The 57,671-nt window shown below is 59.1% G+C and carries 45 protein-coding genes and 1 pseudogene (2 of these 46 cut by a window edge); 25 read left to right on the top strand and 21 right to left on the bottom strand.

Going from position 1 to position 57,671, the window contains the following annotated elements:
• The 3 genes in view from AAE029_RS26595 to AAE029_RS26585 are tightly spaced (at most 4 nt apart) and all read left to right on the top strand, a layout consistent with a single transcriptional unit that may run on beyond the window.
• On the top strand, positions 1–253 hold the 3' portion of the coding sequence (locus AAE029_RS26595; RefSeq protein WP_371075901.1) for a DUF4159 domain-containing protein. The gene continues 2,564 nt to the left of window position 1, outside the view; only the last 253 of its 2,817 coding nucleotides appear in the window; the start codon falls outside the window, past its left edge; it ends in the stop codon at positions 251–253.
• Between the two features lies 1 nt (position 254).
• On the top strand, positions 255–2,324 hold the full coding sequence (locus tag AAE029_RS26590) for a hypothetical protein (RefSeq protein ID WP_371075900.1): 2,070 nt from the start codon (positions 255–257) through the stop codon (positions 2,322–2,324).
• Positions 2,325–2,328: 4 nt separating this feature from the next.
• Entirely contained in the window at positions 2,329–2,745 is a 417-nt protein-coding gene (locus AAE029_RS26585; protein ID WP_371075899.1) for a GNAT family N-acetyltransferase, read from the top strand.
• Between the two features lie 8 nt (positions 2,746–2,753).
• Here AAE029_RS26585 and AAE029_RS26580 read toward each other — a convergent pair whose 3' ends face one another.
• From AAE029_RS26580 to AAE029_RS26570, 3 genes are all read right to left on the bottom strand, one after another.
• Positions 2,754–4,067 (bottom strand): MFS transporter, encoded by a 1,314-nt coding sequence (locus AAE029_RS26580; RefSeq protein WP_371075898.1) that lies wholly within the window; start codon positions 4,065–4,067, stop codon positions 2,754–2,756.
• A gap of 531 nt (positions 4,068–4,598) precedes the next feature.
• Positions 4,599–6,590 carry a PhoX family phosphatase gene (locus AAE029_RS26575; RefSeq protein ID WP_371075897.1) on the bottom strand — a complete coding sequence of 664 codons (1,992 nt, stop codon included), beginning with the start codon at positions 6,588–6,590 and terminating at the stop codon, positions 4,599–4,601.
• 218 nt (positions 6,591–6,808) lie between these two features.
• Positions 6,809–7,330 carry a GNAT family N-acetyltransferase gene (locus AAE029_RS26570; RefSeq protein ID WP_371075896.1) on the bottom strand — a complete coding sequence of 174 codons (522 nt, stop codon included), beginning with the start codon at positions 7,328–7,330 and terminating at the stop codon, positions 6,809–6,811.
• Positions 7,331–7,630: 300 nt separating this feature from the next.
• On the opposite strand from AAE029_RS26570, the gene AAE029_RS26565 reads away from it, so the two are divergent.
• Complete coding sequence (locus AAE029_RS26565; protein WP_371075895.1) at positions 7,631–8,620, top strand: glutathione S-transferase family protein; 990 nt, start codon at positions 7,631–7,633, stop codon at positions 8,618–8,620.
• A gap of 110 nt (positions 8,621–8,730) precedes the next feature.
• On the opposite strand, the gene AAE029_RS26560 is transcribed toward AAE029_RS26565, so the two are convergent.
• A complete protein-coding gene (locus AAE029_RS26560) occupies positions 8,731–9,219 on the bottom strand; it encodes an NUDIX domain-containing protein (RefSeq protein WP_371075894.1) in 489 nt (162 codons plus the stop codon).
• 96 nt (positions 9,220–9,315) lie between these two features.
• On the opposite strand from AAE029_RS26560, the gene AAE029_RS26555 reads away from it, so the two are divergent.
• From AAE029_RS26555 to AAE029_RS26540, 4 genes are all read left to right on the top strand, one after another.
• On the top strand, positions 9,316–10,224 hold the full coding sequence (locus AAE029_RS26555) for a metallophosphoesterase (protein WP_371075950.1): 909 nt from the start codon (positions 9,316–9,318) through the stop codon (positions 10,222–10,224).
• A gap of 167 nt (positions 10,225–10,391) precedes the next feature.
• The gene (locus AAE029_RS26550) at positions 10,392–10,952 is read left to right on the top strand and encodes a tetratricopeptide repeat protein (RefSeq protein WP_371075893.1); all 561 of its coding nucleotides are present in this window, start codon (positions 10,392–10,394) and stop codon (positions 10,950–10,952) included.
• A gap of 212 nt (positions 10,953–11,164) precedes the next feature.
• Positions 11,165–11,683 carry an RNA polymerase sigma factor gene (locus AAE029_RS26545; protein ID WP_371075892.1) on the top strand — a complete coding sequence of 173 codons (519 nt, stop codon included), beginning with the start codon at positions 11,165–11,167 and terminating at the stop codon, positions 11,681–11,683.
• 4 nt (positions 11,684–11,687) lie between these two features.
• Entirely contained in the window at positions 11,688–12,524 is an 837-nt protein-coding gene (locus tag AAE029_RS26540; protein WP_371075891.1) for an anti-sigma factor, read from the top strand.
• Positions 12,525–12,647: 123 nt separating this feature from the next.
• Here AAE029_RS26540 and AAE029_RS26535 read toward each other — a convergent pair whose 3' ends face one another.
• The 3 genes from AAE029_RS26535 to AAE029_RS26525 form a co-directional block, all read right to left on the bottom strand.
• Positions 12,648–13,652 (bottom strand): polysaccharide pyruvyl transferase family protein, encoded by a 1,005-nt coding sequence (locus AAE029_RS26535; protein WP_371075890.1) that lies wholly within the window; start codon positions 13,650–13,652, stop codon positions 12,648–12,650.
• Positions 13,653–13,709: 57 nt separating this feature from the next.
• The gene (locus AAE029_RS26530) at positions 13,710–15,194 is read right to left on the bottom strand and encodes a lipopolysaccharide biosynthesis protein (protein ID WP_371075889.1); all 1,485 of its coding nucleotides are present in this window, start codon (positions 15,192–15,194) and stop codon (positions 13,710–13,712) included.
• Between the two features lie 344 nt (positions 15,195–15,538).
• Positions 15,539–16,519, bottom strand: coding sequence for a zinc-binding alcohol dehydrogenase family protein (locus AAE029_RS26525; RefSeq protein WP_371075888.1), 981 nt, complete (start codon positions 16,517–16,519; stop codon positions 15,539–15,541).
• 98 nt (positions 16,520–16,617) lie between these two features.
• Here AAE029_RS26525 and AAE029_RS26520 point away from each other — a divergent pair, with 98 nt between their 5' ends.
• The gene (locus tag AAE029_RS26520) at positions 16,618–17,031 is read left to right on the top strand and encodes a winged helix-turn-helix transcriptional regulator (protein ID WP_371075887.1); all 414 of its coding nucleotides are present in this window, start codon (positions 16,618–16,620) and stop codon (positions 17,029–17,031) included.
• A gap of 48 nt (positions 17,032–17,079) precedes the next feature.
• Here AAE029_RS26520 and leuA read toward each other — a convergent pair whose 3' ends face one another.
• The 3 genes from leuA to AAE029_RS26505 form a co-directional block, all read right to left on the bottom strand.
• The gene (gene leuA / locus AAE029_RS26515) at positions 17,080–18,795 is read right to left on the bottom strand and encodes a 2-isopropylmalate synthase (protein WP_371075886.1); all 1,716 of its coding nucleotides are present in this window, start codon (positions 18,793–18,795) and stop codon (positions 17,080–17,082) included.
• Between the two features lie 324 nt (positions 18,796–19,119).
• Positions 19,120–20,304 (bottom strand): benzoate/H(+) symporter BenE family transporter, encoded by a 1,185-nt coding sequence (locus AAE029_RS26510; protein WP_371075885.1) that lies wholly within the window; start codon positions 20,302–20,304, stop codon positions 19,120–19,122.
• A gap of 265 nt (positions 20,305–20,569) precedes the next feature.
• Positions 20,570–21,157, bottom strand: a complete 588-nt coding sequence (locus tag AAE029_RS26505; protein WP_371075884.1) for an ATP-dependent Clp protease proteolytic subunit — start codon at positions 21,155–21,157, stop codon at positions 20,570–20,572.
• Between the two features lie 217 nt (positions 21,158–21,374).
• On the opposite strand from AAE029_RS26505, the gene AAE029_RS26500 reads away from it, so the two are divergent.
• Together AAE029_RS26500 and AAE029_RS26495 are read left to right on the top strand one after the other, a co-directional pair.
• Positions 21,375–22,163, top strand: coding sequence for a DUF2076 domain-containing protein (locus tag AAE029_RS26500; protein ID WP_371075883.1), 789 nt, complete (start codon positions 21,375–21,377; stop codon positions 22,161–22,163).
• 355 nt (positions 22,164–22,518) lie between these two features.
• A pseudogene (locus AAE029_RS26495) lies at positions 22,519–24,753 on the top strand (methyl-accepting chemotaxis protein).
• A gap of 80 nt (positions 24,754–24,833) precedes the next feature.
• Here the strand turns inward: AAE029_RS26495 and queF are convergent.
• The 4 genes from queF to AAE029_RS26475 all read right to left on the bottom strand — a co-directional run bounded on the left by queF (position 24,834) and on the right by AAE029_RS26475 (position 31,037).
• Positions 24,834–25,298, bottom strand: a complete 465-nt coding sequence (gene queF, locus AAE029_RS26490; protein WP_371075882.1) for a preQ(1) synthase — start codon at positions 25,296–25,298, stop codon at positions 24,834–24,836.
• Entirely contained in the window at positions 25,299–26,213 is a 915-nt protein-coding gene (emfA, locus tag AAE029_RS26485) for a CDF family cation efflux transporter EmfA (RefSeq protein WP_371075881.1), read from the bottom strand.
• A gap of 129 nt (positions 26,214–26,342) precedes the next feature.
• On the bottom strand, positions 26,343–28,532 hold the full coding sequence (locus AAE029_RS26480) for an anthranilate synthase (protein ID WP_371075880.1): 2,190 nt from the start codon (positions 28,530–28,532) through the stop codon (positions 26,343–26,345).
• 273 nt (positions 28,533–28,805) lie between these two features.
• Positions 28,806–31,037, bottom strand: a complete 2,232-nt coding sequence (locus AAE029_RS26475; RefSeq protein ID WP_371075879.1) for a TonB-dependent hemoglobin/transferrin/lactoferrin family receptor — start codon at positions 31,035–31,037, stop codon at positions 28,806–28,808.
• A 311-nt stretch (positions 31,038–31,348) separates the two neighbouring features.
• On the opposite strand from AAE029_RS26475, the gene AAE029_RS26470 reads away from it, so the two are divergent.
• Positions 31,349–32,101 (top strand): extensin family protein, encoded by a 753-nt coding sequence (locus AAE029_RS26470; RefSeq protein WP_371075878.1) that lies wholly within the window; start codon positions 31,349–31,351, stop codon positions 32,099–32,101.
• A gap of 75 nt (positions 32,102–32,176) precedes the next feature.
• Here the strand turns inward: AAE029_RS26470 and AAE029_RS26465 are convergent, their stop codons facing one another.
• Positions 32,177–33,856 (bottom strand): formate--tetrahydrofolate ligase, encoded by a 1,680-nt coding sequence (locus AAE029_RS26465; RefSeq protein ID WP_371075877.1) that lies wholly within the window; start codon positions 33,854–33,856, stop codon positions 32,177–32,179.
• 177 nt (positions 33,857–34,033) lie between these two features.
• On the opposite strand from AAE029_RS26465, the gene AAE029_RS26460 reads away from it, so the two are divergent.
• Positions 34,034–34,537: a TIGR00645 family protein gene (locus AAE029_RS26460; RefSeq protein WP_371075876.1), complete on the top strand. Its 504-nt coding sequence runs from the start codon at positions 34,034–34,036 to the stop codon at positions 34,535–34,537.
• A gap of 67 nt (positions 34,538–34,604) precedes the next feature.
• On the opposite strand, the gene putA is transcribed toward AAE029_RS26460, so the two are convergent.
• Positions 34,605–37,724: a bifunctional proline dehydrogenase/L-glutamate gamma-semialdehyde dehydrogenase PutA gene (putA, locus tag AAE029_RS26455; protein WP_371075875.1), complete on the bottom strand. Its 3,120-nt coding sequence runs from the start codon at positions 37,722–37,724 to the stop codon at positions 34,605–34,607.
• A 111-nt stretch (positions 37,725–37,835) separates the two neighbouring features.
• On the opposite strand from putA, the gene AAE029_RS26450 reads away from it, so the two are divergent.
• Complete coding sequence (locus tag AAE029_RS26450; RefSeq protein WP_371075874.1) at positions 37,836–38,297, top strand: Lrp/AsnC ligand binding domain-containing protein; 462 nt, start codon at positions 37,836–37,838, stop codon at positions 38,295–38,297.
• A gap of 121 nt (positions 38,298–38,418) precedes the next feature.
• Positions 38,419–39,150, top strand: a complete 732-nt coding sequence (locus AAE029_RS26445; protein ID WP_371075873.1) for a LuxR C-terminal-related transcriptional regulator — start codon at positions 38,419–38,421, stop codon at positions 39,148–39,150.
• A 290-nt stretch (positions 39,151–39,440) separates the two neighbouring features.
• On the opposite strand, the gene AAE029_RS26440 is transcribed toward AAE029_RS26445, so the two are convergent.
• From AAE029_RS26440 to AAE029_RS26430, 3 genes are all read right to left on the bottom strand, one after another.
• Positions 39,441–40,562: a DUF2333 family protein gene (locus tag AAE029_RS26440; protein ID WP_371075872.1), complete on the bottom strand. Its 1,122-nt coding sequence runs from the start codon at positions 40,560–40,562 to the stop codon at positions 39,441–39,443.
• A 125-nt stretch (positions 40,563–40,687) separates the two neighbouring features.
• Positions 40,688–41,719 carry a hypothetical protein gene (locus AAE029_RS26435; RefSeq protein WP_371075871.1) on the bottom strand — a complete coding sequence of 344 codons (1,032 nt, stop codon included), beginning with the start codon at positions 41,717–41,719 and terminating at the stop codon, positions 40,688–40,690.
• Between the two features lie 102 nt (positions 41,720–41,821).
• A complete protein-coding gene (locus AAE029_RS26430; RefSeq protein ID WP_371075870.1) occupies positions 41,822–42,403 on the bottom strand; it encodes a thymidine kinase in 582 nt (193 codons plus the stop codon).
• 359 nt (positions 42,404–42,762) lie between these two features.
• On the opposite strand from AAE029_RS26430, the gene AAE029_RS26425 reads away from it, so the two are divergent.
• The 5 genes from AAE029_RS26425 (at position 42,763) to AAE029_RS26405 (ending at position 46,907) form a co-directional block, all read left to right on the top strand.
• Entirely contained in the window at positions 42,763–43,716 is a 954-nt protein-coding gene (locus AAE029_RS26425) for a choline ABC transporter substrate-binding protein (RefSeq protein ID WP_371075869.1), read from the top strand.
• Positions 43,717–43,792: 76 nt separating this feature from the next.
• On the top strand, positions 43,793–44,638 hold the full coding sequence (choW, locus tag AAE029_RS26420; RefSeq protein ID WP_371075868.1) for a choline ABC transporter permease subunit: 846 nt from the start codon (positions 43,793–43,795) through the stop codon (positions 44,636–44,638).
• Positions 44,635–45,681: a choline ABC transporter ATP-binding protein gene (gene choV, locus AAE029_RS26415; protein WP_371075867.1), complete on the top strand. Its 1,047-nt coding sequence runs from the start codon at positions 44,635–44,637 to the stop codon at positions 45,679–45,681. Before choW ends, choV begins: the two co-directional genes overlap by 4 nt.
• A 43-nt stretch (positions 45,682–45,724) precedes the next feature.
• Positions 45,725–46,480, top strand: coding sequence for a HugZ family protein (locus AAE029_RS26410; RefSeq protein ID WP_371075866.1), 756 nt, complete (start codon positions 45,725–45,727; stop codon positions 46,478–46,480).
• Between the two features lie 109 nt (positions 46,481–46,589).
• On the top strand, positions 46,590–46,907 hold the full coding sequence (locus AAE029_RS26405) for an ArsR/SmtB family transcription factor (RefSeq protein WP_371075865.1): 318 nt from the start codon (positions 46,590–46,592) through the stop codon (positions 46,905–46,907).
• 291 nt (positions 46,908–47,198) lie between these two features.
• On the opposite strand, the gene AAE029_RS26400 is transcribed toward AAE029_RS26405, so the two are convergent.
• A complete protein-coding gene (locus tag AAE029_RS26400; RefSeq protein ID WP_371075864.1) occupies positions 47,199–49,061 on the bottom strand; it encodes a PhoX family phosphatase in 1,863 nt (620 codons plus the stop codon).
• Positions 49,062–49,467: 406 nt separating this feature from the next.
• Here AAE029_RS26400 and AAE029_RS26395 point away from each other — a divergent pair, with 406 nt between their 5' ends.
• The 3 genes from AAE029_RS26395 (at position 49,468) to ade (ending at position 53,206) form a co-directional block, all read left to right on the top strand.
• A complete protein-coding gene (locus AAE029_RS26395) occupies positions 49,468–50,796 on the top strand; it encodes an aspartate aminotransferase family protein (RefSeq protein ID WP_371075863.1) in 1,329 nt (442 codons plus the stop codon).
• A gap of 181 nt (positions 50,797–50,977) precedes the next feature.
• Positions 50,978–51,379 carry an endonuclease domain-containing protein gene (locus AAE029_RS26390; protein WP_371075862.1) on the top strand — a complete coding sequence of 134 codons (402 nt, stop codon included), beginning with the start codon at positions 50,978–50,980 and terminating at the stop codon, positions 51,377–51,379.
• Between the two features lie 129 nt (positions 51,380–51,508).
• Positions 51,509–53,206: an adenine deaminase gene (ade, locus tag AAE029_RS26385; protein ID WP_371075861.1), complete on the top strand. Its 1,698-nt coding sequence runs from the start codon at positions 51,509–51,511 to the stop codon at positions 53,204–53,206.
• On the opposite strand, the gene AAE029_RS26380 is transcribed toward ade, so the two are convergent.
• Entirely contained in the window at positions 53,132–54,895 is a 1,764-nt protein-coding gene (locus AAE029_RS26380) for an alpha-glucosidase family protein (protein WP_371075860.1), read from the bottom strand. The two genes, ade and AAE029_RS26380, sit on opposite strands and share 75 nt — an antisense overlap.
• Positions 54,896–55,187: 292 nt before the next feature.
• Between AAE029_RS26380 and AAE029_RS26375 the strand changes: the two genes are divergently transcribed.
• Entirely contained in the window at positions 55,188–56,768 is a 1,581-nt protein-coding gene (locus AAE029_RS26375; protein WP_371075859.1) for a peptide ABC transporter substrate-binding protein, read from the top strand.
• A gap of 48 nt (positions 56,769–56,816) precedes the next feature.
• Positions 56,817–57,671, top strand: partial view of an ABC transporter permease subunit gene (locus AAE029_RS26370; protein WP_371075858.1) — the 5' portion only. Its footprint extends 69 nt past the window's final position; only the first 855 of its 924 coding nucleotides appear in the window; it begins with the start codon at positions 56,817–56,819; the stop codon falls past the right edge of the window.

Genomic DNA, 57,671 nt, shown 5'->3' with positions numbered 1-57,671 from the left:
CCGTCCCAAGGATGACAAATCCACCGCATCGGCCGACGGCGTCTCGCCCATTTTGATCACGGGCAACGACTTCGCCGGCGCCTGGGCCGTCGATAGCAATGGCCAACCCCTGCTGCCGACCGTTCCGGAGGACGAAATGCAGCGCGAATATGCCTACCGCGCCGGCGTCAACATCATGATGTACATGTTGACCGGCAACTACAAGACCGACCAGGTGCATGTGCCGGCCTTGCTGGAACGGTTGGGACAGTGACATGACGCTTGATTTTTCGCCTTTCCTGCCCTGGCCTGTGCTTGCCGTCCTGGCGGCGATTGTCGCCGTCATTGCCGTCTTTGCGATCTGGCGTCGCATACGTGGCGCCTGGATTCGAAGCCTCGCGGCTCTGGCTCTGCTGACAGCGCTTGCCAATCCCGTGCTGCTGCAGGAGGATCGCGATCCGCTTTCGACCGTCGTTCCGGTCATAGTCGACCGCAGCCAGAGTCAGCAGACACCGGAACGGAGGGCGATGACGGAACAGGGCCTGACGGAATTGAAGGAACAGTTCGCTCGCTTTCCCCGCATCGAGCCCCGTTTCATCGACTCCACGGAAGAGAGGGATTCCGATGCGCCGGCCACACGTCTCTTCGAAGCGCTTTCCTCGGCCGTCGCCGACGTCCCACCCTCTCGCATCGGCGGTGCGATCTTCCTGACGGATGGCGAGATTCACGATGTTCCCGGCACCAACCAGGCCCTCGGTTTCGATGCGCCCATCCACGGCCTGATCACCGGTAAACCGAACGAATTCGACCGCCGCATCGAAGTTATTCGCGGACCGCGCTTCGGCATTGTCGGCGAGGAACAGCAACTCGTGCTGCGGGTCTTCGATGACGGGCCGAGCCCGGGCACTACCGCGGATGTCACGGTGAAGCTGAACGGCGACGAGATTGCCACCCTCAAGGCAACGCCCGGTCAGGATACCCCTTTCAGTTTCAAGGTGCCGCATGGCGGCAACAACGTGCTCGAATTGAGCGTCGCCGAAGTGCCCGGCGAGGTCACCACGGCCAACAATCGCGCGGTGCAACTGATAGAGGGAATTCGCGAAAACCTGCGCGTCCTCCTCGTTTCGGGAGAACCGCATGCGGGTGAACGCGCCTGGCGCAACCTGCTGAAATCAGACGCTTCGGTCGATCTTGTGCATTTCACCATCCTGCGCCCACCGGAAAAACAGGATGGCACGCCGATCAATGAGCTCTCGCTGATCGCCTTTCCGACACGGGAGCTGTTTGTCGACAGGATCAATGATTTCGATCTGATCATCTTCGATCGCTACCAGCATCGCGGCGTGCTTCCGATCCTCTATTACGACTACATCGCGCAATATGTACAAAATGGCGGAGCGCTGCTGATCGCCGCCGGGCCGGAGCATGCCGGCGAGGATTCGATTGCGCTGACGCCACTTTCGGCGGTGTTGCCCGCCGCGCCAACAGGCCGGATGATCGACAAGGCGTTCTATCCCCGCCTCTCTGAGGAAGGACGCAAACATCCGGTGACCCGAGGCCTCGATGGTTCGGGCAGCGAACCGCCGCATTGGGGCCGCTGGTTCCGCAGCGTCGATGTCGATCCTCCGCAGGGCCAGACTGTCATGGTCGGCGCTGATAATAGCCCCCTGCTTGTGCTGAACCGCGCCGGTCAGGGTCGCGTCGCCATGCTGCTGTCCGATCAAGGCTGGCTCTGGGCACGCGGCTTCGAGGGTGGTGGTCCGCATGTGGCTCTCTATCGCCGGATCGCCCATTGGCTGATGAAAGAGCCGGCTCTCGAGGAAGAGGCGCTGACGGCGCGAGCGTCGGGGCGTACGCTGGAGATCACGCGGCAGACGCTTGGCGACAATCCCGGCCAAGCGACCGTCAAATACCCCTCGGGCAAAACCGAAACCCTGCCGCTCACCCCATCGGAACCGGGCCTGTACAGGGCCGAGAAGCGAATGGACGAGATCGGCCTGTTCGAGATTAGCAATGGTAATCTGTCGACGCTCGTCCATGTCGGCGCCGTCGACGCGCCGGAATTCAAGGCAATGATCTCCACGCCGGATCTGCTGAAGCCGATCGCGGACAAGACCAGAGGGCTGGTGACGCGAGTCGCCAATACGGCTGGAAATATCAGCGTCCCGTCCATTCTGCCTGTTCGCGGCCCAGTCCGTATCACTGACGATCGCCGCATGACGATCCGGATGACAGACGAGACCGTTCTCAAGGGCATCAATACGCTACCGCTCTTTGCCGGTTTCGCCGGCGTAGCCGCCCTGCTCTTCGCTTTTGCCGCCATGTGGTGGCGCGAGGGTCGGTGATTGCATGCCCCTGCTGGAAGTGACGGATCAGCCTTCGGAGAGCGACCTCTCCATTATCGGAGACGGCATATCTGCCTACAATGACGAGGACATTGGCCCCTCTCCGCGCAAGTCGCTTGCCGTTTTGATCCGTGACGAGAACGGCAGAATAATCGGTGGACTTTCCGGCCGCACCGGCTGGGGTTGGCTCTTCATACAATATCTCTTCGTGCCGGAGCATTTGCGTGGCCAGGGACTGGCGGGAAAACTTCTCACAAGAGCCGAAGAGGAAGCCCGTGCCCGCGGTTGTCACGGCGCCTGGATCGACACGTTTAATCCGCAGGCGTTACGTGCTTATCGGCGTCAGGGATATGAGATATTTGGCGAATTGCCGGACTATCCTCCCGGCAGGACACGTTCCTTTCTGCGAAAACGTCTTTAGCCGTTGCTTCAGGCAAGCGAGACTTGCCGTGTTTCCGCATCGATCATGAAAGCCGCCAGCGCGGAAACAACCAGGAATCCGGCAAAGAGACCGATCGCAAGCGCAAATCCTTGCGCGACTACGAAGGCCATCAGGGATGGGGCAAGAAGACCGCCGAGCCTTGCCATCGCGCCTGCCGCGCCCATGCCGGTCGCCCGCGAAGCGGTTGGATAGAGTTCCGGTGTGTAGGCATAGAGCGCACCCCAGGTGCCAAGCAGAGCAAAGCTCATGATGAGCAATGCCGCGCCCACCAGGATGTCGGCCACCGAAAAGACGAAGAGCAGGCAACCGATCGCCGAAAGCAGGCAGAAGCCGACCAGCGTGGAACGGCGACCCCATTTTTCGACGCCATAGGCGGCAAGCGCATAGCCCGGGATCTGCGCCAGCGCCACGAAAACGAGAAAACCATAGCCGCGCACGAAGCCGAAGCCGTCACCAGCAAGCTTCGCCGGCATCCAGGTAAAGACACCATAATAGGAGATGGAAACCAGGAACCAGATCGACAGGATCATGACGCTGCGCCGCCGCAGCGTGTCGGAAAAGATCGCGGTTGGGCCAGTCTGCGGGGAAGGCGCCAATTCCGTATCGGCTGCAAGTTGCGGCTTTCCGTTACGCATGAGCATGCGATTGACGATGGTTCGCGCCTCCTCCGCATTGCCAGAACGCATGAGATAGAGCGGTGATTCCGGAACAAGGAAACGCAGACCGACGCCGATGAGCGCCGGCATTGCGGTTACCGCGAAGATGTAACGCCAGGCATCCGCAACACCTGCGGCATTTGCGGCCCAGGCAGCGAGCGCAACGATAAGCGTGCCCACCGCCCAGAAACCCTCCAGCATGACGAGCCAACGACCACGGTTCTTCGGCGGCAGGAATTCGGCCATCATCGCGTAATCAACCGGCAATGTGCCACCGACCGCCATCCCGGTGAGAAACCGCAAGACCAGCAAAGTGAAGAAATCGGGAGCGAAAATCGACAGCAGGCCGAAGACAGCATCGCAGGCAACTGTCGCGATCAGGATGCGCCGGCGACCATGGCGATCGGCAAGCCGGCCGAACAGGATCGCACCGATTAGCATGCCGAGAAAGAACAACGTACCGGTCTGAAGCGCCTGCGGCACGGTCAGGCCGAAACTCGCGGCGATCGAGGCCGCAGTGAAGCCGACGGCCAGCACCTGCATAGCATCGGCGGCCCACACCAGACCGAATATGCCCATCAGGCGTCGCTGGAAATTGCCGGTGCCGGCCCGCTCCAGTGCCTCGTCCATGAAAATCCGAGCCATTTCGACGACCTCCACCCTCACCATGGAGCCAGGTGCCTCGCCTTTTTCGGCGAATCCCGCCCTGTCGCTGAATAGAGCACCTGCCCGGTTTGTGCCAGCCAAATAGTTCACCGGAGCGCAAGCGGAGGACAGACCGTGCTGCACCACCCCTCATCCGCCCTCCGGACACCTTGCCCCGCAAGCGGGGCGGAGGGGAGTCGCGCCCCCGTCGTCCTTCACCGAGGCTGTTGGTTCGCAGTTGCCACTTGCTCGATCGTCCCCTCGCCCCGCGTGCGGGGAGAGGGCTAGGGTGAGGGGCAAAACTCTCAGAAAATCCGATAGTTGCAGATCAAAATTCGAGTGCGGTGAAAGCCCCTCATCCGCCCTTCGGGCACCTTCTCCCCGCAAGCGGGGCGAAGGGGAGTCGCAGCCTCCGTCGTCCCTCACGGCGACGGTTGGCTCGGTGCCAGGCGGGCGTCGGCCGGTCCTAAAGCAAGATGCCGAAAAGTGTGTTTTCGGGCAACATCTTGCTCTAACTTTTTGCGTCAGACCTTAGACGGCAATCTTGCCGCCGCCGATCTTGGTGATGGCGACAACGGCCGGACGAACGGGCATGTCATCCTTGAAGTCCGGCCAGCGGGTGGAGAGGTCCTCGTAGTAAGACGGGCGTCCGTGACCGCTCCAGTCATCGCCGCCATCGCCCGGATGCTGCACGGCAACGAACGCCGTTTCATCGCCGGGGATGATCAGCGGACCACAGAGCTCAGCGCCCACCGGTACGCGATAGAACAGCTTCGACGTCGCGCGCGCATCGCCTTCGGTATCAATCGCCCAAAGACCATCCGTACGGCCGGTTGCCTTATTGTTGTTGCCGTCGGTCGCCACCCACAGACGGCCAGCCGAATCGATGGAACAGTTATCCGGCATGCCGAACCAGCCGTTCTTGGTCGTTTCGGTCGAGAAGGATGCACCAACCTCGGCAACGGACGGATCGCCGCACTTCAGCAGCACTTCCCATTTGCCTGTCGTGGCCGCGAACTCGCCGCCCTCCTCGCTGATCTCGATGATGTGGCCGAACGCATTCTTGGCGCGCGGATTGGCGGCATCGACCTGCTCGGGCTTGCGATTGCTGTTATTGGTCAGCATGACGTAGACCTTACCGTTGACCGGGTTCGGCTCGACGTCTTCCGGCCGATCCATCTTCGTGGCTCCGAGCAGGTCGGCGGCACGACGCGTCTCGATGAGGACGTCGGCCTGGCTGGAGAAGCCATTTTCGGCCGTCAGCGGACCTTGACCGAAGGTCAGCGGAAGCCATTGCAGCGTACCGTCTTCGGCAAACTTGGCAACATAGAGGGTTCCACTGTCGAGCAGGTCGATGTTGGCTGCTCGATCGTTCGCGTTGTAGGTGCCGGATGTCACGAACTTATAGACATAGTCGAAGCGCTCGTCGTCGCCGAGGTAAAAGACGACATTTCCGTTCTTGGAGACGATCGATGCTGCACCTTCATGTTTGGTGCGGCCAAGAGCGGTGCGCTTCTTCGGCGTGGACGTCGGATCGAAAGCGTCGACTTCAACGATCCATCCGAAGCGATTGGGTTCGTTCGGCTCCTTGGCGACGTCGAAACGATCGTAGAAGTTCGCCCACTCATAGGAGCCTTCCGGAACGCCGTAACGCTTGTAGTTGGCGGCTTCCTTGTGGTCTGCCGGCAATTCGCCGGAGAAGTAGCCATGGAAGTTCTCCTCCGCCATGATGTAAGTGCCCCATGGGGTCACGCCGCCGGCACAATTGTTGAGGGTGCCAATGACCTTGGTGCCGCTCGCATCGGCTGATGTCTGCAGCCGCGCATTGCCGGCAGCCGGTCCCGTAAGCTGCATTTCCGTCATTGCCGTGATGCGGCGATTGTACCGACTGTCCGGCACCACCTGCCACTTGCCGTCGACCTTGCGGATTTCGACGATGGTGCCGCCATGGGCGGCCATTTCGATATCCACCTGCTCCTTGCTGAGCGGCGCCTGCTTGATCTTCCCGTCGGTGATCGTGACGATACCCGGGAACATCAGATGCGGATTGGTATATTCGTGATTGACGACGAGCAGACCGTGCTCGGACGAGCCTTCGAGCGGGATATAGCCGACATAGTCGTTATTGTAGCCGAACTGACGGCGCTGCGCCTCGGCCGTCTGGTTCTTTGGATCGAATGCCGGTGAATCGGGGAACAAGGCATCGCCCCAGCGCAGCAATATGTCGGCATTATAGCCTTCGGCAACGTGATGATCGGCATCGACGCCGGCCTCGACTTCCTTGAACGAGAAGGCCGACGTACCGGCGGCACGCGCCTTCTCAGCGGTGATCAGTGCCAGAGGGCTTACGGTTGCGGCAATGGCGGAAACCGCCAGCGATCCCTGGAGGAATCCACGACGGGAAAAGCGTCTGCTGATAATTTCGCCCATCGTAGGATTATCGGTGAGGTTACGTCCCTCACCATCGGCTTCCTCGAGCTGGCTTGTCGGAAAAATATCCTTTTGAGAAAGATGTTCAGTCATTTGAACTACCCCCATAGTGTTGACTGCCACACTCCGTCTTTAGAGTGTTTTTAAACCTTATGGGGGCCGCATAACAGATATATGAAAATGGTGTGACAGTCTGGACGCCACGAATTCCGATCCGCCGGCACAGCCGATATGTGCCCATTGGACAAAGAATTGTTAGTCAATTCCAAGGGATAAAGCGTCCTTGGCGCGCCCGATGGACGCGTATCGCTTCAGGACGGAAGAGCCGTTTCTCTCCAGCGAATAACACCGCTCAAATGCTCGTGAACGCCGTCGGCAATCGGCACGACAAGCACGCGGGCAGGATCGACCGGGCCGGGAAAAATCAGCGCATTGTAGGCGACCTTCTCGAAACCGAGAGGTCCGTAATAGGGAGGATCGCCGACGAGGATCACGGCCTCCGATCCCTTGCGCCGGGCAGCCTCTACGGCGATGCGGACAAGCTCGCGCCCGATTCCCTGGTTCTTGTGCGAGGGCCGCACGGCAAGTGGTCCTAGCAGATGCCCCCTCACCGATCCGGCAAGCACCGGCGTCATCCGTACCGAGGCGATCGCCTCACCATTATCCGCGCAGATGAAGGACAGCGAACGGTCATGCGGTCCCTGCTCGCGGATGCGTGCCGCAGCGCGGACGAACCGCCCGGGGCCGAACGCTTCTTCGTTGATGTGTTCGATGGCAGCGTCGTGCGACGCATCCTCAGTAAGGTAGACCAGATCGTGCTTGAACATGAGCATGAAACAACAAAACCGTGCAGACAGAAAGGATGGCTCTCGAAAACGCTCTCGGAGCGTTCGGGATCATCAACGTCGTCGCAGGCTTGTGTATGCGCTCATCAATCGGGTTCCTGAAGCGACGCCCACAGAGGTGTCGCGCTAAGTTACGAAATGGCCGATAGCAGGAAAAATCCGTTCCGTCCAATCCAAAAAATAGCACAGCAGCAAAATGCCGTGACGCATTGTTCATCTTTTGGCGTCTCGAAAACCCGCCAAAGTGCCGTATCTTCCTCCGCAAGCTGAAACGGAAGGATGAAACCCATGGGCATGCTGGTAAACGGCGTCTGGCATGACGTCTGGTACGACACCAAGGAAACCAACGGCCATTTCAAGCGTGCGGCCTCGCAATTTCGCAACTGGGTAACGGTCGACGGCGCACCCGGACCGAGCGGCACCGGTGGTTTCCAGGCAGAAGCCGACCGCTACCATCTTTACGTCTCCTACGCTTGTCCCTGGGCTCATCGCACCCTGATCTTTCGCAAGCTGAAAAAGCTGGAGAGCCTGATCTCGGTATCCGTCGTTGACCCGCTAATGCTCGAAAACGGCTGGGAATTCCACGTGCGCGACGGCGCGACCGGCGATCATCTCTTCGGCTCGAAAGCGCTCTGGCAGATCTACATGAAGGCGGAACCGAACTATTCGGGTCGCGTCACTGTGCCGGTGCTCTGGGATAAGAAGACAGGCACGATCGTCAATAACGAATCTTCCGAAATTATCCGCATGTTCAACAGCGCCTTTGACAAGCTGACGGGATCGACCGCGGATTACTACCCTCGAGACCTTCGCGCCGAGATCGACGCCCTGAATGACGTTGTCTACAACACCGTCAACAACGGCGTTTACAAGGCTGGTTTTGCGACCACGCAGGAAGCCTACGAAGTCAATGTCCGCAAGCTCTTTGAAACACTGGATATTCTCGATGAACGGCTCGGCCGCGGACGCTATCTTTTCGGCGACCGGCAGACCGAAGCGGATTGGCGTCTGTTCACCACGCTCGCGCGTTTCGACGCCGTTTATGTCGGCCACTTCAAGTGCAATATTCGCCGGATCGAGGAATATGCGAACCTCTCAGCCTACCTGCGCGATCTCTACCAGACATCAGGCGTCAGGGAGACGGTGAACCTGCATCACATCAAGAACCACTACTATCGCAGCCATCGCACCATCAATCCCACCGGCATCGTGCCGGTTGGGCCCGAATTGAACTTCGATCGGCCGCATGGCAGGGAACGCATGGCCACTGCGGTCTGATGCATGTCGCGCAAAAGTGTTCAGCGGTTTTGCGGCAAAGACATGCATGAAAACAACAAGCTAAAGCCTGTCGCGTGAGCCTACCTTCATGCGACAGGCTTTAAGACGCCTCACCAGTAGGCAGACGGAGGCTGGTCCCCACGCAATTCCGCCAGCCGTCGCAATGTGGACGTCGTCGTGCCGACAGGCAATTCGTCGAGTTCGAAGAAGCCACATTCGACGATTTCACGATCGGGAGGGCGCGGCTTGGTCTGATCGACGCTCGCCCGATAGAAGACGACATGATCGCGTTTGCTTGCCAATTTATTGAAGTAAACGTGAAAGAGCTGCGGCGGGGCGGTCATGACGAGGTTGCCCTCTTCGCGAAGTTCCTTCTCCAATGCTTGTTCGACGGTTTCGAAACGCTCCAAACCACCACCCGGCATATGCCAGCCGGGGACATAGGAATGCCGAACGAGGAAAAGCCTGCCCTGGGGATCGAAGCAGGCAGCACGAACACCGATCGTCATCCCTCGCGCGACAGCAAAATAGGAGTGGACGACGCCCAGCAGCAGCCGCGTCTTCCAGCTTCTGGTATCCGGGGGGGGGGCTTCACTCATGTCCTTCGCCTTTCACCAACTCTTGCAGCTCAAGGAACCCCGGCACGGGCAAGACCTGTATTTGATTTGCAAATATCTTGGTCTATGTCTGGTCGCATGTTCAAGCTCGCGCATATTTCCGATATTCATCTGGGCCCCTTGCCTCGTCTTTCCATTCGCGAACTTTTTTCCAAACGCATTACCGGCTTTGTGAACTGGCACCGCCATCGGCGCAAGCATCTTTTAGAAAGTACGCTCGATGTCTTGCTCGATGACATCAGGGAAAAAAACATCGACCATCTCGCAGTAACCGGTGATCTGGTCAATCTTGCGAGCAGCATCGAAATCCGTACGGCTGGCGAATGGCTGCGTGCACTCGGTGACCCCACAAAGACCTCCATCGTTCCCGGCAACCACGATGCCTACGTTCCCGGCGCATACGAAAAATCGATGCGGACCTGGTACGATTACGTACGTGGCGATCTCGCTCCGCCGCAATGGGAAGAAGACCGACATATCTTTCCCTATCTCCGGATCAGGGAGAAGGTGGCGATAATCGGCTGCTCCACTGCGGTGGCAACACCGCCCTTCGCGGCCAGCGGCTACTTCAGTGCCCGGCAGGCGCGCGAAACGGTGAACATGCTGCGCGCGGCGGGTGAAGCCGGTCTCTTTCGTATTGTCATGATCCATCATCCGCCCATCCGCGGAGCGACTTCCTTCTACAAACGCATGATCGGTATTCGCCGTTTCGCGGCCGTGGTGTCGACCGGTGGAGCCGAGCTCGTGTTGCACGGCCACACCCACCTCAACACGCTTTACTGGCTCAGGGGCCAGACTGGAACAGTCCCGGTCGTGGGTATTGCGTCAGCCTCGCAAGGTCCCGGCGGCATCAAGCCGCCCGGCGCCTATAACCTGTTCACCATTGCGGGATCGCCGGGGGCTTGGGAACTGAAAGGAGAGCGTTTCAGCCTCGATGAGAGTGGCGAAACGGTATCGCAGGAAAGCCGAGATATATTCACACGTTAGCCTCGGCTGAGGTGTCATTTTCTTCCCGAGTTTCAATCCCTTTTTCATGAGGCATAAGGCTTGTCCGTGGGGAATATTTTCCGTTCGCCCGATGCCTTGCCCGTGGCGTTTTTGCGCGCCCCGGATTACTATTCTGCAAGACGGATCTGCAGACGGAGGAAATGCCCATGACGAAATTCCCGGCTCTCGCCTCCCGCATGACGTTGACTGCAGGTATCCTCTTGGGCGTGACGACATCAGCCTTTGCGGCCGGTTCGCAATCCGACGAAACGAGTCCTCCTTCCCAGTCGCAGACGACGACGGAATGCCAGGACGGCAAGGTCTGGGACCAGGAAAAGAAGGAATGCGTCGATCCGAAAAAGAGCAGCCTCAATGACGACAAGCTCTACGGGGCCGCGCGCGAATTCGCCTATGCCGGTCAGTATGAAAATGCGATCACCGTTTTGAGCCTTGCAAAGAATCAGAACGATCCGCGCATCCTCAACTATCTGGGCTATGCCAACCGCAAGGCGGGCCGGATGGAGCTCGGCATGAGCTATTATCGCAAGGCGCTGCAGGTGGACGAAAACTTTATCCTTGCGCGCTCCTATATGGGCCAGGCCCTGATCGAACAGGGCGACATACAGGGGGCCAAGGTACAACTGGTGGAAATTCGCGACCGCGGCGGTGAGGATACCTGGGCCTATCGTTCGCTGCTGCAGTCACTCCATGGCTACAACGGCTATTGATCGGCGACGAGGCTAGGCGTCGAAGGAATGGCTGCAGGGAAACGAGCGACCGGCGCCTCAGAAAGCTTGCAGAACGGAATGAAATTGTTCCATAAGGAAGTGCGTTTCGGCAGATATGCGTTACCGCAGCCGCAACCGCGCCGCCGCCGCAGACATGAGTACCCGCCCCGACCGGACAACGAACCGGTCAAGAACGTTCCGTTGGAAATACAATGCGTCAACCGGTAACAGCCACAGACATCAGACGCGACCTTGTCGGACTCCTTCCCAAGCTACGCCGCTTTGCAATGACCTTGACGAGTGATGTCGCGAGTGCCGACGAACTTGTGCAGTCGGTGTGTCAGAAGGCGATCACCAAGATCCATCTCTGGAACGGTGAAGGACGGCTTGAAAGCTGGATCTACACCATGGCACGGCACCAATGGATGGATGAGATGCGCAGGCACAGGCTTCGCGCAGGCTCCGGCAAGCACAATGCGCTGGAGAATCATCAGCCGATGGTGGCCATGGCCCATGACACCTCGTCCAACGCAACCGAAGTCCATGCGATCATCGCATCCATGCCTGAAGGACTGGCAAGCGTGCTCCTCCTCGTCGATGTCGAAGGTCACAGCTACAAGCAAGCATCGGAGATTATGGGTATATCCGTCGAAACGGTGAACGCGCAGCTTTGTGCCGCCCGGCTTCAATGTATGGCTAGGGCGGAAGACAGTGCCGGCCGGAGGTTTTGAGCATTTGTCCGACCTCATGAAAATGCCGCTCGATGCACAGCTTTCCGCCCTTTTGAGCGGTGAGACGACGCCCGAGCAGAAGGAAGAACTGGAGCGACGCATCTCAGCCGATGCCGAAGCCCGCAGGATCTACGACCGGCTGCGTCGGGGAGCAGAGTTCGGCAGGAGGCGTTTCGAAGAGCTGCTCAAGGAGCCGGTCCCCCTCGCCATGGTGCGATCCATAAAGAGCGCACAGCCCCCGAAGGCTCCGGTTGCACCTCGTCTCAACCGTCCGTCATTGAAATTAGCTCCGACCGGCCCGCAGGCGCTCGCGGCAGCCCTTATTCTTTTCGTCATCGGCTGTGGTCTCGGCTATCTCTTCGGCCTTGATCCCTCGGCAAAGGCCGTAACGCCAGTGACAGTCAGCGCCGCATCGAATGACGACTGGCTTGCCGATATTGCCGCCTATCAACGGATATTCTCGCGCCAGCCGCGTCATCTGGTCGAAATTCCAGCCTCGATGCCGGCCGAAATCTCCAACTGGCTGACGACCAGTGTCGGGGTACCTTTCACTACGCCGGATCTCTCAGCTGATGGACTGCAGTTCCAGGGCGCGCGCCTGCTGCTTGCCGGCGGCAAACCCGCCGGGCTGCTCGTCTACAAGAATAGCGACGGCGATGTCATTTCCATCTGCTTCACCAAACAGAGCGCCTCGACAGAGACGGACGACTTCAAGGAAATGATCAAGGACGATATTGGCCTTGTTTCCTGGCACAATGCCGGCGCGGCCTATGTGGTGGTCGGCCCCTCCTCGGAGGCAACGCTCGACGAGCTCGCCGGAAAGATAGCCGCCGAAATTTGAAGTTCGCTGGAGCGAGGGCAGCCTTGCCGCTCGTCCGGCGGCTTCAAGTGTTCTCTACATCCGCGATCGTCCGATGAAGGGGTTTGAACTCCCCTTCATCTCCTCATTTGTCCTATCGGTCGATCACGCAGCGGCTCTTTGGCCGGCCTGCTGGCGCGCCCAGGCAATCCCATCGTCGAGGGATTTCGCCTGGTAGGACAGATCGGTTCCTCCGGAGAATGCGGCCATGAAACGCCGTATCTTGCCATAGTTGTTGTCGAGGACGGCATGCGGCCGCCCCAGCAGCAGCGAGCAGATATGGACGTGCAAGCGATCGGTGACGATCGCACGCCCACGTGAAATCTGTTTGATTCCGCGCCGCAGGCGGTTGTGCGCGGCAGCGTCAAGCTTGCGTAGCCGCATCTCGGACGGCCTGGCAGCCAGGAGTGCCGTTGCGGCGCCCATTGCCTTGGACACGCGCACGCTCCTGGCGGATTCGGTTGTCCAGTCTTCCTTCGGAATGTCCGGATAGGCAGAGAGATCGGCGTCGCCCACCTTTTCGAGGTCCACCCTTAACATTGCAAGCACCGGAAATTCGGATGGATCCGGCCGGATCGGGCCGATGGCGAAGGCCATGTCCGGGCAGAGGCGCACATCGCAATCGAAATGTTTCTGCGCGAAGTGCAGAGATTCCTCATCGCGGACCAGCAGCACGAAATTCTTGTGACGTCCGATGACCCGCGCACTTTCTTCCACCCGCTTCTGCGATTTGTAGTGAATCGACTGCGGAAACTGGATGACCTGGCGATTGGGAAACCTCTCGAGCACGCGCTCGCGGAAGTCCTGATGCGCTTCCCAGATGTCTCCGAAATTGCCGCCGCCGTGGACGAAGATCGGCCCCGTCGGCATCACGCGCTCGAGATCCTCGGGCGAGAAATCATCTATTCGCGAAACATAGGTCGGCCGCTTACCGTATCTATCCTTGAGATAGGCCATTTCTCCCAGCCATATGGCTGAATCGCCGCAATTTCGGATATCCGGAAAATCCAGGATCGCCAAGGGCTCATCGTCAGAGATAAAGTCCTTCAGGCAATTGTGGATCATGTCCTGCAATCTTGCGATCAGGACCAGATTCGATTGTGAGGTCATTCCCCATTCTCCCCGGCTGGCGTTGCAACTAATGCGGCGGGAATTTGCCGCGCATTCTCAAGCGAGACGCAACCTCGGCAGGACTTTGCCGAGAATATTCTGCACCTCCGTTTCAGGGCCGTTCGGCCGTTTCATCAATGCCCACAACAGGAAGGTGGACCCGCAGTACAAAAGGCCCCCCAATGCCACCAGGATCGCCAGATGCAGAACGAGCATCGCCTTATCGCTGGTTTGGGCCAGATGGCTGGAAGCAAGCGAAACACCCGCTGCCATCATCGCGACGCTTATCAATGCACGCAGGTTCACCGAGAGCTGCTTCAGCACCGTGACACCGGCGAAGCGCCGCACCAGCATCATGTTGACGAAAGTGCTGAACAATCCGGTAAACACCCGGCCGAGAATGACCCCTGGAAGTCCATACAATATCAGGCTGACAACCATAATCGGCACCCGGAGGCACAACATCTGAGCGTCGCGGATAAACAGTGTTCGCGTCTCTCCCTTTGCCATGCCGAGCGGCTGCACCAGCGAACCCAGCGTCTGAAGTGCGAAGACCGCGGCAAGCGACTGGATGATGAAGATCACAGGCGTCCATTTGTCGCCAAGCGCAAGCCTGACAAGCGGATCGGCGACCACGGCGACCCCGATGCCCGCCGGAAGAGCGATCGCGGTGACGAGCGCCTGTACACGCTGATAGGCAGCAGCGAGGCGTCCAGGATCATCACGAATACCGGCGAAGGCAGGATAGATGGTCTGCGTGAGCGGCGCTGTCGCTTCACGCGTCGGCATCATGGCGAGGTTGCTGCCGACTGAATAATAGCCGAGAGCGCCGCCGCCCAGCATCTTGCCCACAAGCAGATAGTCGAAACGCCAGTTGAGCGTGCTGACGATCTGCCCCGCAGTGAGCCAGGCCGAGAAGGAAAAGAATTCCCGCATATGCTGAAACGTGACCCTCGGCCGGAACGGCAGCACGAGGTAGGAGACAATGACGTTCGTCGCCTGGGTCACCAGCGTTCCAATCACCAGTGCCCAATAGCTCTGATAGATGATCGCTATGGCAACCGAGGCAACGAAACCTGCGAGCTTCTGCGAGACGGCAAGAACGAATTCCTGCCAAAAGATCAGATCGCGTTGAAGCATGATCCGCCGCGGATTGGTCAAACCGCTCATCAGCACGCTCAGCCCCAGGGCAAACATGACACCAGTCAGCCTCGGCTCCTGGAACAGGGCCGCCGCCGGATAGGCGCAGATCGCAAAAAGGAGGCAGAGAGCCAGTCCGCGTGCCGCGTTGAGCGTCCAGGCAGCGCTGAAATGCGATTCCCCGGGCGACTTATGTCGTATAAGGGCCTCGGCGAGCGAGAATTCGGTGACGGTGGTGACAATCAGCAAGATTGTCATGCCGAGAGCAACAACGCCGAAATCGGAGGGCGCCAAATAGCGCGCCAAAACGAAAGTGCTCAGCGTAGCCAAACCATTCACGATTGCCCGCGACAGGCTTAGCCACATGCTTCCCTTGACGAGCCGCCCGGTGATGCTGGTCATATTACGCGCAAATTCCCACTGTTCGGAGACGCGACCGCCCCGTCATTTACAAGGATGCCTGCGAATTCCGTACCCATGGTTATGGGCAGAAAAGAGGACAAAACGAGATCATTCCATGTTCGCGAACGAACGATGGACCCCGTTTCCCGACGGGAATTAGGCCAGAGATCCCGGTTGTCAATTTTTTGCGGCACTCTTTTTTGGACTTTTCATCGAATCGCGACAAGCGCTCGTCATGGTCGCAAATATCGGCGGAAGCTCTACTCGGTCCCGCCGCGGTCGGCCCAATTCCAACCAATGCTCGACAAGCTGGCCGCAATGTCGTGGCCGAAATTCAAGGCCGGCTATGGAACGAGGACAACCTTGCCGATCGTCCGCCGACATTCGAGTGCATCATGTGCCAGCGCCGCTTCCTGCAGGCGATAGCGTCCGCCCCGGAGGATTTTCAACCGCCCAGAGGCCGCCATTTCGAAAAGGCTGCCGAGGCTCTTTGCCATTTCCTCCCCTTGCAACAAGGGCAGTAGCGCGAAACCTTTGAGAGACTGATTTCCTGAGATCATCCGCTCCAGTTCTGCCTTCTCCAGTTCGAAGCGTCCCAATGCGGCAAAGACGAGCTCCCCGCACGGCGCAAGCGCGGTTAGCGATGCTTTGGACATGGAGCCGCCGATGGTCTCGTAGACGATGTCGACGCCCTGCCCTTCGCTCGCCTCTCTGACGCGGTCCACCCAATCCGGGCGGCTGTAATCGACCACGGCGTCCGCTCCGAGCGAGAGCACCAGGGCAGCCTTTTCCTGTGACCCCGCAGCACCGATCACCCGCCGCGCGCCTGCATCCTTCGCGAGCTGCACTAACAGCGATCCGACGCCGCCTGCGGCCGCATTGACCATGACGCTCTTGCCCTTCGGCACGCTTCGCCGGACAAGGTGGAATGCGGTCAATCCTTGGACCATCAAGGCTACCGCATCCTCGAAGGAGAGCCCATCCGGCAGGCGTGTTACGGATGCGCCATCGACTGCAATGAACTCTGCGTAACCTCCGGAACTGATACCGATGGCGAAGAGCGGCACGGCGACCCGCGCCCCGAGCAATGTTTCGTCCGCTCCCGGCCCGACCTGCTCGACCACACCGGCAACCTCCACGCCTGGAATCATCGGCAATTCGGGAGTAACCGCATAGCGGTCAGCCCTCATGAGGACCTCGAAGAAATTGACCCCGGCGGCATGTATGCGAACCAGGACCTCGTCTTGACCCGGCTCCGGAGTCGGCACATCGACGATCTCGAGAACATCCGGTCCGCCGAAGCGGTTGAGTTGAACGGCTTTCATGTTAGGCCTCACGTTGAATTGGCATGAGGCGGTCATTAGCAGTAAGTTTCGCGTCGAAAATACACACCCTTTCGTTCCATACTCACCAGGAGGTGACCATGGCGGACCCGACAAAAAGATTGCCGAAGCTGCCGGTCGAGCGTGCGCTCAAAGTGATTTCAGGCCGTTGGAAACCCGTCATCCTCTATCACGCCTTCGATGGACCCAGGCGCCTGTCCGAACTGAAACGGATGGTGCCGGGCATCACGCAGAAGGTCTTGATCCAGCAGCTTCGTGAACTGGAGGAGCATGGTCTCATCCGCCGCGAAATATTTACCGAAGTCCCGCCGCGCGTCGAATATACGGCAACGGAATTGGGCCTCGGCCTGGAGCCGATACTCCTTGCGCTGTGCAAATGGGGTCAACACCATGCCGAAGCGCAGAATGAGCTGGCAGAAGTCACCGATTGCGTGATCTACCCGCGAAGCTCAACCGAGCGAACGCATCGGTTGGCTCAAGCTGCGGCGGAATAAAAAAGCGGAGCCGATGGCTCCGCTATCCTGTCAAAGTCACAGACCCAGTCAGCCGTTTTGCGCCTTTATCTCGAGCACACGGTTAGCGGCAGAGACGATCGCTTCGAGCGAAGCAGCAACGATATTGGTATTGATGCCCACCCCGAAAAGTTTGCCGCCCGGATAGGACGTCTCGACATAGGAGATGGCAGCGGCATTGGAGCCGTGCTGCAGCGAATGCTCGGAATAGTCCTCTACCGACATCGGAATGTCGAGATAGATCGAAAGCGCGTTGATGAAGCCGTCGATAGGCCCGTTGCCGCGGCCCTCGATGCGCTTGGTCTCGCCTTTGTCGGTTATCTCTGCTGCAACGACGCGCTGCCCCTTGCGCTCGGGATCGGCGAAGGTGTGGTGGTCCACGAAGCGGATTCGCCCGGCCGGCTGCGTCACGTAACGTTCGATGAAACGGTCATATATGCGCCGCGACGGTAGCTCCTTGCCCTCTTCATCGGTGATACGCTGGATATCTTCACGGAATTCCACCTGCAGGTTCCGTGGCAGGTTCAGCCCGTGATCCTGCTGCAGGATATAGGCGATGCCGCCCTTGCCGGACTGCGAATTGATGCGGATGATCGCCTCATAGGTACGCCCCACATCCTGCGGGTCGATCGGCAGATAAGGCACCTCCCAGACGGAGGTATTGGCGACCTTGATCGCCTTCATGCCCTTGTTGATCGCGTCCTGATGTGAACCCGAGAAGGCGGTGTAGACCAGCTCGCCGACATAGGGGTGGCGCTCGCCGATCGCCATCTGATTTGAATATTCGAAGACGTCCTTGATGCGCTCGATGTTCGAGCAGTCGAGTTCCGGATCGACGCCTTGCGTGAACATATTGAGCGCCATCGTCACCACGTCGACATTGCCCGTGCGCTCGCCATTGCCGAAGAGCGTACCTTCGACGCGATCGGCGCCGGCCAAAAGACCCATTTCGGCGGCGGCAATGCCGGTGCCGCGGTCGTTGTGCGGATGCAGCGAGACGATCAGGTTCTCGCGGTTGTCGAGATTGCGGCACATCCACTCGATCTGGTCGGCATAAATGTTCGGGGTCGCCATCTCGACGGTCGACGGCAGGTTGATGATGAGCTTGTTGTCCGCCGTCGGCTTGACCACTTCGATGACGGCATTGCAGATCTCGAGTGCGACTTCCAGTTCCGTACCGGTGAAACTCTCCGGCGAATACTCGAAACGGTAGCCGCCGCCGGCTTTCGCGGCCATGTCGGTGATCATCTTCGCCGCATCGACTGCAATCTGCTTGATGCCGTGGACGTCCTTGGCAAATACGACGCGACGCTGCAGCTCACTGGTCGAGTTGTAGAAGTGGACGATCGGCCTGTTGGCCCCTTCCAGTGCCTCGAAGGTGCGGGTGATCAGCTCCGGCCGGCACTGCACCAGAACCTGCAGGGAGACATCATCAGGCACATTGCCCTGCTCGACACACCAGCGCGCAAAGTCGAAATCTGTCTGTGAAGCGGACGGAAAGCCGATCTCGATTTCCTTGAACCCCATGTCGAGCAAAAGCTGGAACATGCGGGCCTTGCGGTCGTGCCCCATAGGGTCGACGAGAGCCTGATTGCCATCGCGCAGGTCAACCGAGCACCAGACGGGCGCCTTCGTGATCGTCTTCGACGGCCAGGTGCGGTCCGGAATATTCACCTGAGGGTAAGCGCGGTATTTCACAGCCGCAGTCGACATGCCTTTGGCTGGGGATTGGGTGTTTGTGTCCATTTCTCGTCTCTTCCTCGTCCCGGCATTTGTCCGCGTCTTAGCCGATCGAGCACGGCTTGGCGACAACAAATGCGGACCTTGATGGGGTCATTGGTTCAATTGGGGATTTCGCGAGGAGCGCTTGCCGGGCGGGCTTTCGGCCGCCGAGCGCTCCTCAAAGGACCCGGCAACCGCGTGTAAGGCCGAGGAGAAGAAGCGAGGTAAGGGCGCGCGAACGGACACGCAAAGCGATATCGCCCCGTGCACTCTGTCTGGAAATCTCTGCGCCTGTGATCCTCATACCCGCGCTTATAGCTTTGGGCGAACATACTGACAAGCCCTCGCCTACCCTTTTGCCGTCTGCACGAAGCGCGCCAGCGCCAGCATCAGCCCTCCAGCAACCAATCCCCAAAAAGCACCGGAGATACCGGCAAAAGAGACGCCCGAGGCCGTGACGAGGAAAGTTATGGCCGCGGCTTCCCGCGATTCCTGCGGCTGGAAAGCCGCCATCGCCGAAGAGGAGAAGGCTCCGACCAGGGCCAAACCGGCAACCGCCTGGATCAGGATCGGCGGGGCCAGGGCCACGAAAGCGGTAACGGCACCCGCGAGCAGGCCGAAAACGACATATCCAATGCCTGAGACCAGCGCCGCCCAATAGCGCCGTGCAGGATCGGGATGGGCATCCGGTCCGGCGCACATCGCCGCCGTGATCGCCGCAAGATTGACCGCATGTCCGCCAAAGGGCGCCGATAAAACCGAGAAAAGGCCGGTAACGGCAAAAAGCGGACCCGGCTTCGGATCGTAGTGATTGACCTTCAGCACTGCGATGCCTGGAATGTTCTGCGACGCCATCGTGACGATGAAGAGCGGCACGGCGATCGAGACGAAACCGGCGAAGTTGAAGACCGGCGGCACGATCTCGATCGTGGGGATCAGCGAACGTTCCAGCGACGACAGGGCGCCCTGCGGAATATCGACCCCGAAGGCCAGCACCAGCGCGAATGCCGCAAGCGCTGCCGGCACCGCCCAGAGCCGCTTGAAGGCGCCGACAACGATCCATGTCAGCACGATCGGCAATCCCAGCAGCGGGCTGAAACCGATCGCCTTGACGGGCGCGAAGCAAAGGCCAATCAGGACGCCCGAAAGCATTGCATTGGCAAGTGGCGCCGGAATCGCGGCAACCGCGCGGCCGAGCGGTCGGAACAGCCCGGCTATGATGATGAGCGCCGCACAAAGAAAGAACCCACCGACAGCGGCCGCAAATCCGCCTTCTACGGCGCCCGTGCTGGCGAGCAATGCCGCTCCCGGCGTCGACCAGGCGATGCTGACGGGAAGCTTCGTCAGAGCGCTCAATGCGATCGCACAGACACCCATGGAGATCGAAAGCGCCATCAGGCCGGAAGCCGCCTGCGCATCGGTCGCACCAACCGCCTGAAGCCCGTGCAGCACGACGGCAAAGGAACTGGCGAAGCCGACGAAGGCTGTGAGGCAGCCCATGAAGAGGGCTTGAACGGAGAAATCTTTGAGCATGGTTGCGGCGGAGGTCCCGGGGAAACGCAAGGACGCGTATGGAGCCTCATAAGCCACGGCCTTGCAAGTACGCCGTGCACGCAGATCGGCATCCTCCCCGCCCTTTTTGCAGGATCAGTGACCGAACCCCCATCACCAGACGCCCGGCATAACGCAGGAGCCGGCCCGTTTTCCCAAGAGCCGGATTCATTGCCAAATGGCGAACCGTCACATGCAGACCCCTCGCCCGCCTTTCCGATGAGCGAGGGGTCCAGTAATTTTCAGATCAGATTTCCGCCTGCGAGGTGATGATGCGGTAAACGAGACCATAGGACTTGGCTTCCTCAGCCGACAGCCAATAGTCACGGTCGGTGTCCTTGGCGATCTTGTCGATCGGCTGGCCCGTTGCGGCAGCGAAAATCTTGTTCAGACGCTCGTTCATCTTGATGATCTCGCGGGCCTGGATCTCGATGTCGGAGGCCATGCCACGCGTGCCGCCGGACGGCTGGTGCAGCAGGAAACGCGTGTTCGGCAGGCAGAGGCGCTGCTCCGGTGGAGCGGCGACATAGATCAGAGCTCCCGCGGAAGCGACCCAGCCGGAACCGATCATCCAGACCCTCGGCTTGATGAACTTGATCATGTCATGGATCGAATCGCCCGATTCGACATGGCCGCCCGGAGAGTTGACATAGATCCGGATGTCCTCATCGCTGGCGGCCGCAAGCGCCACAAGCTGTGAGCAGACCTTCTGCGCAAGCTCCATCGTGATGGTGCCGTAGATGAAGATCGAACGCGACTTGAAAAGATTCGCCTCCGTTTCCTTGCCAAGCGGCAGTTCCGTCTTCTTTTCTTCCTGTTCGTCGTCGTCGTTCATTCGGACTTCTCCAGCATAAATTCCGGTCTCTCGCACATAGTGCGACTCAATGCGTAAAACAATGAGGGAAAAAGACAAGGCGCGGAACGAGTGAAGATATTCTTACGATGCCCGCAGGCTTACTCAAATGTAATCTGCCAAGGCTTTGAAATGCCGAAATCCTTTCCTAACTCATCGTTACGTGCCTTATTCGCGCAGGATCACGAAGGAGATCGTCATGTCGCCGGAAGAACGCCAATTGCTTACTGCCCTGTTCGATCGCGTCAGGACCGCGTCAGCGACGCCGCGCGATCGCGACGCCGAAGCGCTGATCGACCAGAGCTCGCGCGAACAACCCTATGCGACCTATTATCTGGCGCAGGCGGTCATCGTCCAGGAAAAGGGCCTGGAAGCGGCCGCCAATCACATCAAACAGCTCGAAGAGCGGGTCCGGCAGTTGGAGGCCGGCGAGAGTGAACGCCACCAGGCTGAACAGGGCGGTGGCTTCCTGAGCTCCGTCTTCGGCAACAGCCAAGCGCAGCAACCCGCCCCGGCCTCTGGCCCTTGGGGTAGCATCCCGCGTCAGGAGTATCAGCAGCCCGGCCGCTACGACGATAATCTTCGGGCAATGCCGCCGCAGCAACAACAGCCGGCGGGTCCCTGGACGCAGCAGCCCTATGCCCCGTCTGCCGGCGGCAGCTTCCTGCGGGGCGCACTCGGCACGGCCGCAGGTGTCGCCGGCGGCATGCTGCTTGCCAATTCGCTGAGCGGCATCTTCGGCAATCATATGTCGTCGCTCGGCTGGGGCTCGCCCTTCGGCAGCAATCCCTTCGGCAATGCCAGCGCCCCTGTCGAAGAGACCGTCATCAACAACTACTATGGCAACGACGACGATCGGTCAGCCAATGACGGCAATGACCGCGGTGACAGCAATGCCGGCGTCCAGCAGGCGGACTACAGTAACGACGGCAGCGATGACGACTATGACGATTCGTCCGACATGGGCGACGACAGCATGGACGTATAGTCTAGGAGGTTTTTCCGTGCAGGGATAACCGGCGCATCATCATCACTCCGGAAACGGACCGTAAGGCCGATGAAGGTTTTGCGAAGTTCGGCGGCTCGCTCTTTGGCATCGTTATGACGATCGCCGTCATCGACTACGGCCTAGCGGCAGCATGAAAGCGGTGCCTGTCGACATGGGATTGGATGCTTGGCGCCGCTCGTCAACCAATTAGGAGGAGAACAAAGAGTTTCTTAATTGTGTTCAGCTAAAATGCTTCAAATCCAACTTTTTGCACCTGCGAAATCATAAGTGACCGACAGAGGCGCAAGAGTTGGCCGGAGGGAAATGGTAGCGGCATAATTACTTGGGGTGGGGGATGCTGTTCAAATCAACGACAGGTCGTAATTTGTTCTCTATTGCTGCCTGCGGCGTCGTTGCCGTTGTTGCGGCTTCAGGGGTTCTATTCTATAGCTCATTTAAGGCAATTCACGCTGAAAGCATCGAGCAGATACGACAGATCGCCAGGTCGGAGGCCATTGCGGTCGAAAGAGATATCGGTGGCACGGTCCATATAGTCGACAGCCTCGACACGGTTTTGTCGACGATGAAGCAGACTGGCGATGCCGACCGCGCCAAGGCCGACAAGATCCTGATGAACATGCTTCAGGCGAATGCGAATGTACTTGGGACTTGGACAGGCTGGGAGCCAGACGCCTTTGATGGGAAGGACAAGGAGTTCGCCAACAAGGACGGACACGACCAGACGGGTCGCTATATCCCCTATTGGGTTCGCAGCGGCGGGCAGATTACGCATACGGCTTTGACGGACTATGCCGTCCCCGGCCCGGGCGATTATTATCAGGTCCCGTTCAAGACGGGCAAGACAGTTGTCATCGAGCCTTATCTCTACGCTATTGATGGCAAGGACGTGCTGATGACCTCGGTCACCAAGCCGATCGTCATCGATGGCAAAGCGGTCGGAGTGGCAGGGCTCGATCTTTCGCTTCAGGACACCAACAAGGCGTTTTCGCAGATTCATCCGATGGGGACCGGCTTCATCGGCCTTGTGACCGGTGCTGGAAAGATCGTCAGCCATCCCAACGCCGGGCTGATCGGGAAAAATCTCTCGGAGAGTGGAGTCGAAACGGCGGGCTGGGAGCGTCTGATCGCCAATCCCGGCGACGAGCAGGAAGTGACAGGCCAGGATGGCACGGTGTCATTGGCGGTAGCCGTTCCCGTGAAGCTTACGGAGAGCTCGAATTGGTTTGCGATCGTATCGGTTCCCAAGACAACGCTCTTTGCCCAGCTCAACACGATGGTGCGGGATGCCGCGATAACCACTGGCATAGCCGCCCTGCTGCTGGGCTTGGTGGGATGGTTGATTGCGCGCCGCTTCGTTGCTCGGATTTCCAACGTCATCGGTGAGACCGCCGGGATTGCGGCCGGCAAGCTCGATGTGCACATCAGCGGCGCTGATGCACCTGATGAAATCGGAGATCTCTCGCGTTCCCTGAATGTGCTTTTGGAAGGCAACCGCCATAAGGCGCAGCTCGAGGCCGAGGCGGAAGCGGGCCGCATACAGCAGGATCAGGAACGGTCCGAGCGGGCACGGGTCAGCCAGGCTCAGGAAGCGGACGTGAAGTTCGCCGTCGGCGAACTGGCGCATGGTCTTGCGAGACTTGCTGAAGGCGACATGACTGTCGCGCTGGAACGGCCTTTCACGCCAGCGCTCGATGAAACCCGAACCAACTTTAACGAGTCTGTAGTCAAACTGCGTTCCGCAATGATCTCGTTCTCGCAGAATGCGCAGGTGATATAGGCCGGCGCCGACGAAATTCGCGCAGCCGCCGACGACCTTGCACGGCGGACGGAACAGCAAGCTGCATCTGTCGAGGAGACCGCTGCAGCGCTCGAACAGATCACGACATCGGTCCGGGATTCCACCGTTCGCGCCGAGGAAGCAGGATCCATGGTCGCACGTACCAAGGAGAATGCCGAGCGCTCGGGTCAAATTGTCCGCCGCGCCGTGGAAGCAATGCATGACATCGAGCAGTCGTCGAATTCGATCTCCAACATCATAGGGGTCATCGACGACATTGCATTTCAGACGAATCTGCTCGCCCTCAATGCCGGCGTGGAAGCCGCGCGTGCCGGCGAGGCCGGCAAAGGCTTCGCCGTGGTCGCGCAGGAGGTCCGTGAACTTGCGCAACGCTCGGCTGGCGCGGCCAAGGAGATCAAGACCCTCATCATTTCATCAGGAGCTCAGGTCAAGCACGGCGTCGATCTTGTCAGCCAGACAGGTGCCGTATTGAATGGAATTGTCGAGGAAGTGCAGCAAATCGACCAAAATGTCCACGCGATCGTTCAATCAGCCCGCGAACAATCGACGGGGCTTCAGGAAATCAACACCGCCGTCAATCAGATGGACCAGGCAACTCAACAAAATGCGGCAATGGTTGAGGAGTCGAATGCCGCGTCCCACACGCTTGCAACCGAAGTAACCGTATTGTCCGACCGCCTCGCGCAATTCCGGCTCGATATTTCCTCAGTCTCCGGCAGCCACAACGCGAACGCCAAGCACCATGACGAAGGGCGACCGCGCGCAGCATAGATTTTCGCTTGTCCAAGGGGCACAGGGAAGATCAAAGCCAATCTCTCCCTGCACATCAACCCGGCGTGCAGGGAGCAATCTCAGCCGCGCCCGCGATAGGACTGGACGCCCTGATCCGGCAGCCAGACGCCTTCTGGCGGCTTGCCGGTCTGCCAGAAGACATCGATCGGAATGCCGCCACGCGGATACCAGTAGGCGCCGATCCTGAGCCACTTCGGATCAAGCAGATCGACGATCCGCTTGGCGATATAGATCGAGCAATCCTCGTGGAAGGCGCCGTGGTTGCGGAAGGAATGCAGGAAGAGCTTCAGCGATTTCGATTCCACCAGCCATTCTTTCGGGATGTAATCGATGACGATGTGGGCGAAGTCCGGCTGCCCGGTCATGGGGCAGAGCGAGGTGAACTCCGGCGCGGTGAAGCGGACCACGTAATCGGTGCCCTTATGGCCGGAGGGCACCTTTTCCAGAACGGCTTCTTCGGGACTGTTCGCGGTCTCGGTCTTGCTGCCCAGCATGGACAGCCCGGAAACATCGGTCTTGGGCATTCAAGCCTCCTTTACGACTTTGACGCGGATGCCATGGGCCTTCTCGCCCTCCGGCTCCACATGGATGGTTATTTCCGCTCCCGGATGGATCGCGCGGATGGCATCTTCAAGGCGGTCGCAGATATCGTGCGCCTGGCGCACGGACATGGCCGCCGGCACGACGAGATGGAAATCGACGAAAGTGACTGAGGCCGCCTTGCGCGTCTTCAGATCATGTACGCCGATGGAGCCGTTCGCATGCGTGGCAATCGCCTGCTTGATCGCTTCCTCCTCTGCCGGATCGACAGCCTGATCCATGAGTCCGCCGATCGAATGGGAGATCACCTTCCACCCCTGGTACAAAATATTGACAGCGACCAGGATTGCCAGAATGGGGTCGAAGATCGCATAGCCCGTCGCAAGCCCCAGCAACAGGCCGACGAGCACGCCGACGGAAGTCACGACATCGGACATGATGTGTTGGCCATCCGCAGTCAGCGCCGGTGAGCGGTGCGTTCGGCCAGTCCTGATCAGGAGCAGCGCCCAGATTCCGTTGATGACACCGGCGGCAAAGTTGATCGTCAGACCCAGCACCGGCGCATCCAGCATCCGCGGAGCGGCAAGCTGGTCAATGGCCTCGTTCACGATCAACAGCGCGGCGACAACGATAAGCACACCCTCGGTGACAGCAGAAAGATATTCCGCCTTGTGATGGCCAAAGGGATGGTCGTGATCGGCGGGTTTCTGCGCATAGCGGATCACGAAGAAGGCGATGAACGCGGCCGCCACGTTGACGAAGGATTCGAGCCCGTCGGAAAGCAGCGCCACCGAGCCGGTTACCCACCAGGCGAGCATTTTCAGCCCCATCACCCCCAGCGAAACGGGGATTCCCCAGAGGGCCAGGCGCTGCACGGTCCGATTCCCCTGTCCATCCATGTCATTCTCCTGTGCAGATGCAACCGATTTGCAAAAGCCACGGTATTAAAACGCAAAACCGCCCGCGCGGGATCGCGCAGGCGGCTTATTGACCTTCCTATCCGCCAATTCGGGCGGAATGTCAAACCTTCAGGCAGCCTTGGTTTTCGCTTTCCTTCCCAGGTGCGCCACGACATTCTCGATCATCCTCATGCCAGCATCACCGCCGAGTGTCATAATCGATTCCGGATGGAACTGGACGGCTGCGATCGGCTCCCTGACGTGCTCGATACCCATGATCGTGCCGTCCTCGCTTTCCGCGGTGATCATGAAGTCGCGCGGAAGGGTTGAAGGATCGGCGAAGATCGAATGATAGCGCCCGACAGTGATCTCTCTCGCAAGGCCTGAAAAGACGATCCCGGGCTCTAATACGCGAATGCGCGACGGCTTGCCGTGCATCGGCAGCGCCAGGTGGCGCAACTCGCCGCCATAGGCTTCCGCCAGCGCCTGCAGGCCGAGGCACACGCCGAAAATCGGCAAGCCACGGGCACGCGCCCTCTTGATCGTCGCCTTGCAATCGAAATCCTTGGGATTGCCCGGTCCGGGCGACAGCACGACGAGATCCGGATTGATCCGATCGAAAACCTCCTCCGGTACGGGGCTGCGCACGGTCGAGACCGTAGCACCTGTCTGGCGGAAGTAATTCGCAAGCGTATGGACGAAGCTGTCCTCGTGGTCGATCAGGAGGATATTGATCCCCTTGCCGACAGAGGCAACATCGCGCTGCGCCTTGCCGGTGTTCGCAGTCTTGGCATCACGGATAGCGGAAAGCATGGCGGAGGCCTTCAGTTCGGTTTCGGCTTCTTCCTCGTCAGGAATGGAATCGTTCAGCAATGTTGCGCCGGCACGCACTTCTGCGATGCCGTCCTTGATGCGCACGGTGCGGAGCGTCAGGCCGGTATTCATGTCGCCATTGAAACCGATCATGCCGATCGCTCCACCATACCACGCGCGCGGACTCTTTTCATGGGCTTCTATGAAGCGCATCGCCCATAGCTTCGGCGCTCCCGTTACGGTCACCGCCCAGGCATGCGAAAGGAAACCGTCGAAAGCATCCATGTCGTCGCGCAAACGCCCTTCGATATGGTCAACCGTATGGATCAGGCGTGAATACATCTCGATCTGGCGCCGCCCGATGACCTTGACCGAACCCGGTTCGCAGACGCGGCTTTTGTCGTTGCGGTCGACATCCGAGCACATGGTCAGCTCGGATTCGTCCTTCTTCGAATTGAGGAGCTTCAGGATCTGCTCGCTGTCGGCGATCGGGTCGTCGCCGCGCTTGATGGTGCCGGAGATCGGGCAAGTCTCGATACGCCGGCCTGAGACGCGCACGAACATTTCTGGCGAAGCGCCGACCAGATATTCCTGGTTTCCGAGATTGATGAAGAAGGAATAAGGAGACGGGTTGATCGCTTTCAGCCGCTTGGAAATATCGGACGGCTTGCTTTCGCAACGTTCCATGAACTTCTGCCCCGGCACAACTTCGAAGAGATCGCCCTTACGGAAGCTCTCCTTCGCCTTCACCACGAGCTCGGCATACTCGCCCGGCCGATGATCGCTCTTCGGCGGGATTGCAGTCGTATGCCGGAAGGGCTCGGCGGCGATATTGGCCGCCTTGCCTTCGGTGGTCAGGCCGTCCTTTTCGAAATCGTAGCGGTCGATCCACGCCTTTGCGGAATAGTTGTCGACGACGAGGATTTCATCCGGCAGGTAGAGCACCATGTCCCGCTGGTCAGACGGGCGCTGGAGCTTGAGATCAATGGCATCGAATTGAAAGGCCAGATCATAGCCGAACGCCCCGAAGAGCCCGATGTTCGAATCCGCCTGCGAGTGAAAGAGATCGGTAACGGCGCGCAGCACCGTGAAGACCGTCGGTATCTTCGAACGCTCCTCCTCGGTAAAGACCCGATCTGGTGTCTTCACCGTCAGGTCGAGCCGGCAAGCAGTCGATGCACCGAGCGTAAGCTCCGAAACTGTCTTCAATCGCTCGGCAATGAAGCCGAGGAGGATCTCGCCGCGTTCGTTATAGGCCTCGATCCAGACATCGCGGCCGAAGCAGGAAATACCGAGCGGCGGATCGACGATGGCCGTATCCCAGCGGGTATAGCGGCCGGGATATTCGTAGTTCGACGAAAAGACCGCGCCACGGCGCTCGTCGAGCTTATCGACATAGGACGAGACCGCATCCGCATAGGGAATCGGCCGACGCTGGCGGGTAACGGTAATGCCGCCCCTGGTCTCGTAGATTTCCGCTCCATCATCCCGCAGGATCGTTACCATTATTCCTCACTCCGTTATCAGGCCCGGATGACAGGCGGCTTGAAAACAAAAAAACCGCCTCGAAATTTTCCGGGCGGCTTGCTCATCGTATCAAGGCACGATTGGTCGAGGCCGCGTCAGCGAGCCCACCACCAGATCGCAATGTTCAATGTCGTGTTCATGGCGGAATTGTTAGCGCCAGACTTTGTATTGCGCAAGCGGTAATAAAACCGAATTTGCCGCAAGCGAAAGGGCGGCGCGAGCCACGCCGCCCGGAGATCATCCGCAAAGAGATCAGAACCGTTGCGTCAGCGTCAGCTTGAAGGTGCGGCCCGGCTCTGAATAATATTCCTTCGGCTGCGATGTGGCCGACGTCAGGTCGACATCGCGGACGGTCAAGGCATCGTAATAGGTCTTGTCGAACAGGTTGTAGATCCCCGCCCGGACGGTCATCCCGTTTAGCTGCTCAGGTTCCCACCATGCCGTGAGGTCAACGATACCATAGCCCGGGGCATCGAAGGTGGTGTCGTCATTGTCATCCTTCATGCCGCTCGTGCCGACGAGCCTGATATCCGCTCCCCAGGTTTCTGCCGCATATCCGGTGCCGAGAACCACCTTAAAGGGCGCAACGGAACGGATATAGTCGCCAGTCTCGGTATCCTTGCCATCGGCGTAGGAGAGAGCGCCGAAGAAGTGAATCCCGTTGTCGAGAGCCTTGTGCGCCTTAACCTCGACACCGTAGATGCGAACCCTGTCACGATTGAAGTACTCCGTTACACCTAGGGGATAGGTCCCGGTCGGATCGGTGGAGGCCGCGGTATCGATGAAATTGCGATAGCGGTTGTAGAAGAGGCCGATATGGCCGCCGAAATCCTGGTCGCCGAGATTTGCCCCCAGCTCGAAGCCGTTGCCCGTCTCCGGCTTCAGGTTGGGATTGCCAAGACGGAGATAAGTCCCCGGAGCTCCGTAATCGAGATAAAGTTCGCTAACATTTGGCGCGCGGAAAGCCATCGACCACTGTGCATAAAGCTCGACATCCTCACGCGGCTGATAGGAGGCGCGCAGTTTCGGCGAAAACTGACTGTCGGACTGGCCGGGAGGAAGGCCGTCGAAATTCGGATTCTCCGTGTAGGAAGCGGTTTCCTTCGGCGAGTAGTCGTACCAGTCGAAGCGCAGGCCCGGGGTCACCGAGAATGGACCGTCTCCAAGCGAGATCTTGTCATCGATGAACAGGCCTATCCGCTTGCCGTCAACATCCGGCATGTCTGACTGGTTCGAGTGCAGGAAGTTGCACGGATCGAACGGGGAATAGGGCCCACCTGAGCAACTGTCCACGCCGGCGGAATATTGCGTTGTTTTGGAGAAGGCCACATTGAGCCCGGCCGTGACACGGTGGTTGAGGCCGCCGGTATCGAAAGATTTTTCAACGTTTCCAATGAAGCCGATGCTGCGTTCCTCGACTTCGTTGCTGCGGGCATAGTCTCCGACGACGGATCGATAACGGTATCCCGCCGTCCCGCTCTCGCGTAGCACGTCCTGCCAATAGAAGATGGCATTGGCGCTGTCGATCAGGGCATCGTCGTCAACCGCCTCGAACCTGTAGTCGAGGGAGACGCGGTCGCGGCGGACATCCTCAAAGCCGTCCCAATTGTCCGGGCGGAGGTTTCCGGTGAGACTTTGGCTGTGCCTGAGATCAATATCTTCATCCCGATCGAACCGCTCGGCGGTCAGACCGAAGACATGGCCGCTGTCGGTATATTGGCGGACCTTGAACAGGAGATTGTACTGATCGAAATCCCTGGGATCAGGATCGGAGCGGGCCGTCGAATATCCGCCGACATCGCCGTTGTTGTCCCTTTCATGCCCGTTGCTGTAGCCGCCCTGATACAGGATCGCCGTGTTGTCGATCCGCTTGGCAACAGCGGCGGAACTGCCGATGCTTTGGTCCTCGCTGTCAAAGCCGAGCTTGAAGATGCCGCCCCAGGTCGCATCGGGTCCGATCAGATCTTCGGGCTCCAACGTCCGTAGCACGACGGCGCCACCGAGCGCCCCTGATCCCGCACGGCTCGAATCCGCGCCGCGGACGATGTCGATGGTGGACAGCGAATTGAAGTCGAAACTAGTGACGCCACCATCGGCCTCGCGGGCGCCATCGAGAAGATAAGGGATCTCAATGCCGTCGACCGTCGTCAAGACGCGGTCCTGGTCCAGACCGCGAATGTTGATGCTGTTGTTGGAGCGATCGAAGCTGACGCCCGGCTCTAGGCTGCGACCCAGATCCTCGATGCTGGTGATCTGGTTGTCGTCTATCTGCTGCGCCGTCGTCTCCGAAGCGAGCGGCGTCTCGGCAACGCTTCCTGCGGCGGGTGCCCGCTTGCCCTTGACCACGATCTTCTGGAGGGCGGTGGCTCCCTCCTGCGTGGCGGTCTCGGCAGTGGGCGCGCTCTGCGCAACGGCATGGGAAACAGGAATTATCAGGACGGCCGCTGTGCAGGCCAAAAGAACCGAGCGTGATCGCCGGACCATCGTAAACCAACCCTTTCAAAAGATCTTACCGGGCTGGCTGGTCGGAGCGTCGTCGCTCGAGGGGCTGGCTAGGCTTTCACATGATGAACATGAAGGCGTGAGCGCCTTCTTTTTGCCGCATAAAAAACATGAGTGTGATTGTCAATATAACGCAACCTCAAAATCATGAATAAAATATCAAGTTTTAACGATTGCAGTTTCCGTTGCCCAATTGCAACTGAATCCGCTCTCGAGCGTTCTCTTCCCTGCCCGCAATGAACACGGATGAGAGCGTGCGAAGGACTTTGAAGACGGCATTGGCCGCAATTTTCATGATATCGCTTACTTCAGCGACACTACCGGAAAAGGGTCCGATCCCGGCGGCCAAACCCGACATCTCGCAGAATTCCCAGGAAGAGAAAGAAGAGGCTCCCGCTGTACCGAGCCCCAAACCTCAGACAGCGCAACCGATACCGCCGAAAATGGGACCTCCATGGCCCCCGCCCCCGACCATCGAACCTGAAACCACCGAGGCGCATGACACCTGCGTGAAGGCGCTGCAGGCAATGGGCGCAACATTTAAGGATGCCCCGAGGATCGACGATGGCAATGGCTGCGGCATCGACAAGCCGATTGTCGTTTCGCAAGTCCTTCCCGGAATGAAGCTGAAACCCGAAGGGACAATGCGTTGCGAAACCGCCTTGGCGCTCGCCCACTGGATGAAGGAAGTCGTCATTCCCGCCGCTTCCATCGCGGTTCCGGATCAGGGACGCATCACAGCAATCAATCAGGCCTCGACCTATATCTGCCGATTGCGCAATGGTGCGGCCACGGGCAAGATTTCCGAACATGCGCGCGGAAACGCAGTCGATGTCGCAAGCTTCAGTTTCGAGAAAGGCGAGCCCGTCGCTGTCCAGCCGCGCCGCGAAGACCCGACGCTGACCGGCGCCTTCCAGCGAGCGGTCAGCGCTTCCGCCTGCCTTTATTTCACGACCGTTCTCGACCCGGAGAGCGATGCCGCGCACGAAACCCACTTCCATCTCGATGTGATCGAGAGAAAGGGCGGGTTCCGCTTTTGCCGATAGGGCGACATCCCGCTAACTCTTTGATGGAGAGACGGATGCAGATTTCAGGTCGATCCGACCTGAAATCATCCGGCTCTAGAACAATCCCTCGATATAGCCTTGATCGTTGAGAAAAATCCGCTCCGCCGCCGGCGATTTCGGCAATCCCGGCATAGTCATGATCTCGCCCGTGATGGCGACAACGAAACCGGCTCCAGCCGATAGTCTGACCTCGCGGACCGGCACGATATGCCCCTCCGGCGCCCCATGCAGGTTCGGATCGGTCGAAAAGGAATATTGCGTCTTTGCCATGCAGACCGGCAGATTGCCGTAGCCTTGCTCTTCCCAGGCCAGGAGCTGGTCGCGCACAGCTTTGTCGGCGGTCACTTCGCCGGCATGATAAATCTTCGAGGCGATGATCTCGATCTTTTCAAGGAGCGGCAGATGGTCGGGATAGAGCGGCTGGAACCTGGCCTGGCCGGATTCGGCAAGTTCGACCACCTTGTAGGCCAGCTCTTCGATGCCTGCCGACCCCTCCGCCCAATGCTTGCAGAGGATCGCCTCCGCCCCGAGACGCGAAACATATTCCTGTACCGCCTTGATCTCGGCCGGCGTGTCGGTAACGAAATGATTGATGGCGACCACGACCGGGACGCCGAACTTGCGCACATTCGCCACGTGACGGCCGAGATTGGCGCAGCCCTTGATCAGCGCCCGCACATCTTCCTTGCCGAGATCTTCCCTTTTGACGCCACCATTCATCTTCAGCGCGCGAACCGTCGCCACGATGACGGCCGCATCCGGCGAAAGTCCCGCCTTGCGGCATTTGATGTCGAAGAATTTCTCCGCACCGAGATCGGCGCCGAAGCCCGCTTCCGTCACCACGTAATCCGCAAGCTTCAGTGCCGTAGTGGTGGCGATGACCGAGTTGCAGCCGTGTGCGATGTTGGCAAAAGGCCCGCCATGCACGAAGGCAGGGTTGTTTTCGAGCGTCTGTACGAGATTGGGCTGCATGGCGTCACGCAAGAGCACCGCCATCGCCCCGTCCGCCCTCAGATCGCTGGCGTAAACCGGCGTCCGATCACGACGATATCCGACGATGATTTTCCCCAGGCGCCGTTCGAGATCCTTGAGATCGGAAGCGAGACAGAGGATCGCCATCACCTCCGAGGCAACGGTGATGTCGAATCCGCATTCACGCGGAAATCCATTTGCCACGCCGCCGAGAGAGGAAACCATGCTGCGCAGCGCCCGGTCGTTCATGTCCATGACGCGCCGCCAGGTGATGCGGCGAACGTCGATGTCCTGCTCATTGCCCCAGTAGATGTGATTGTCGACGAGCGCGGCGAGCAGATTGTGAGCGGAAGTGACAGCGTGAAAATCGCCGGTGAAGTGCAGGTTGATGTCTTCCATCGGAATGACCTGCGCATAGCCGCCGCCGGCCGCACCGCCCTTCACGCCGAAACAGGGTCCGAGCGAGGCCTCGCGCACGCAGACGATCGTCTTTTTGCCGATGCGGTTCAGTCCGTCGCCGAGCCCGACGGTGGTGGTCGTCTTCCCCTCGCCCGCGGGAGTGGGATTGATGGCAGTGACGAGGATGAGCTTCCCGTCCGGCTTGCCTGCCTGCGCATCGATGAAATCGGCGCTGATCTTCGCCTTGTCGTGGCCATACGGCATAAGTTGGGCCGGCAAAATGCCGAGCGACGACCCGATCTCGAAAATCGGCTTCTTCTTCGCTGCACGCGCAATTTCGATATCGGATTTCACCGTGGACATTCGATTTGCTTCCCGTTCCTGCGCCCCGGAGCGGGCGAGCCCTCTCGGGCATAGCCGAATCCGGTCATGCTGTGAATAGGCGCGAAGTGAAGGGCAGCGCCTGTCTCCGGTCTTGCTGACGGCACGATGGGCGGGTTAACTGGCCGCAGACGAATCTGAAGTGGAGATAAGCCGGGCATGAGATCACTGGAAGTCCTCGTCGAACGCATCATCCTGTCGAGCCGTTGGCTGCTTGTGGCTTTCTATCTCGGACTGGTTGCTGCTCTGGCAGTCTACGCATTTTCCTTCGGCTATAAGTTCCTGAAAGTCGCAGGCGGCGTCTTCGAACTCGACGAAGCGCAGATGATCCTTGCCATGCTTGGCCTCATCGATGCCGCGCTGGTCGCGAGCCTGATCGTCATGGTGATGATCTCCGGCTATGAGAATTTTGTCAGTCGCTTCGATGAGGGCGAGGACGAGGTGTCCTTCCTCGGAAAGCTCGATTCCGGCAGCCTGAAGATCAAGGTCGCCTCCTCGATCGTTGCCATTTCATCCATTCACCTGCTGCAGGTTTTCCTGAATGTGGAACAATATACCGATAGCAGGATCATGTGGCTGACGCTGATGCATCTCGCCTTTGTGATCTCAGCCGTAATGCTCGGCTTTCTCGAAGCGATGATGAGCAGGGCAAAACCGCACTAGCATATACTGTCGTCCGCACAATAGCGGCGAAGCTTCCGGTTCAGGCCGAAGGCTTCACCTTCACGGTTCAACCATCTCCCATCGCAATCAGGCTGGCATTGCCGCCGGCGGCTGCCGTATTAACCGAGATGACCTGCTCCAGTGCAAAACGCTGCAGATAGGCGGGCCCTCCCGCCTTGAAGCCGGTGCCCGAAAGACCGGAGCCGCCGAAAGGCTGCGTGCCGACCACGGCGCCGATCATATTGCGGTTGACGTAGACATTGCCGGTATCGAGCGCGTCGGCCACCGTGCGGATCGTCGCTTCGATGCGGCTATGGACACCGAGTGTGAGGCCGTAGCCGGAGGCATTAATATCGGCAAGCACCTGCGGCAGTTCCTTCGCCTTCCATTTGACGACGTGGAGCACGGGTCCGAAGACCTCCTTCGTCAGAGCACCGGGCTTGTCGAGCTCGACGATATGAGGCGCAAAGAAGCTGCCGCCGGCGGGCGCACGTCCGGCATACCGTAGCTTTTGCGTCTGCCTCATTTCCGCGATATGCGCTTCGAGCATCGCCTTCTGCTTCTCGTCGATGATCGGGCCGACATCGGTCGTCTCCAGGCTCGGATCACCGAGTTGCAGTTCCTTGGCAGCACCCTCGATCATCTGCGTCATGTGTTCGGCCACATCCTCCTGCAGGAAGAGCAGACGCAGCGCCGAGCAACGCTGACCGGCCGAGCGGAAGGCCGATGTGATGACGTCGTCCGCCACCTGCTCGGCAAGCGCCGTCGCATCGACGATCATGGCGTTGAGGCCGCCGGTCTCAGCAATCAGCGGCACGATCGGTCCGTCCTTTGCGGCAAGGGCGCGGTTGATCGCCCAGGCAGTCTTCGTCGAACCGGTGAAGGCGACGCCTGCGAGTGCCGGATGCACGGTTATCGTCGAGCCGACCTCAGGGCCGCCGGGCACGAAAAGAAGCGCATCCGTCGGGACGCCCGCCTTGTGAAACAGCTTCACGGCTTCGTAGGCGATCAACGGGGTCTGCGGGGCAGGCTTGGCGATGACGGCATTGCCGGCCACCAGAGCAGCAGAGACCTGCCCCAGAAAGATCGCCAGCGGAAAATTCCACGGCGAAATGCAGGCAAATACCCCGCGACCGCGCCAGAGATAGCGGTTATCCTCTCCCGTCGGACCGGGCATCTTTACCATCGCACCAAACAACCTGCGGGCCTGCTCCGCATAGTAACGGCAGAAATCGACCGCTTCGCGAACTTCGGCGAGGCCGTCATCCAGCGTCTTGCCGCCTTCTGCAGCAAGCAGCGCGATCAGCCTGTCGCGATTTTCCTCCATCAGGTCCGCCATCCGCTCCAGCGCGGCAGCGCGCTCCTCCACTGGCTTGCGCGACCATGACTTGAAGCCTTTGGCACCGACTGCGAACGCTTTGGCGACATCGTCCGCGGTCGCATTGCGCACCGAGCCAACCTTCTGCTGATGGTTGGCGGGCGAAATGACGGCTATTTCGGCGCCGCTTGCGATGACGCCGGGAATCAACGGCTCCGCTGCGGTGGCAGCAACAGCTTGGCGGATATTGGTCATCAGCTTGTCCAGTGTCCGGCGATGGCCGAATTCCAGCCCGGCGCTGTTCTTGCGCTTGCTGTAAAGTTCCGCCGGCATCGGAATTCTACTGTTACGTGCGCTAGCCCCGACGTCGAGCTGCAGTTTTGCAGCCGGGCGCTCCAGCAGCGCCGTCACCGGCACGTTTTTGTCACCGGCCAGTGCGACGAAGGAGGAGTTCGCACCGTTTTCAAGGAGACGTCGAACGAGATAGGCAAGCAGATCGCGATAGCCGCCGACGGGTGCGTAGATGCGGCAAGCAATGCGGTCGTTGCTGTCGAGCAGGTGATTGTAGAGCGTTTCGCCCATGCCATGCAGCCGCTGGAATTCAAATCCGGAGCGATCGTTGCCGGCGAGTTCCAGGATGGTCGAGACCGTCAGGGCATTATGTGTCGCAAATTGCGGAAAGATACGCTGCCGCTTGTCGAGCAGCCGCTGCGCACAGGCGAGATAGGAAAGATCCGTCGCCTGCTTGCGCGTCCAGACCGGATAATCCTCCAGGCCCCGCTCCTGTGCACGCTTGATCTCGGTGTCCCAGTAGGCACCCTTGACGAGGCGAACCATCATGCGCCGGCCGAGCTTTGCGCAGAGATCATCGATATAGTCGATCACCGCCGTTGCGCGCTTCTGATAGGCCTGGATCGCCAGCCCGAACCCGTCCCAGCCTTCGAGCGACGGGTCGCTGAAGACGGCGGCGATGACATCCAGCGACAATTCAAGCCGGTCGGCCTCCTCGGCGTCGACAGTGAAATTGAGCTGATGGGCTTTGGCCATCTGCGCAAGCCGCAGGAGGTCAGGCACGAGCTCCTTCATCACACGGTCGCGATGCGTTGCAAGATAGCGCGGATGCAGCGCCGAGAGCTTGACCGAGATTCCCATCCGATCCGGCAATTCCTTGTTCTTGCCATTCTTCGCCATCCATCCGCCAATCGCCTCGATCGCCGCTGCATAGGAGGCGAAATAACGCTTGGCATCTTCAGCTGTGCGGGCGCCCTCGCCCAGCATATCGAAGGAGTGGCGATAGCCCTTCTCCTCGCTCTTGGCAGCGCGCGAAAGCGCGTCTTTAATGGTTTCGCCGAGCACAAAATGATGGCCGAGGAAACGCATGGCCTGTTTCGTGGCATTGCGCACCGTCGGCAGGCCCAATCGCTTGATGAGACCGCGCACGACGCCCTCCGGCGTGTCCCCTGGACGGATGATGCGGGCTGACAAGCCGAGCGCCCAGGCCGAGGCCGAGACAAACCAACTCTCGCCGCGTCCCTCATGCTCGCTCCAACCGCCCTCCTTCAGCTTATCCTCGATCAACTTGTCCTGCGTCAGCGCATCCGGTACGCGCAGCAGCGCCTCCGCCAGCACCATAAGCGCGAGGCCTTCCTTGGTCGAAAGTCCGTATTCCCTGAGAAAATCCTCGACGCCGCCAATCGAGCCGGAATTGGCGCGGATTGCCTCGATCATCTTGCCGGCCCGTTTGTCGATCGCACTGTCCTGTCCGGCCGTGAACTCGAGCTTGTCGGCGAATGCATTCAGCAGCCGGTCGTCATCGCCGGCGAAAGGAGCGTTGAAAAGGGGCAGCTGCGTGGAAATCGGGGTCGGCATAGATTCTCTCCGTGATATCCGCAACATAGCTATTCATTCATGGTGTTTTTCACTAAAATGGATGGCTACAAAAATATCTTTGACTAGCAAGCATAAGAAAGACCGTGACTTATGAAAGAGCTGGATCGTCTCGATCGCAAGATCCTTCGCGCGCTTCAGAAGGAAGGCCGCTTGTCCAATATAGAACTCGCGGAACGGGTAAACCTTTCCCCGACGGCAACGGCCGAGCGCGTGAAGCGCCTGACGCGCGACGGCTATATTACCGGCTATATGGCGATCCTGTCGCCGGAAAAGCTCGGCCGCACACTTCTCGTCTTCGTTCAGGTGAAACTGGACCGCACAACGCCGGATGTGTTCGACGCCTTCGCCGCCGCGGTCAAACGTAGTGACGATGTCATGGAATGCCATATGGTGGCAGGCGGTTTCGACTACCTCGTCAAGGCGCGCGTAGCAGGAATGGAAGCCTATCGGCAGTTTCTCTCGGAGGTTATTCTTCCCCTCCCCGGTGTTCGGGAAACGCACACTTACGCTGTTATGGAAGAAGTCAAAGGCACAGCGCTGTTGCCGGTTTGATGCGCACGATGATTAAATGTTCAAAAAATGAATTAATCACTGTTAACCAGGTTAATTTCCGCTAGCATATATAACCATTCCAGTATTTGATAGCGATAACATCTGGCAGGCTCGTTTGTTAATGTCCTATATGGTCGCCTCAGAAAGACAGTCAGCGCTTTCAGCCGAACTTTCGGCAGCCCGCACGCAAGGCCTATTTGCGCAGGCGATGGAGCACGTGACGGCGGCTTTCGGCTTCAGTTATTTCGCGCTGATCAACGCCCCCGCGACCGAAGACACCTTGCTTTCCCCACTGGTAATCGAAACATCCCTCCCGACATTCTTTTTTCGGGAATTCGACCGTAGTCACATGCTGCGCAACAGCCCTCTGCTTCAGCGCATCCGTGAATCCGTCCTGCCGCAGTTCTGGAACCTGAAGGAAAAAGGCCAATCCACCGCCGCTGAAATTCAGGGCGAACTGCGCGCGCTGCTGTTGCGCCATCAACTAATGATGGGAAATCTCTTTCCGATCAACTCTATCGATGGCCAGCGGCTGGTGTTCTGGTTTACCGGGAGCCGCACGCCCCTCCACCAGGGCGAGGTCAATGAACTCGCCATGATCATGCTGCAGGCGCTTGACACCTACAACGGCCTGAAGCGAAGCGATGGCGGGCCGATCAACATGCTCTCTGCCCGCGAGCTCGAGGTCGTCCGCTGGACAGCCCAGGGCAAGACCTCCGTCGAAATCGGCCAGATCCTCTCGCTCTCCGATCATACGGTCAATGCTTACATGACCAACGCGATCAAGAAGCTCGATTGCGTCAACCGCACCCAGCTCGTCGCCAAGGCAATCAGACTAAAGCTTATCAACTAGATCGCCGAGCGTCCGACAGGACTTGCCAGAGCGGTTCAGCTTTTTCATGGAACACAGTATACGACAGTGTGGCGGCGGGCAGGCCCTCATCCGCCCTCCGGCCCCGCAGGCGGGGCGAAGGAGGAGTCGCACCCTCCACCGTCCCTCACTGCGGCGTTGATCCGCAGCCGCTTGCTCGATTTGTCCCCTCGCCCCGCTTGCGGGGAGAGGGCTAGGATAAGGGGCAAAACTGTCGGCAAATCCTAAGGCCGCAGATCGGCATTCCGATGGGACGCTACAGCGCTGTGCGTCTATCGGTCGAGCACCGAGCGGATTTCCACGAGGTTCGAGCGGACGCGAAGGATGTAAAAGCCCATTGTCGCCAGATGACTCGGCATGATCCAGCCGTCCTCGCGGCCGTTCGAGATGATCGCCGGCTGTATGCGCAGCGCCGCCTGGAGCTGCCTCATTGTTGTTGTCCAGAGTGTGGCGATATTCCGCTCGGCTATGACCTGCGAGAAATCCGCCTGAGTTGCGCTCAATATCGCGTAGTAACCGTAGAGCTGACCGTAGGCGAACCAGAAACGGTCGTCGGCGCGTGTATCGAACCAGCCGCGATTGTGGTTCTGCGAACGCTCGGCAAGCATATCCGATGTACTGCCGAGATCGTTGGCAATGCGGTCGACAAACTGGATGAGGTTGTCGGCGCGGCTGTCGAAGACCGCATTGCAGGCGGCAAGGTCCGTATTGAACTTGCGCAGGCTGTTCATCGCCGCGCGGTAGAAGCTCGGCGTCGGCGTCTTTGGACCAAATGGATTGAGCCCGAAATACCAACTCGATTCATCGAACTGGATGTTGCCGCGTGCACTCTGCAGATCGTTATTGATACCCGAGGTGCCCCGAACCCGGCCGAGCGTATCGACGAGTTCCACCGCCGTGCGCCGCACCGCCTGATTGATGCCGCGCTGGAAGGAAGCCTTGTTATCGAGAAACGGCGTGTGGTCCCAGTCGATTCCGAAGAAGCCGAGCTTGTAGAGCAGCATCGACGATATCCACGCGTTCTGGTTGACGTTGAAGTCGATGAGATCGGCCGAAACGTCGACGATGGCCGAGCGCTGGCAGGTCTTTGCCGTCGTGGCGTCGGTCGTCGGCAATTCCTGCCCCGCCGGTACCTTGCGTTCCGAGAGCTTATAATTGTCGACGAAGTTGGGGTTGAATCCGGACCAGGCCTGCGTTTGCCAAAAGAAGTAGCCATAAAGCCCGACAAGAAGCAAAAGCAGAAGGATGATCGGGATCCTGATCATCCAGTTTCGCTTCGCATACCAGCCGTGCGCCGCGAGAAACGGCCAGACCAGCCAGGCGACGAGCAATCCGAATCCTCGGCCTATGGCACGAAACAGCCGTTCGAAGAAGGCCGTGACCCGGTCAAGCATGTCGTCATCTCCTATGCGAAAAATTCCTCTAGGCCTTCCGATGCAAGCACATATGTGTTCACGGGCCGCTGCACAACAAGAAGGCGGTATTTTTCATCGACCAGTGCGAGGCGGTCCCTCTGAGATTAGAAGACTGGCGCATCGGCGTTGCTCTGCGGCTTCGCAAATGCCGGGAAGCGCTTTTTGAAAGCGCCGTTCGCCAGGCTTTTGCGCCTCTCCAGTTCCTGCGGAACCAGCATATTCTGATCGAGGAGCTTCATAAGATCGGCGATATGCGCATAACCTGGTCGGCTTCCAGAACTCGAATCCAGCGCCTCCTTCCCCACCTGAGACCTGTAGAGGATAAGCCGCTCCTCCGTATCGATCATCAGTTTCCGGATTATGGCGTTGCAAACACCGATCTGATCGTTGAGCCCGTCGACGAAAACCTGGAACATGCCTATGAAGCGTTCGTGATGCCGGCTTGCCTCTCGCAACCTTTCCTCTTCTGCAGATATGCGACCGACCTCCGCCACCAGTTCGATCCGCTCCTGCTCCAGCCGTTCTCTTTCGCCCCTGCCGCCATAGAGGCCGATCCGGCCCTCCGTATTCAAGGCCTTGGCCCTTAGTTCCTTGATGCGGATATGGGCAATATCGATGCTACTGACGAGGTGCCGGCGATGCTCGACGATCGCAACGAGATCGGCCTCCGACATTCTGTGGGAATGCTGAAGGAAGCTGCGATGCTCATTGACGAGGCCGGCCAGGCTGTTCGACTGGGCGAGCAGGTCCAATAGCCGCCCAATGACCGGCGCCTCGCGGACACGATCGGCATGAATGCGCCACATGCGCTTGCGCGAAAGCAATCCGGCAATCTTTTCCCGCAAGGTCAGGCTCCGGGCATTGTCGAGCTCGGCCGAGACGTCCGTGGTTGCCTGTTCAAGGTGAAGGACGAGCTTGGCCAGCAGCAGATCGAAAGCATCTCTGCATCTCTCGAACGCCTGAAATCGAGGTTCTTCTTCCTGGAAATCGGTCTCACCGACCTCTGTCCCATGCCCGGAAAACTGCCTGGCGACTTGATTGAGAAAGGCCGCGCAATGATCCGCGTCGGAGCGCACTTCCGCGGCGAGTTTGTCGGCATTTTCGATCTGGTTTTCAAATGATGGAAGCTTGCCCACCAACCTCTCCATGGAATCGCTGCAGGAGAAGCCTATCCTGCGGTTCCGGCAAAGAAAACCGGGCGGTATTGCACCCACCGAGTGACGCAGCGCCGGTTTGGATCAGACCCCATTCATCGTATCTTCCCAATGGCGGCGGCAGAGGGAGACGTATTTCTCGTTGCCGCCGACATCGATCTGGGCTCCTTCGCGAACGACATTGCCCTCGCCGTTGAGGCGGACCACCATCGTTGCCTTGCGTCCGCAATGGCATATTGTCCTGACCTCGCGCAATTCGTCGGCGATCGCGAGAAGCTCCTGGGACGCCGGAAACAACTTGCCCTGGAAGTCGGTTCGCAACCCATAGACCATCACCGGGATAGCCAGTCGATCGACGATATGCGCAAGCTGCCAGACATGGTCGCGCGTCATGAAATGAGCCTCGTCGACGAAGACGCAGGCGATCGTCTTTTCCGCGTTGAGGTTTTCCACGATCCGAAAAAGATCGTCGGTGGTCTCGAACGGGATTGCATCCGACATAAGCCCGATGCGTGATGAGATTTTCCCCCGCCCTGCCCGTTCGTCGAAGGCGGCGATCAGCGCGATCGTATGCATGCCGCGCTCCTGATAATTATAGGATGCCTGCAACAAGAGGGTCGATTTACCGGCATTCATGGTCGAGTAGTTGAAATAGAGCTTCGCCATTGCATTCTCCTTGCCGGCTTCATGGAAGTTGCATGGCGTAAAGGAAAGGCTCCCATGCGAAAAACCACAGAAAATGCAAGAATCTGGTTTTCCGTGCGGCTAGAGCCGGATGATTTCAGGCCGAATCGACCTGAAATCTGAATCCGTCTCCAAATCAGAAAGTTAGAGCGGGATGTCGCCGGAAAACCGCACACATTTTCGGCATCCCGCTCTAGCACACCGGCGTTCCCGTCGCGACCGCGCAAGAAAATTGCAGACGTCGCAATCGAACCGTCTAAACCGGCGCAAACACACGCAGGTCGCTTGAAAATGTCAGATATTGGTGCTTGGCTTGGGAACGTCAGACTGGGAGTCTAGAAATGAAAACAACAAGCACATTCAAATTTGCCACCGCGGCTGCCGTTGCGGCACTTTCTATCGCTACCACCGCCTTTGCCGCCGATCCGGAAAGCTGCTCCACCGTGCACTTCTCCGATGTCGGCTGGACGGATATCACGGCCACGACCGCGACTGCTTCCGTCGTTCTCAAGGGCCTCGGCTATCAGACGGACGTCAAGGTTCTGTCCGTTCCGGTGACCTACACTTCGCTCAAGAACAAGGACATCGACGTTTTCCTCGGCAACTGGATGCCGACGCAGGAAAAGGATATCCGCCCCTATCTCGATGACAAATCGGTCGAATCCTTCGGCCCCAACCTCGTCGGCGCGAAATACACGCTCGCTACCAATGCCAAGGGCGTCGAACTGGGCATCAAAGACTTCAAGGATATCGCCGCCCATAAGGATGACCTCGAAGAAAAGATCTACGGCATCGAGCCTGGCAACGACGGCAACCGCCTGATCATCGATATGGTCGACAAGGACACCTTCGGCCTGAAGGGCTTCGAGGTGGTCGAGTCTTCCGAACAGGGCATGCTGGCGCAGGTCGCCCGGGCAGAAAAGGAAGGAAAGCCGATCATCTTTCTTGGCTGGGAACCGCACCCGATGAATACTAATTTCAAGCTCACTTATCTTTCGGGCGGCGACGACATCTTCGGACCGAATTACGGCGGCGCCGAGGTCTTCACCAATGTCCGCGCCGGCTACCTTCAGGAATGCCCGAATGTCGGCACCCTGCTGAAGAACATGAAATTCTCCCTGGAAATGGAGAATGAATTGATGGGCAAGATTCTAAACGATGGCGAGGAGCCGGAAACGGCTGCTTCCGAGTGGCTCAAGGCCAATCCGAAAGCGATCGAGCCTTGGCTTGCCGGTGTCACGGCAAAGGACGGCGGTGATGGTCTGGCGGCTGTGAAGTCCGGCCTCGGCCTTTGATGGACAGGATCGGGGCAGCAATGCTGCCCCGCTTTCCTTTCATTGTGATCTTTTGAATTTCATATAGGCGAGCACCGTGAACTGGATAACCGAAGCCCGAATTCCGATCGGCCCTTGGGCCAAGTCGGCCGTGGACTGGCTGACCTCGAATGGAGAATGGTTTTTTAACCAGCTCGCCTTCCTGCTCGCTCACGTGATCGACGCGCTGCTCTATGTCTTGCAGGCGCCGCATCCCCTCATCGTTGTGCTTGCCATCAGTCTGATCGCATATTTTCTGCGCCGCTCGATCACGGTTGCGGTCTTCACCTGTCTTGCGCTCCTGCTGATCATGAACCAGGGATACTGGAAAGAGACGACAGAGACCCTTGCCCTCGTGCTTGCCTCCACTTTCGTGAGCATGGCGATCGGTGTCCCTCTCGGCATAGCGGCAGCGCGCCGCGCATGGGTTTACTCCATCATGCGCCCGATCCTCGACCTCATGCAGACCATTCCGACATTCGTCTATCTGATTCCGGCGCTTATTCTTTTCGGCCTCGGCATGGTGCCCGGCTTGATCGCAACGGTCATCTTTGCGATCCCCGCCCCGATCCGGCTGACGCGCCTTGGCATCATCTCCACGCCGCCATCGCTGGTCGAAGCAGCGGAATCCTTCGGCGCCACGCGGACGCAGGTTCTGCGCAAGGTGGAGTTGCCCTGCGCCACGCCGCAGATCATGGCAGGTCTCACTCAGACGATCATGCTGTCTCTCTCCATGGTCGTCATTGCAGCGCTCGTCGGTGCCCCTGGCCTCGGTGTCCCCGTCGTGCGCGCCCTCAACACGGTCAATATCGCCAAGGGTTTCGAAGCCGGTTTCTGCATCGTCATCCTGGCAATCATCCTTGATCGCATGTTCCGGTCATCCGGCGAGGGAGACGACGCATGACGGCGGTTACCTTCAAGAACGTCGATATCATCTTCGGCGACAAGCCTGAGCCTGCCCTGGCTCTTGTCGATCAAGGCAAGACCCGCGATGAGATCAGCGCCGCAACTGGCCTTGTGCTGGGGGTCGCCGACGCCTCCCTCACCATCACGGAAGGCGAGATCCTGGTGCTGATGGGCCTTTCCGGCTCCGGCAAATCGACGCTGCTGCGCGCCGTCAACGGGCTGGCGCCGGTGGTGCGCGGCGAGGTTTCCGTCGCCACAGTGAACGGCCTCGTCAATCCCTATGCTGCCAATCGCAAGACACTGCGTGATCTGCGCATGCACACCGTGTCCATGGTATTTCAGCAGTTCGCACTGCTGCCCTGGCGGACAGTGGCGGAAAATGTCGGCTTCGGGCTCGAGCTCGCCGGCGTTGCCGAGGCCGAACGCCGCACTAGGGTCGGCGAACAGCTCGAGCTGGTCAACCTGACGAAATGGGCGAACCGCAAGGTCAACGAGCTTTCCGGCGGCATGCAGCAACGCGTCGGCCTTGCCCGCGCCTTTGCGACCGGCGCGCCGATCCTGCTGATGGACGAGCCATTCTCGGCGCTCGATCCGCTGATCCGCACGCGTCTGCAGGACGAATTGCTGGAATTCCAGCGCCGGCTCAGGAAAACCATCCTCTTCGTCAGCCATGATCTGGATGAGGCTTTCCGCATCGGAAACCGCATCGCGATCATGGAAGGCGGCCGCATCATCCAGTGCGGAACGCCGCAAGAGATCGTCAGGAACCCGGCGGATCAATATGTTGCGGACTTCGTCCAGCACTTGAATCCGATCAGCATGCTGACCGCCAAGGATGTCATGCAGCCGGGCCTCGGACAGGCTGCCGCCGGTGCCAGCGTCAGCGCCACGGCACGCCCCACGACGCCGCTCGTCGATATTCTCGATGCCTTGGCCCGGCAGCCGGGCAGCATCGGCGTGGTTGACAACGGCGCGATCATAGGCACGATCTCCGCCCAGGACATCGTGGCGGGGCTGACCAGTCACAGGCGGAAAGAGTAGCCCTGACGATTGGGTCGCCCGAGCCCCACGGCGAGTAATGATCGTGAATGACAAAACCTCGGTACTGCGCGAAACGGACGACGAGGCTCGCAAACTGGCGCGGACGCTCCTGCGTTCGGCTCGCTACGCCGCGCTCGCCGTGCTCGATCCGGAAACGGGCTTTCCTTCGGCCAGTCGCGTCCTCATCGGAACCGACATCGATTGCGTTCCCGTTGTGCTCGTTTCCGGGCTCTCGGCTCATACGAAAGCACTGTTAGCCGATGCGCGTTCATCGCTGCTTGCCGGCGAGCCTGGCAAGGGTGATCCCCTCGCCCACCCGCGTCTGACCGTGCAGTGCCTCGCCGAGCGGATCGACCGAGAAAGTGCCCTTCATGCCCGTATCCGCGAGCGCTTCCTCAACCGTCACCCAAAAGCGGGACTCTATATCGACTTTCCGGATTTCTGCTTCTTCAGGCTTGTGCCACAGTCAGCGAGCCTCAACGGAGGCTTTGGGCGAGCCTATGTTCTCCCCGGTTCGGATCTGGTGATTCCCTCTGCCCTAAGCCAGTTCGTGGCCGCCAGGGCCGCTGATGCAGTGCGAGAATTAGTAGGGCGCCATCCCGACATCGCAGATGTCCTCGCAAAAAAATTGCGGCAGGAAAAGGGCAAAGACTGGGCAATAAGTGGGCTTGACGCCGAGGGTTTGGACCTTATTTCCGCCGATGTTCTGCTGCGGTTCGAGTTTGAACCGCGGATCCAGGAGGGGTGCGACATTGCTTCACACATATCTAAAATAGCATACTCAATACCTGAAATTTAGGTATATACAATCTTCCACGGGTATTGCTAACTTTTAGCATCAGTTAGCTCCCCGGCTGATAACCTGTGCTCGGTTCTGATGTACGATCCGCATTAGGAAGATTGAAAAGATGAAAACGACTGACTTGTCCGACCACTCAACAGTGGCCGCCGCCCTTTTATCTGCAATGGCAAACCCGAAACGACTGATGATCCTCCTCAGCCTCGTCAAGGGAGAAGTTCCCGTTGGCGTGCTTGCCACCCAGGTTGGTCTTAGCCAGTCCGCTCTGTCGCAGCACCTCTCCAAGCTGCGCGCTCAGAAGCTGGTCAAGACCCGCCGCGACGCCCAGACCATTTACTATTCCAGTTCGTCTGAGCCGGTCATTAAGGTTCTGGCCACGCTGGAAGACATCTATTGCGAACCAGAAAGAAGCAAGACTGCTGCTTGATGATAGCGCTGACATAATGTCGGTAGAAAATTCGTCGCGTGGGTAATCCCACAGCGTGCGAACAGGCATGTTTCATCACCAGATGTATTCCCTTTGACCGGCAAACAAAATTTGCCGGTTTGTTTTTTAATGCATGTCGCGCAGAGTGTGCAGCGGTTTTGCGGCGACGACATGCATGAAAACAACGAGCTAAAGCCTGTCGCGTGAACCTACCTTCACGCGACAGGCTTTAGAGGAATAAGGAAAAGTGCGTGCGGTTTTCCGCCCGCATCCTGTTAACACCCTCTGGATTCAGCTTCCGACGACGCCGTTGTTGTCGCGGCTCAGCACCACGAGCGCAGGACGGGCCGGCATGCCGTCGGCGAAATCCGGCCAGCGTGTGCCCGCGTCTTCCATCGAGCTTGCATCGTCATTATCGGCCATGCGCAGTTCGCCCGGATGCTGGATCGAAATGAAGACGCTGCTGCCGTCTGGGGTGAAGGTCGGAGAGCAGCATTCGGAGCCGACCGGAGCAATATAGAAGAGCCGCGGCAATGCTCGTCCCGGGCCTTCAGTGTCCATGACATAGACCGAATCCGCAATACCCTCCGGCGGCGGGCCATCCGTCGTGACCCAAAGCCGGCCTGACGGATCCACGGCCAGATTGTCCGGATCGGTGAACCAGCCGGAACTCGACGTCCCCGGATTGAACATCGCCTGATCCTCCGGCTTGGCCGGATCGCCGCATAGTACGAAGATATCCCATTTGAAGCTGTCGGCAGCGTAGTCGGTCTTTTCCGTTGCTCCTGGCGGCACGAGTTCGAGCAGATGACCGTGCGGATTGGGACCCCGCGGATTGGCGACATTGACCATCTCGCTCTCATCGTCGCCCTGCCCCTGCGGCTGGCGATCCTCATTTTCGGTCATGGCAACATAGAGCTTGCCCGTGCCGGGATGCGGGATGAAGCCTTCCGGCGCATCCATCGGCGTCGCACCGACGAGGTCGGCAGCGCCGCGGGTGTTGAGAACAACGTCGGCCTGTGTCGCGAATCCGGCTTCCGCCGTCAGAGCTCCCTCGCCCGCCACGAGCGGCAGCCACCTCATGGTGCCATCGCTTTCGAACTTCGCGACCGAGAGCGTGCCATGGTCGAGCAGGTCTCTATTGGCGGCCCGATCGTCCGGGTTCCACGGGTCGCGCGTCACAAAGCGGTAAAGATATTCGAAGTCATCGTCATCGCCCATGAAGATCACAACTCGCCCGTCCGGCGCAACGCAACACTGCGCGCCCTCATGAGTCATGCGGCCGAGAGAGGTCCGCTTGACCGGCTTTGCGGAGGGGTCGAACGGATCGATCTCGACCACCCAATCGAAGCGCATCCATTCGTTCGGCTCTTCCTCGAACTTGAAGCGCGGCTCGATACGGCTGACGGAATAGATATCGTTTTCGTCCTCGTCCCATCCCTGGCGCTCGACGAGCTCCTGGTTGGCGAGCACCTTGTAATCGCCCGCGAACACGTCCATGGCGCCTTCCTCTCCGGAAAGCATAGTCCCCCAGGGTGTGATACCACCGTTGCAGTTTGAGATCGTACCGAAAACCACCGTGCCAGTAGGGTCCGCCTTGGTCTTCATGCGGTCGTCGCCAGCGGCCGGACCGGAAATGCTCATCTGGGTGCTCATGTGAATGCGGCGGTTATATTTGCTGTCGCGTACCACCTGCCATGTGTTGTCCGTTTTGCGGACCTCGAAGATACTGACGCCGAGCGCGGCCATCACGGCACGGATTTGATCGTCCGTCATCTTCTCTCGGTAGTCCTCGTCCGTCAGGCCGGGAAACATCAGAAAGGGCGTTGCGTATTCGTGGCTGACGACCATCAGCCCGTTTTCGGAGTTCCTTTCACCCCAGGGCATGGGCAAGAACTGGGTGAAATCATTGTTGTAGCCGAACTGGCGTTCGGCCGCCTTGCCGTCGAGCGTTGCAAGGTCGAAGGCGGGGCTATCGGGAAAGAGAGCGTCGCCCCAGCGGATGAGGATCTGACGGCCGTAACCTTCCGGCCAGTGATCGGCATCGTCGCGGACACGCTTCAATTCGGAAAAGGTCAGCGTCGAACTTTCCGCGGCTCGGGCTGACGGAACGTCGAAGACTGCGGGAACAGCGGCAGCTCCGGCAGTTGCCAAGAACCCTTTCAGAACGCTGCGACGACAAATGCCCTGCGCAAGAATTTCTCCATAGCTTTCTGCGAAAGCGCGGCGCGGGTTGGGGCGCGGCCTTGTTTTTTGGCGATCCGACATTTTTTCTCCAAGAATACGTTGAACTTCAATAAATTGAGAAGAATTCTTACAGTTAGGCCAATAGCCTTCATCCTTTGGTAGCAGAAGCGGGCAAAGCTATGATGACGGCGCCCGTCGAACCCGCCTCCCGCAGCGCCATGAAATCTCCTGTGGTGGATGGGCAGATACAAAGCCGGCAAGCGCCTTCGATATCTTGACGCATCCGGGTGCGCTGATAATTTGACCAGGCAGTCAATAATCGAGCGGCTGCGCCGCCCGGGAAAATGGCCCCCGAATGGCCATGGAGAACAGCATGTCCAATCGACTGAATACCACGCCGAACGATCTCAGGGCTTTCTGGATGCCCTTTACCGCAAACCGTCAGTTCAAGAAGGAACCGCGCCTCTTCGTTGGCGCGAAGGACATGTACTATGTCACGGCGGATGGTCGTCAGGTCCTGGATGGCGCTGCCGGTCTCTGGTGCGTGAATGCGGGCCACTGCCGTCCGAAGATCACCGAAGCGATTCGCGAACAGGCAGGCGAGCTCGATTATGCGCCGGCGTTTCAGATGGGGCACCCGAAAGCATTCGAATTGGCCAACCGGTTGGTCGATATCGCGCCGGAAGGCATGAACCATGTTCTTTACACCAATTCCGGATCGGAATCGGTCGACACCGCCCTCAAGGTCGCGATTGCTTACCATCGCGCCAAGGGCGACGGCTCACGCTTTCGCCTGATCGGGCGTGAACGCGGCTATCACGGCGTCAATTTTGGCGGAATCTCTGTCGGCGGCATCGTTTCGAACCGCAAGATGTTCGGCACGCTGCTGACGGGCGTCGACCACATGCCGCACACCCACCTTCCCGCCAAGAATGCGTTTACACGTGGCGAGCCAGAGCACGGCGGCGATATCGCGACCGAACTCGAGCGCATCGTCACCCTGCACGACGCCTCGACCATTGCCGCCGTCATTGTCGAGCCGGTCGCCGGCTCCACGGGCGTCCTCATCCCGCCGAAGGGCTATCTCCAGAAGCTTCGCGAGATCTGCACCAAGTACGGCATCCTGCTGATCTTCGACGAAGTCATCACCGGCTTCGGCCGCCTCGGCGCGCCCTTCGCCTCCCAATATTTCGACGTGAAGCCCGACATCATCACGACCGCCAAGGGCTTGACCAACGGCGTCATTCCGATGGGCGCCGTGCTCGTGACCTCGGAAATCCATGATGCCTTCATGGGTGGCCCGGAGCACATGATCGAATTCTTCCACGGCTACACCTATTCGGGCAACCCGATCGCGTCTGCCGCTGGTCTCGCGACGCTCGAGACCTACAAGGAAGAAGGCCTGCTCACCCGCGCGAGCGAACTCGCCGACTATTGGGCCGACGGCGTCCACTCGTTGAAGGACTGCCCGAACGTGATCGACTTGCGCAACCTCGGTCTCATCGGCGCGATCGAACTCGACCCCATCGCCGGCGAGCCCACCAAACGCGCCTTCGCCGCCTTCCTCAAGGCCTACGAGAACGGCCTCTACATCCGCACGACGGGCGATACAATCGCGCTTTCCCCACCGCTCATCATCGAGAAGTCCCATATCGACGAACTCTTCGGCAAGCTGAGGGATATACTGAAAGATAATATCTGACGCTGTCTTTTCCCCCGAGATTGCCCCTCACCCCAACCCTCTCCCCGCTCGCGGGGAGAGGGAGCCCATCCGAATCCTGTTCAGCTCTAGAGGCAAACTCGAAATAAGTCCCCTCTCCCCGCGCGCGGACGCGCGCGGGGAGAGGGCTAGGGTGAGGGGCAAACTCTCCGGAGCTACAAGAATGCGCGGTCCAGATCAGAAGAGAACTTACCGTGCCCGAGCCCTCCGCCAGTCGGATAACGACGCAGAAGCGAAGCTCTGGTCTGAACTTCGGGACCGACGGCTGAATGGGTTCAAGTTCGTCCGCCAACTGCCGATTGGCCCCTATTTTGCGGATTTCGCCTGTCGCGAACGACGATTGGTCATCGAGCTTGATGGCAGCCAGCATGCGCAAAGCAAACACGATGATGTCCGCAACCATTTCATGGGGACGGAAGGCTGGTCCGTCGTCCGCTTCTGGAACGTGGATGCACTGACATCCATGCCCTCCGTCCTCGATACGATCCTTGCAATTTGCGAGGGTCGACTTGTCGAGCCTGTCGATGCACCAGATCTGAGATTCCGGCCAGCAATTGGCAAATAGTAGCCCCTTTTGCCGCATTAATGAGCGTCCCAGCACCCGGCTCATTCGAGACGTTCGGAGACGAGGCTTGATTGCGGATGCACAATAGAGGCACAAAGGAGGAGCAACTCGGAATCGAGGGGAAACACGATGACCGCATATCTTGAACGCCTCATCGATCAGGGAACCGGCCGGGAGCCCGCCGATATCGTTCTGAAAGGCGGACGGTTCTTCGATCTGGTGACGGGCGAACTGGTCGAATCCGATATTGCGATTTGCGGCGATCGTATCGTCGGCACCTGCGGGGCATACGAAGGCAAGACCGAGATCGATATTTCCGGCCGCATCGTCGTGCCCGGCTTCATCGACAGCCATCTCCACATCGAATCCTCACTGGTGACGCCGCACGAATTCGATCGTTGCGTTCTGCCCTATGGCGTGACGACCGCCATCTGCGACCCGCATGAGATCGCAAATGTGCTTGGGGTCGAGGGCATCCAGTTCTTTCTGGATTCCGCACTCGAGACGATCATGGATATCCGCGTGCAGCTCTCCTCCTGCGTGCCCGCGACACATCTGGAGACTGCGGGCGCCGATCTGTCGGTGGAGCAACTCCTTCCCCTGCGCAACCATCCGAAGGTCATCGGTCTTGCCGAATTCATGAATTTTCCGGGCGTGATCCACAAGGATCCGGTCTGCATGGCCAAGCTTGCAGCTTTCCAGGACGCTCACATCGACGGTCATGCACCGCTACTGCGGGGAAACGATCTCAACGGCTACATCGCCGCCGGCATCCGCACCGAACACGAATGTACCACGGCGGCTGAAGCGCTCGAAAAGATCCGCAAGGGCATGCACATTTTAGTGCGTGAAGGCTCGGTGTCCAAGGATCTGCAGGCGCTGATGCCTGTTATCACCGAGCGGCTCTCGCCTCATCTCGCCCTTTGCACGGACGACCGCAATCCACTCGATATCGCCGAACAGGGCCATCTCGATCATATCATCCGCACGGCGATCGCCGGTGGCGTCGAACCGATCGCTATCTATCGCGCCGCCTCCATTTCCGCCGCCCGCGCCTTCGGCCTGCGCGACCGTGGCCTCGTGGCGCCGGGCTGGCGCGCCGACCTGGTCGTCATCGACGATCTGCGAAGCTGCAGAGCCGAAATCGTCTTTTCCGCCGGACGCCACGTCACGGAAACGCTTTTTTCCACGCGCAAGCCGGTTGCCCCAATTGGCCTCGACAGCGTGAAGGCGGCACCAGTCTGCGCCGCAGATTTCAGCGTGCCTGCGGTCGCAGGCGAAACCTCTGTCATCGGCATCGTGCCGGGCAAGATCATCACCGAGCACCGCCGCTATCGCCTGCCGGTCAAGGACAACCGGACCGATATCGACCTTGCCAACGACATCATCAAAGTCGCGGTCATCGAGCGCCATGGCAAGAACGGCAACCACGCCAACGGCTTCGTTCAAGGCTTTGGATTGAAGAAGGGCGCCATTGCCTCGACAGTCGGCCACGACAGCCACAATATCTGTGTCGTCGGTGTCAACGCCGATGACATGGCGCAAGCCGCCAATCGTCTCGGCGAGATCAATGGCGGCTTCGTCGTGGTCGCAGATGGCCGCGTGACCGGCGAAATCGCCCTGCCCGTCGCCGGCCTCATGAGCCTGGACCCTTATGAAAAGGTGCGCGATACGCTGCATGAGCTGCGCAAAGCAGCTTTCGAGCTTGGCGCTACCCTCGATGAACCCTTCTTGCAGCTCGCCTTCTTGCCGCTACCCGTCATCCCTCACCTGAAGATTTCCGACCGCGGCCTGGTCGATGTCGACAGGTTCATACTGATAGGATGAGATCGCCGTGTCCATTACGCGTTCGTTCGAACTCGCGGCGCTATAAACCCTCGCACAGAAGCCGTCGAGCGGCCCGAGCGTGATCGGACCCCTGCCCGTCGCCGCCTCGAAACCGGGTATCGCCAGTGCCTCGCCAAGCCCCATTCCGGCCGGCAAGGTAAACTCGGCCGGCGTGCGGGTGAGATTGAAGACGAAAAGCAGCCCCTCGTCGCCTTTCTCCCTGACAAAGGCAAGCAGGTCCTGGTTGGTATCGATGAAGTCCATGTCGCCGTCACGCAACGCCGCGTGACTTTTGCGAAAGGCCAGTGTCTGACGGTAATGGTGCAGCACGGAATTGGCATGTGCTTCCTGAACATCGACTGAAAGTGCTGCCTGTTCATAGGGCACCGGCAGCCAGGATTTTTCGGCATTGGTAAAGCCCGCATGCACCTTGCTCGCTTCCCACGGAAGTGGCGTACGGCATCCATCGCGTCCCTTGAAGGCGGGCCAAAAGCGGATGCCGTAAGGATCACGGAGATCCTCGAACGCGAGTTCGGCCTCAGGAAGGCCGAGTTCTTCGCCCTGATAAAGGCAGATCGAGCCGCGCAATGCTGCAAGCACAGAGATCGCCAGCTTTGCGATCACCGGCCGTTCGTCTTCCGTCAGTGCGAAACGGCTGACATGGCGCATTACGTCGTGATTGGAGAAAGCCCAACAGACCCAGCCGTCGACTACCATCTGCTGAAAGGCCTCCACGCAACCTCGGATATGGGAGGCAGTGAAGTCCGGGCCGAGTAGGTCGAAGGTATAGCACATATGCAGCTTGTCGCCGCCGCTGGTATAGGCGGCAACCGTCTTCAGCGAACGGGCCCCGTCTCCAACCTCACCTACAGTTGTGCGCGCTTCATACCGGTCGAGAAGCGCTCGGAAGCGCTTCAGGAACCCGATGTTCTCCGGCTGCGTCTTGTCATAGAGGTGGTGCTGCATGCCGTAGGGATTCGTATCCGGCGCATCGAGGCCGGCGCTCCCCTCGCTTGGTGTGGCCGGCGGATTGTCCCGCAGGCGCTTGTCACAGAAATAGTAGTTCACCGTATCCAGACGGAAGCCGTCGACGCCGCGATCGAGCCAGAACCTGACGGTGTCCAGCACGGCGTCCTGCACATCGGGATTGTGAAAATTGAGATCCGGCTGCGAGGTCAGGAAGTTGTGCTGGTAATACTGCCGGCGCACGCCGTCCCACTCCCAGCCCGGCCCTCCGAAGATGGAGAGCCAGTTGTTCGGCGCCGTTCCATCGGGTTTCGGATTGGCCCAGACATACCAGTCGGCCTTGGGATTTGTCCGGCTTGTCCGGCTCTCGACGAACCAGGGGTGCCGGTCGGACGTGTGGGAGATGACCTGATCGATGATGACCTTGAGGCCGAGGCGATGCGCCTCCGCCAGCATCTCATCGAAATCGTCCAGTGTACCGAAAATCGGGTCGACATCGCAGTAATCCGAAACGTCGTAACCCATGTCTGCCATCGGCGATTTGAAGAAGGGCGATAGCCAGATCGCATCGACGCCAAGCCCGGCGACATGTGAAAGGCGACGGGTGATCCCTTTGAGATCGCCAAGCCCGTCACTGTTCGTGTCCTGAAACGAGCGCGGATAGATCTGATAAATGACCGCGCCGCGCCACCAATCCGCACCCTCAATTACCCGCAAAGACATCGGCTATTACTCCTGGCTTCTTGACGCTCCCACACTAAAGATGGCGAAGCAAAAGACAACAGAGAGCAGCAAACGGTCACCATCTGCCGTGCGTATCGGCGCGTCGAATGGCTCCGTGATTTCTGGTAAAATCGGCAGTTTATAGGCCTGTTAAAACCTGCACGCCACCTCCCCTTATTTGGGGTTGCAAGGCTAATTCTTTGCGATAAGGTGCGCGTTGACTTGTACGTAACAGGTCCAATCGGGAACAAATGACTAAAAAGGCGATAAAGCCTAGAAAGGTGGACCCACCATGAACTCTATCACGAAAAAATTTCTAGCCTCCGCAATGTTTGGCACATTGCTGGCCTTCTCGGCCCATGCGGCCACGATCAATATTCACAACGGCGGCGACCCATCGTCGCTCGACCCGCAAAAGCTCTCCGGCGACTGGGAGAATCGCATTGCCGGCGACATCTTCGAAGGTCTCGTCACCGAGGACCCGAAGGACAACCCTATTCCGGGCCAGGCTGAGAGCTGGACCGTTTCCGACGATGGATTGGTCTACACCTTCAAACTTCGCGACGGCATCAAGTGGTCCGACGGCACTCCGGTGACGGCCGGCGACTTTGTCTTCGCCTTCCAGCGCCTGATCGACCCCAAGAATGCGGCGGATTACGCTTACCTGCAGTTCACCGTCAAGAACGCGGAAAAGATCAACAAGGGCGAGATCACCGATCTCAATCAGCTCGGTATCAAGGCGATCGACGACAAGACGCTCGAGATCACCCTTGAAAGCCCGACCCCCTACTTCATCAATGCGCTGATGCACTATACGGCCTACCCGCTGCCGAAGCATGTGGTGGAAGCCAAGGGCGCAGACTGGGTCAAGATCGGCAACATCGTTACGAACGGCCCCTATAAGCCGGTTGAGTGGGTTCCGGGCTCGCATGTCACGACGGTCAAGAACGACCAGTATTATGGCGCGAAGGATGTGAAGATCGATGGCGCGAAATTCTTCGTGTTGGAGGATCAGGAAGCCGCGTTGAAGCGCTATCGTGCCGGGGAATTTGATATCCTGACCGATTTTCCGACCGATCAGTACGAATGGATGAAGAAGAACCTTCCGGGCCAGGCGCATGTCGCCCCCTTCTCCGGCCTCTACTATTACGTCATCAACTCCACAAAGCCGCCCTTCAGCGACAAGCGTGTCCGCCAGGCGCTTTCGATGGCAATCAACCGCGAGGTGATCGGACCGAACATTCTCGGGACCGGCGAACTTCCGGCCTATTCCTGGGTTCCGCCGGGCACGGCGAATTACGGTGAGCCGGCATATGTAAGCTGGAAGGACGAGCCCTATAACCAGAAGGTCGCGGAAGCCAAGAAGCTGCTGACGGAAGCAGGTTTTGGCCCGGATCATCCGCTGCATGCTCAGCTCCGCTACAACACCAACGACAATCATAAGCGTATCGCCGTCGCGATTGCCTCCATGTGGAAGCCGCTTGGTGTCGACGTCGAGCTCGTCAATGTCGAGACCAAGGTCCACTACGACCAGATGCAGCGCGGTGACGTGGAAATCGGCCGCGCCGGCTGGCTCGCGGACTATAACGATCCTGACAACTTCCTGAACCTGCTCGTCACAGGGGTCCAGATGAACTACGGTCGCTGGAGCAACCCGGACTATGACAAGCTGATCAAGGAAGGCAACGCGCAGACGGATCTGAACAAACGCGCCGAGCTCTTCAAGAAGGCCGAGCAGCTTGCGCTCGACGACAGCGCAGCGATGCCGATCTACTACTACGTTTCGAAGAACGTGGTTTCGCCCAAGATCGAGGGCTTCGTGGATAACGTGCAGGACATCCACCGCACCCGCTGGCTGTCCATCAAGGAATAAAGGCGTACGGCTCTTCCCGGTTCCTCCGGGAAGAGCCTGTCCACGATCATGATCAAATACGCACTCCGTCGACTGCTGTCGACAATCCCCGTTTTGTGGATTGCCGTGACAGCCTGCTTTTTTATTTTGCGCCTTGCCCCCGGCGGTCCCTTCGATAGCGAAAGAACCTTGCCGCCGGTGATCCTGAAGAATCTCGCCGCTCACTACAATCTGGATAAGCCGCTAGTACAGCAGTACCTCATCTATGTCGGCGATGTGCTCAAGGGCGACCTTGGCCCTTCGTTCGCCAATGAGGACTTCACAGTCGGCCAGCAGATCATGATCGGTCTGCCCTATACTTTCACGATCGGCACCGCCGCATTCCTGCTCGCGATCATCGTCGGCGTCGCCGCCGGCTGTCTTGGGGCACTCTACCAGAACAAAGCACCGGACTACTGGCTCGGCGCGGTGATCGTTGTTGGGGTGGTGCTGCCGAACTTTCTTGTCGCCCCCATCCTTCAGCTGATTTTTGGCATTCGTCTCGGCTGGCTTCCCGTCGGCGGCTGGGGCGACGGATCGTTGAAATTCCTGGTTCTGCCGATCATCGTTCTGGCGCTTCCGCATGCGGGTCGTATTTCGCGCATCACTCGCGGGTCAATGATCGAGGTGATGAACCAGAATTTCATCCGGACGGCCAAGGCAAAAGGCATCGGCCCACGGCTTACGGTGATGCGTCACGCCCTGAAACCGGCGATGATGCCTGTGGTCTCCTATCTCGGTCCGGCCGCGAGTTACCTTCTTACGGGCTCGCTGGTGGTCGAGAGTATCTTCGGGCTGCCGGGCATTGGGCGCTATTTCATCAATGCAGCGCTCAATCGCGACTATGGCATGGTTCTGGGGACGGTCATCTTCTACATGGTGCTG

Origin of the sequence: Sinorhizobium sp. CB7, from assembly GCF_041357635.1 — a bacterium.
Classification (GTDB): Bacteria; Pseudomonadota; Alphaproteobacteria; order Rhizobiales; family Rhizobiaceae; genus Rhizobium.
Note: the sequence above shows the minus strand (reverse complement) of the source record. Positions and strands in the feature narration are given on the sequence as shown.

Bases quoted from the DNA above. Each gene is read 5' to 3' on its own strand.
- AAE029_RS26375 (WP_371075859.1), top strand. From the start codon at position 55,188: ATGAACTCTATCACGAAAAAATTTCTAGCCTCCGCAATGTTTGGCACA.
- AAE029_RS26535 (WP_371075890.1), bottom strand. From the start codon at position 13,652: ATGACCTCACAATCGAATCTGGTCCTGATCGCAAGATTGCAGGACATG.
- AAE029_RS26395 (WP_371075863.1), top strand. From the start codon at position 49,468: ATGTCCAATCGACTGAATACCACGCCGAACGATCTCAGGGCTTTCTGG.
- queF (WP_371075882.1), bottom strand. From the start codon at position 25,298: ATGCCCAAGACCGATGTTTCCGGGCTGTCCATGCTGGGCAGCAAGACC.
- emfA (WP_371075881.1), bottom strand. From the start codon at position 26,213: ATGGATGGACAGGGGAATCGGACCGTGCAGCGCCTGGCCCTCTGGGGA.
- AAE029_RS26505 (WP_371075884.1), bottom strand. From the start codon at position 21,157: ATGAACGACGACGACGAACAGGAAGAAAAGAAGACGGAACTGCCGCTT.
- putA (WP_371075875.1), bottom strand. From the start codon at position 37,724: ATGCCGACCCCGATTTCCACGCAGCTGCCCCTTTTCAACGCTCCTTTC.
- AAE029_RS26440 (WP_371075872.1), bottom strand. From the start codon at position 40,562: ATGCTTGACCGGGTCACGGCCTTCTTCGAACGGCTGTTTCGTGCCATA.
- AAE029_RS26460 (WP_371075876.1), top strand. From the start codon at position 34,034: ATGAGATCACTGGAAGTCCTCGTCGAACGCATCATCCTGTCGAGCCGT.
- AAE029_RS26500 (WP_371075883.1), top strand. From the start codon at position 21,375: ATGTCGCCGGAAGAACGCCAATTGCTTACTGCCCTGTTCGATCGCGTC.
- AAE029_RS26580 (WP_371075898.1), bottom strand. From the start codon at position 4,067: ATGGCTCGGATTTTCATGGACGAGGCACTGGAGCGGGCCGGCACCGGC.
- AAE029_RS26390 (WP_371075862.1), top strand. From the start codon at position 50,978: ATGCGCGGTCCAGATCAGAAGAGAACTTACCGTGCCCGAGCCCTCCGC.
- AAE029_RS26525 (WP_371075888.1), bottom strand. From the start codon at position 16,519: ATGAAAGCCGTTCAACTCAACCGCTTCGGCGGACCGGATGTTCTCGAG.
- AAE029_RS26445 (WP_371075873.1), top strand. From the start codon at position 38,419: ATGTCCTATATGGTCGCCTCAGAAAGACAGTCAGCGCTTTCAGCCGAA.
- AAE029_RS26585 (WP_371075899.1), top strand. From the start codon at position 2,329: ATGCCCCTGCTGGAAGTGACGGATCAGCCTTCGGAGAGCGACCTCTCC.
- AAE029_RS26405 (WP_371075865.1), top strand. From the start codon at position 46,590: ATGAAAACGACTGACTTGTCCGACCACTCAACAGTGGCCGCCGCCCTT.
- AAE029_RS26425 (WP_371075869.1), top strand. From the start codon at position 42,763: ATGAAAACAACAAGCACATTCAAATTTGCCACCGCGGCTGCCGTTGCG.
- AAE029_RS26450 (WP_371075874.1), top strand. From the start codon at position 37,836: ATGAAAGAGCTGGATCGTCTCGATCGCAAGATCCTTCGCGCGCTTCAG.
- AAE029_RS26530 (WP_371075889.1), bottom strand. From the start codon at position 15,194: ATGACCAGCATCACCGGGCGGCTCGTCAAGGGAAGCATGTGGCTAAGC.
- AAE029_RS26550 (WP_371075893.1), top strand. From the start codon at position 10,392: ATGACGAAATTCCCGGCTCTCGCCTCCCGCATGACGTTGACTGCAGGT.
- AAE029_RS26430 (WP_371075870.1), bottom strand. From the start codon at position 42,403: ATGGCGAAGCTCTATTTCAACTACTCGACCATGAATGCCGGTAAATCG.
- AAE029_RS26565 (WP_371075895.1), top strand. From the start codon at position 7,631: ATGGGCATGCTGGTAAACGGCGTCTGGCATGACGTCTGGTACGACACC.
- AAE029_RS26380 (WP_371075860.1), bottom strand. From the start codon at position 54,895: ATGTCTTTGCGGGTAATTGAGGGTGCGGATTGGTGGCGCGGCGCGGTC.
- AAE029_RS26555 (WP_371075950.1), top strand. From the start codon at position 9,316: ATGTTCAAGCTCGCGCATATTTCCGATATTCATCTGGGCCCCTTGCCT.
- AAE029_RS26560 (WP_371075894.1), bottom strand. From the start codon at position 9,219: ATGAGTGAAGCCCCCCCCCCGGATACCAGAAGCTGGAAGACGCGGCTG.
- AAE029_RS26570 (WP_371075896.1), bottom strand. From the start codon at position 7,330: ATGCTCATGTTCAAGCACGATCTGGTCTACCTTACTGAGGATGCGTCG.
- ade (WP_371075861.1), top strand. From the start codon at position 51,509: ATGACCGCATATCTTGAACGCCTCATCGATCAGGGAACCGGCCGGGAG.
- AAE029_RS26475 (WP_371075879.1), bottom strand. From the start codon at position 31,037: ATGGTCCGGCGATCACGCTCGGTTCTTTTGGCCTGCACAGCGGCCGTC.
- AAE029_RS26590 (WP_371075900.1), top strand. From the start codon at position 255: ATGACGCTTGATTTTTCGCCTTTCCTGCCCTGGCCTGTGCTTGCCGTC.
- choV (WP_371075867.1), top strand. From the start codon at position 44,635: ATGACGGCGGTTACCTTCAAGAACGTCGATATCATCTTCGGCGACAAG.
- AAE029_RS26510 (WP_371075885.1), bottom strand. From the start codon at position 20,304: ATGCTCAAAGATTTCTCCGTTCAAGCCCTCTTCATGGGCTGCCTCACA.
- AAE029_RS26480 (WP_371075880.1), bottom strand. From the start codon at position 28,532: ATGGTAACGATCCTGCGGGATGATGGAGCGGAAATCTACGAGACCAGG.
- leuA (WP_371075886.1), bottom strand. From the start codon at position 18,795: ATGGACACAAACACCCAATCCCCAGCCAAAGGCATGTCGACTGCGGCT.
- AAE029_RS26465 (WP_371075877.1), bottom strand. From the start codon at position 33,856: ATGTCCACGGTGAAATCCGATATCGAAATTGCGCGTGCAGCGAAGAAG.
- AAE029_RS26575 (WP_371075897.1), bottom strand. From the start codon at position 6,590: ATGACTGAACATCTTTCTCAAAAGGATATTTTTCCGACAAGCCAGCTC.
- AAE029_RS26520 (WP_371075887.1), top strand. From the start codon at position 16,618: ATGGCGGACCCGACAAAAAGATTGCCGAAGCTGCCGGTCGAGCGTGCG.
- AAE029_RS26545 (WP_371075892.1), top strand. From the start codon at position 11,165: ATGCGTCAACCGGTAACAGCCACAGACATCAGACGCGACCTTGTCGGA.
- AAE029_RS26470 (WP_371075878.1), top strand. From the start codon at position 31,349: ATGATATCGCTTACTTCAGCGACACTACCGGAAAAGGGTCCGATCCCG.